A 48,058-nucleotide genomic window follows, 5' to 3' on the forward strand; every position below is an offset into this window, starting at 1 on the left:
ACATCACGCCCTGCGCCGCATCCTCGATGACCCAGAGCTGATGTTTCGCCGCCAGCGCCATAATGGCGTCCATTTCGCAGGCCACGCCCGCATAGTGCACCGGCACGATGGCGCGCGTTTTCTCGGTGATCGCCGCTTCGATTTTGCTTTCGTCGATATTGAGCGTATCCGGACGAATATCCACGAAGACGATGGTCGCGCCGCGCAGCACGAAGGCGTTGGCGGTGGAGACGAAGGTGTAGCTCGGCATAATCACTTCATCGCCCGGCTGCAGATCGATCAGCAGCGCCGCCATCTCCAGCGAAGCGGTGCACGACGGCGTCAGCAGCACTTTCTTGCTGCCGAAGCGCTGCTCCATCCACTGCTGACAGCGTCGGGTAAAGCCGCCGTCGCCGCACAGCTTGCCGCTGGCCATCGCCGACTGCATATATTCAAGTTCGCTGCCGACAACCGGCGGCGCGTTAAATGGGATCATGACCTTTCCTGTAGAACCAGTAAGCGGTGCTTTCCAGCCGGGCACCGCTGCGTAAATAGAGTCGCATCGCCGGCAGGTTGCTGAGCTGCGTCGCGACGCGCAGACGGCCGAGCTGGCGGACGCGTCCCCAGTCTGCGCCTGCCAGCAGCAGGCGCTGCCCGACACCGTTGCCCTGCGCATGTGGCAGCACGCCCAGCAGTCCGACCCGCGCCTCGCCTTCCGTCTCACGCAGTGAGATAAAACCAAGCAGCGCGCCCGCCTCATCGCTGGCGATCAGGCACTGATGATCAAAGGTGCCGCGCACCGCGTTTTCAATCCACTGGGCGTAAAAGCGCGCGCTGGCGTCTGCCTCGAACCAGGGCGCGCGAAAGCGGCTCTGCACGAAGATCTGCGCCGCGGCGGCGCGCAGCGCGCTGATTTGCGACTCGCGGGCGATGCGGATACCGCTCTGCCGTTCGGTGCGTTTGATGTTGATGGTCAGATCGGCTTCGCCTTCCGCCAGCTGAAATCCCTGCTGACAGAGAGCGTCGATCGCCTCAAGCCGGTCGGCAGGCACTTTGATCTGCCATAGATCGGCCGGCTGGCGCAGCGCCTCGCTCAGCGGCAGGTCACCGTCCAGATCGAGACGCGTCGTCGCACAGCCGAAAAAGGCGCTTTCCCACGCCAGGGGATTAATACTGACGCGGACGGGCATGTAACAAATCCAGCAGATACTGGCCGTAGCCGGTTTTCGTCAGTGCTTCTCCGGCGGTGCGCAGCTGCTCGTCGCTCAGCCAGCCGTTGCGCCAGGCGATCTCCTCCAGGCAGGCGACTTTGAAACCCTGTCGTTTCTCCACCGTTTGCACAAAGGTGCTGGCCTCGATCAGGCTGTCGTGCGTGCCGGTGTCGAGCCAGGCGAATCCGCGGCCTAACAGTTCGACGGAGAGCTGGCCGCGCGCCAGATACATCTGGTTGATGGCGGTAATCTCCAGCTCGCCGCGCGCGGACGGTTTCACCTGCTTTGCAAATTCGACGACCTGATTATCGTAAAAATAGAGGCCGGTTACCGCCCAGCGCGATTTCGGCATGCTGGGTTTCTCTTCAATAGAGAGCGCGTTGAAGGCCTCGTCAAACTCCACAACGCCAAAACGTTCAGGATCCATCACCTGATAACCAAATACCGTCGCACCCTGCTCGCGCGCGGCGACTTTTTTTAGCTTCGGACTGAAGCCCTGACCGAAATAGAGGTTGTCGCCCAATACCAGACAGCAGCGATCGCCGTCGATAAAGCGCTCGCCGATAATAAACGCCTGAGCCAGTCCGTCCGGGCTTGGCTGCACCGCATAGCTGAGATGGATGCCGAATTCACTACCGTCGCCCAGCAGGCGTACAAAATGGTCGCGATCCTCGGGCGTGGTGATCAGCAGAATGTCGCGAATGCCCGCCAGCATCAGCACCGACAGCGGGTAATAGATCATCGGCTTGTCGTACACGGGCAGCAGCTGTTTAGAAATCGCCCGCGTAATGGGATGAAGACGCGTGCCTGAACCGCCTGCCAGAATAATACCTTTCATCGCTTCCGCTCCTCTGACGCCGTCATGAACGCGACGCAGCCAGGCCTAGCCGCTCGCCGCGATAGCGCCCGTCCAGAATAGCCTGCCACCATGTCTGATTTTCCAGATACCAGCGCACGGTTTTGCGCATGCCGCTGTCGAACGTTTCCTGTGGCATCCAGCCCAGCTCGCGCGCAATTTTGCTGGCGTCGATGGCATAGCGCTGATCGTGACCGGGACGATCCGCCACAAACGTAATCAAATCGCGGTAGTGCGTCAGGCCAGCGGCTTTACGCTCCGGCGCCATTTGCTCCAGCAAATCGCAGATAGTGTTGACCACGTCGATATTGCGCTGCTCATTATGCCCGCCGATATTATAGGTTTCGCCAACCTTGCCGCTGCTCACGACGCGATAGAGCGCGCGCGCATGATCCTCGACATAGAGCCAGTCGCGGATCTGCTCGCCGTTGCCGTAAACCGGCAGCGGCTTGCCCGCCAGCGCATTGATGATGGTGAGCGGAATAAGCTTTTCCGGGAAATGGCAGGGACCATAGTTGTTTGAGCAATTAGTGACGATAACAGGCAGGCCGTAGGTACGCAGCCAGGCGCGCACCAGATGATCGCTGCTGGCCTTGGTCGCTGAATAAGGGCTGCTCGGCGCATAGGGCGTGGTTTCGGTAAAAAACGCCTGCGGATCCTGCAAGTCGCCAAACACTTCGTCGGTGGAGATATGGTGGAAGATAAAAGCCTCGCGTCGCGCTGCTTCAAGTCTGTTCCAGTAGCTGCGCGCCGCCTCCAGCAGCTGATAGGTGCCGACGATATTGGTTTCGACGAAGGCTATCGGGCCGTCGATAGAGCGGTCGACGTGGCTTTCGGCCGCCAGATGCATGACGCAGTCGGGCTGATAGCGCGCAAAAATGGCATCCAGCGCCGGACGATCGCAAATATCCACCTGTTCGAAAGCGAAGCGCGCATCCTGCATAACGCTCGCCAGCGAGGCGAGATTGCCTGCATAGCTGAGCTTGTCGACCACAACGATGCGGTGATCCGTCTCTTCGATAAGAAAACGCACCAGCGCCGAGCCGATAAAACCTGCGCCGCCGGTGATTAAGTACTGTTTCACCGCCATACTCCCCGCGTATCCACAATCCAGCTTTGCGTGACCTGCGACGCGTCAACGGCGCGGAAGTGATCGTGGTCCACCAGCATCACCAGCACATCGGCCTCCGCCAGCGCCTGCTCGCGTGAAACCAGCGCAGCCTTGTCGGCGAGCGCGGCGGGCAGCGCGGCGATATGCGGCTCTACCACCCAGCTCTCTCCGCGATGCCATTCGGCGATCATCTGTGCTACCTGCATCGCCGGGCTTTCGCGCAGATCGTCGATATTGGGTTTAAACGCCAGCCCGAAGCAGGCGATGACTATCTCATCGGCGCGCTTGCCGCTCTGGGTCAGGCAGTCCGCCAGCGCCGCCTTGACCTGATTCAGCACCCAGTGCGGCTTGCTGTCGTTCACTTCGCGCGCGGTGCGGATCAGCCGCGCCAGCGACGGATTTTGCGCCACGATAAACCAGGGATCGACCGCAATGCAGTGCCCGCCGACGCCAGGCCCCGGCTGCAGAATATTGACGCGCGGATGGCGATTCGCCAGCGCGATCAGTTCCCAGACGTTAATCCCCTGATCGGCGCAAATCAGCGACAGCTCATTGGCGAAAGCGATATTAACGTCGCGGAAGCTGTTTTCCGTCAGCTTGCATAGCTCCGCCGTGCGCGCGTTGGTCTCCACGCATTCGCCCTGCAGAAAAATTTGGTAGAGCGCGCTGGCCTGCGCCGAGCAGGCGGGCGTCATGCCGCCGATCACGCGGTCGTTGTGGATCAGTTCCTGCATGATTTTGCCCGGTAGCACGCGCTCCGGGCAGTAGGCGATAAAGATATCGGGCGTGCCGCCGTGCTGCGGGAAACGCAGATCCGGGCGCGTCACCGCCAGCCACTCCGCCATCTGCTCCGTGGCGCCGACCGGCGAAGTGGATTCCAGGATCACCAGATCGCCCTTCTTCAATACCGGGGCGATCGATTCCGCCGCCGCCTTAACGAAGCGCAAATCGGGCTGATGATCCGCCATAAAGGGCGTTGGCACGGCGATCAGAAAGGCATCGGCCGCTTCGGGCTGCGTGGTGGCGCGCAGAAAGCCCTGGGTCACGGCGTCGTGGACTACTTTGTCCAGCGCGGGTTCGACGATATGGATCGCCCCGCGATTAATGGTCTCTACTGCGTGGGCGTTGATATCGACCCCCACGACCTTTTTCTTTTGCGACGCGAAAACGGCTGCGGTCGGCAGCCCAATGTAGCCCAGTCCAATCACGGAAATGGTGTCAAAACTCATAGGTCAACTCGGGTATCTTTTAAGGCTTGCAGAATGCGCTGACAGGCGTTGCCGTCGCCGTAAGGGTTGTGCGCGCGGCTCATGGTTTGCCAGGCCGCTTCGTCGGTCAACAGCAGGCCGACTTCGGCCACAATTTTCTCTATGTCGGTGCCGACCAGCTTCACGGTGCCGGCGTCGACCGCTTCTGGCCGTTCCGTCGCGTCGCGCATCACCAGCACCGGTTTGCCCAGCGAAGGCGCTTCTTCCTGGATGCCGCCGGAGTCGGTGAGGATCAGCCAGGCCCGGTTCATCAGCCAGACGAAAGGCAGATACTCCTGCGGCTCGATCAGCACGATATTGTCGATGCCGCTGAGGATGCGGTTAACCGGTTCGCTGACGTTGGGATTAAGGTGCACCGGATAGACGATCTGCGCGTCGGGATGCTGACGGGCGATGCGCGCCAGCGCGCTGCAGATACGCTCAAAGCCTTCGCCGAAGCTTTCGCGACGATGGCCGGTGACCAGCACCAGCTTCTTCTCGCTGTCGAGAAAGGGATAGCAGCCGGCGAGCTGCGCGTTGAGGCCGGGATCGGCGATAACCCGATCGCGTACCCACAGCAGCGCGTCGATCACCGTATTGCCGGTGATGAAGATGCGCGCGTCGGGCAAATTTTCCGCCAGCAGATTCTGGCGCGAGCGTTCGGTCGGGGTAAAGTGCAACCGGGCAAGATGACCGGTCAGCTTGCGGTTGCCCTCTTCCGGCCACGGCGACGTCAAATCGCCGGTGCGCAGTCCCGCCTCGACGTGGGCGACCGGGATCTGCTGGTAAAATGCCGCCAGGCTGGCGGCGAGCGTGGTGGTGGTGTCGCCATGCACCAGCACCACGTCGGGTTTAAAGTCGAGCAGCACGGTTTTCATGCCCTGTAAAATGCGGCAGGTGATCTCCGTTAATCCTTGCTCAGGACGCATCACGTTCAGGTCATAATCGGGCTGCAGCGCAAAGAGGCGCAGAACCTGATCGAGCATTTCGCGGTGCTGCGCGGTGACGCACAGGCGAGAGTCGAACGCAGGATCCTGCGCCAGCGCCTGCACCAGCGGCGCCATTTTTATCGCCTCCGGGCGAGTCCCGAATACTGTAAGCACTTTCACGCGGTTTCTCTCGCTGATCTGACGCCGGAACGACGCGCCAGCGCCACGCCTGCGCCCGTCAATGCGCCTAATGCGCCCCACATAATCATCATAAACAGGCGACGCGGGCTATCGCGCGAAACCGGCTCTTCCGGCGTACGCAGGTAGCGGTAGGTCTGGAAGGTGCGGTTCAACGTCGGGCCGGCGCTCAGCGTGGTGAGCATCGCCCTGTTTTGATCATAGCTGATATCGTAACTCGGTCCGGTCGCCTGCAGGGTTTCCAGCTGCGCCTGCAGCTGCGGCTCGCCCAGCAGGAAGAGGTCGCTGTCGGCGATCGGTTCGCGCGCGTCGCGCGAGCGGTTTTCATGAATGCCCTGCTGGCTGGCGACCTTCAGCGCCTGCTGCAGACGATGCTGCTGACGCTGGAAAACGGCGTTCGCCACATCTTCCTGACGCTTCACCTGCGCCTGCAGCTGCTCGCTGCGCGCCTGCCATGCGCCTTTCAGCTCGCCGTTAAGGTGGCGCGCCGCGCGCTCGCTGGCAAAGGCGATATACTGACGCAGCAGGTTGTTGGCGTCCCCTGCGGTTTCCGCGATGAGCTTAACGCTGTCGCGCGTATTGCGCGCCGCGTCGGCGGGCAGAAACTGGATATTGGCGACCATATCGTCAAGCAGCGCGGCGTCGTTATGGGCGTTGCCTGAGCGGCGGCTTTTGTAATATTCCGTCTGCTGCCAGAAGTCGCGGCGCGTATCCCAGGCACCCAGCTGCATAATAAATTCCTGATAGACCTCATCCATGATGGTCGGCGAGGGCGCCGCCAGATTGAGCGTATTGTTGCGCACGTCGAGATTATTCAGAAACTGCTCCTGCGCATAGTAATCGCCGAGCATATTCACCGTAGGACGGTCGGTAATCGCCGTGGTGCTCCACGCCTGTTTCATCAGCAGCGAAGCCAGCCAGGCGACCAGCGCGAAAAGCAGCGCCAGGCCGATAATCCAGCGCTTGCCGCGCCATAACGCGCAGCCCAGGCCGCGAATATCCAGTTCGTTATCTGCAACCTCAGAGGTCATCACAAGGCAATCCTTATCAGGGTAATTTTTTCTTAGCGTCGCGGTGAGCGTTCAAACGACGCTTTATACGACGGATCAGGCGCGCCACGCGCCAGGCGTGTTTCAGGCAGTAGCCGTAAAACATAAACGCCACCATAAACAGCACCAGCATCACCCACTCAGGGATAAAGGCGAGGTACTCGCCGAGCACGCCGATGCCGGCGAGAATCGCGGCCGCCACGGTGATCAACACAAACGCCTGGCGCGAGGTGAAGCCGGCGCGCATGATCAAATGGTGAATATGCTGCCGGTCGGCGGAGAAGGGGCTCATGCCTTTGCGCAGGCGACGATACATAATCGCCACCATATCCATCAGCGGAATGGCGATCAGCCAGAGCGCGGTCACGGGCGTAATCGGATGACTCAATCCCTGCGTGGTTTCCAGCAGGATCCAGATAATGGTGAAGCCAATCATGGTGCTGCCGGCGTCGCCCATAAAGACTTTATAGCGGCGGCCAAGGAAGCCGAGGTTAAGCAGAATATAGGGCAGCGTGGCGGCGATCATCGCGAAACACCATACGGCCAGGCTGTACTGACCGTCGAAGCAGAGAATAATGCCCATCGCCGCAAAGGTGACCGATGAGAGCCCGCCCAGCAGGCCGTCGATGCCGTCCACCATATTAAAGGCGTTAATCGCCGCCCAGACGGCGAACAGCGTCAGTACGTAGCCAAACGGCCCGACCACCAGCTCAACCGGGCCGATAATAAAGCCGAGGCTGAGCAGATAGAGTTTGGCTCCCACCATCATCGCCACCGCTACCGCGGCCTGCACCACGGCGCGGATTTTCACGCTGATATCAAAACGATCGTCGAGCGCGCCGACCAGCACCAGCAGACCGGCGCAAATAAGATAAAGCGTGGCGTGCGGCAGGTAGAAGCGGGTAATGAGAAACATAAAGCAGATGCCGGCGTAAACGGAAATGCCGCCGACCAGTGGAATGGCGCCGTGATGACGTTTACGGGAATTAGGCGTGTCGACCAGACCTATTTTTTTAGCCGCTTTGCGCGCAAAAAAGATAAAGACTAAAGAAAATAGAAAAGTAAGGCCCAGCTCAGTACTCATAGTGAGTAAATTCACGTTTAACGCTCTCAGCTAAAATCAGGGACAGGATAAACAAACTGCATGTTTTTGCCTTTCATCCCGAGTCCGAATTCTGCTTCCGACCACGCGCGCATGGTTATTTTTTGCGCACTGCCGCCGCAGTCATTATAAATGCTCCTGCCAGCGGTAATCCTAATGCGCACAAATAAAAAACGCCACGTTAAGACGTGGCGTTAGGGCGAATTCCTGCGCATTTAGGCTAAAAAAGTCGGTTTCGCCGTCTCGATTAGCCAGCGCGGAATTACGAGCGCTTCATCATATCGAAGAATTCGTCGTTGGTTTTGGTCATCGCCAGTTTGTTGATGAGGAATTCCATCGCGTCGATTTCGCCCATCGGGTGAATAATCTTGCGCAGGATCCACATCTTCTGCAGCTCTTCCTGGGAAGTGAGCAGCTCTTCTTTACGCGTACCGGAGCGGTTGTAGTCAATCGCCGGGAAGACGCGTTTTTCAGCGATTTTACGTGCGAGGTGCAGCTCCATGTTACCGGTGCCTTTAAACTCTTCGTAAATCACTTCATCCATCTTCGAACCGGTATCAACCAGCGCGGTCGCGATGATGGTCAGGCTGCCGCCCTCTTCCACGTTACGCGCGGCGCCGAAGAAGCGCTTCGGACGATGCAGGGCGTTGGCGTCAACACCACCGGTCAGGACTTTACCTGATGCCGGCACTACGGTGTTGTAGGCGCGCGCCAGGCGAGTGATGGAGTCGAGCAGGATGATCACGTCTTTCTTGTGTTCAACCAGACGCTTCGCCTTCTCGATCACCATTTCGGCAACCTGAACGTGGCGTGAAGCCGGTTCGTCGAAGGTAGAGGCGATAACTTCGCCTTTGACCAGACGCTGCATCTCGGTCACTTCTTCCGGACGTTCGTCGATCAGCAGCACCATCAGCACGCAGTCTGGATGGTTGTAGGCGATGCTCTGCGCGATATTCTGCAGCAGCATGGTTTTACCCGCTTTCGGCGGCGCGACGATCAGACCACGCTGGCCGCGGCCGATCGGCGAAGCCAGATCCAGCACGCGTGCGGTAAGGTCTTCCGTCGAACCATTGCCGCGCTCCATGCGCAGACGGCTGTTGGCGTGCAGCGGCGTCAGGTTTTCGAACAGAATCTTATTACGCGCGTTTTCAGGCTTATCGTAGTTAACCTCGTTAACCTTCAGCAGCGCAAAGTAACGCTCGCCCTCTTTCGGCGGACGGATTTTGCCGGAGATGGTGTCACCAGTGCGAAGGTTGAAACGGCGAATTTGGCTGGGAGAAACGTAGATGTCGTCGGGACCGGCGAGGTAAGAGCTGTCTGCGGAGCGGAGGAAACCAAATCCGTCCTGCAATATCTCCAGCACACCATCACCGAAGATGTCCTCGCCGCTTTTCGCGTGCTGTTTGAGGATGGCGAAAATAATATCCTGTTTGCGCATGCGCGCCAGGTTTTCCAGCCCCATATTTTCGCCGAGGGTAATCAGCTCAGAAACCGGCGTGTTCTTTAATTCGGTAAGATTCATAGTGATGGGTTCTTAAACTCGGGGTAATTCTCGAAATGTTGGTCGTGAATGGTATGGCTTAATATTCCATGCCTGTTAATGGCGCTTTCAACTCTTCTCGACGATCATCGTCAGGGATGGCGACTGGAAGCGAGAGAGACGGTTGAAATGCGATGCCAAAGTTGGTGCTAACCGTCAGAATTGCTAAACCGCTGTATACGGAACGTGCTTCAGGGTTTAACAAAGGAAATCTTTAAGATGCAAACTACAAGGTAAGTGCGTAATGCAGTGAAAGTAACTTAGCACGCTAAAATGCGAACGTCCAGCAGTGGAAGAAAATTCGCCACCGCCGAACGTTCTCGTCCTTACGCCAGGTTGGCGTTCAGGAACTCTTTCAGCTGGCTTTTAGACAGCGCGCCGACTTTAGTCGCGGCGACTTCACCGTTTTTGAACAGCAGCAGCGTCGGGATGCCGCGGATGCCGTACTTCGGCGCGGTGCCCGGGTTATCGTCAATGTTCAGCTTGGCGATAGTGAGCTTACCGTCGTACTCTTCGGCAACTTCATCGAGAATCGGGGCGATCATTTTGCAAGGACCACACCATTCAGCCCAGAAATCTACCAGTGTGACACCTTCTGCTTTCAGAACGTCTGCATCGAAACTGTCATCGGTGAGGTGAACGATTTTATCGCTGCTCATGTATTACTCCACAAGATTATGCCTGGCGAATTGGCGTAAAGTTTACCAACGAAGGTTGACTTTATTTCATCGGATACGCTTTCGTAAAGCGATAGTAAGCTGATATTCTACCACACTATGAGCAAAACACACTTAACAGAACAGAAGTTTTCCGACTTCGCCCTGCACCCTCTGGTCGTGGAAGCCCTTGATACAAAAGGCTTTCATCACTGTACGCCTATTCAGGCGTTAGCTCTGCCCTTTACGCTCTCAGGGCGTGATGTCGCAGGCCAGGCGCAAACCGGTACCGGCAAAACGATGGCGTTTCTGACGTCGACGTTTCATCATCTTCTCACTCACCCTGCCCAGGAAGGCCGTCAGATCAATCAGCCGCGCGCGTTGATCATGGCGCCGACGCGCGAACTGGCGGTACAGATCCACGCCGACGCCGAACCGCTGGCGCAGGCCACCGGTCTGAAGCTGGGCCTGGCTTACGGCGGCGACGGCTACGACAAGCAGCTGAAAGTGCTGGCTGACGGCGTCGACATCCTGGTCGGCACCACTGGCCGTCTGATCGATTACGCGAAACAGAACCACATTAACCTCGGCGCGATTCAGGTGCTGGTGCTGGACGAAGCCGACCGCATGTTCGATCTCGGCTTTATTAAAGATATCCGCTGGCTGTTCCGCCGCATGCCGCCTGCGACGCAGCGCCTGAGCATGCTTTTCTCCGCCACGCTCTCCTGGCGCGTGCGCGAACTGGCTTTCGAACACATGAACAACGCCGAGTACGTTGAGGTGGAGCCAGAGCAGAAAACGGGTCATCGCATTAAAGAAGAGCTCTTCTACCCGTCGAACGAAGAAAAAATGCGCCTGCTGCAGACGCTTCTGGAAGAAGAGTGGCCGGATCGCGCTATCGTCTTCGCCAACACCAAGCATCGTTGCGAAGATATCTGGGGCCATCTGGCGGCGGACGGCCATCGCGTCGGCCTGCTGACCGGCGACGTGCCGCAGAAGAAGCGCCTGCGCATTCTGGACGACTTCACTAAAGGCGACGTCGATATCCTGGTGGCGACCGACGTGGCGGCGCGCGGCCTGCATATTCCTGCGGTCACGCACGTCTTTAACTACGACCTGCCTGACGATCGCGAAGATTACGTTCACCGTATCGGCCGTACCGGACGCGCAGGCGCCAGCGGACACTCTATCAGCCTGGCCTGTGAAGAGTACGCGCTGAATCTGCCGGCGATTGAAGAGTATATCGGCCACAGCATTCCGGTGAGCAAGTACAACAGCGACGCGCTGATGGACGACCTGCCGCCGCCGAAGCGTCTGGCTCGCGCCCGCACCGGCAATGGTCCGCGCCGCGGCGGCAACAACGCGAATCGTCGTGGAGCGCCGCGTAACAACAACCGTAAACGTTCGGGTTAATCCACATTATGCTAAGCGCATCGTCACTTTATTCTGCGATTGATCTGGGATCCAACAGCTTTCATATGCTGGTGGTGCGCGAAGTTTCCGGAAGCATTCAGACCGTCGCGCGCATTAAGCGCAAGGTGCGTCTGGCTGCCGGCCTGGACAAAAATAACCATCTTTCCGTCGAGGCGATGACGCGCGGCTGGGAGTGTCTGAAGCTCTTCTCCGAACAGCTGCAGGATATTCCTTCCGAGCAGATCCGCGTGGTTGCTACCGCCACGCTGCGCCTGGCGGCCAACGCCAGCGAATTCCTGTTTACCGCACAGCAGATCCTGGGCTGCACGATTAACGTTATCAGCGGCGAAGAGGAAGCGCGCCTGATTTATCAGGGCGTCGCGCACACCACTGGCGGCTCGGACAAGCGGCTGGTGGTCGATATCGGCGGCGGCAGCACCGAGCTGGCCACCGGCGACGGCTCGCACGCCTCCGTCCTTTTTAGCCTGCCTATGGGCTGCGTAACCTGGCTTGAACGCTTCTTTAGCGACCGACATCTGGCAAAAGAGAATTTCGACGCCGCCGAGCAGGCCGCAATCGACATGATCCGCCCTATCGCCTCGCCGCTGCGCGCTCACGGCTGGGAAGCCTGCGTCGGCGCCTCCGGCACCGTACAGGCGCTGCAGGAGATTATGGTGGCGCAGGGCATGGATGAACGCATCACCCTGAGTAAGCTGCAGCAGCTCAAACAGCGCGCCATTCAGTGCGGCAAGCTGGAAGAGCTGGAGATCGAAGGCTTAACGCTGGAGCGCGCGCTGGTTTTCCCCAGTGGCCTTTCCATTCTGATTGCGGTATTTCAGGAGCTGGGCATCGAAAGCATGACGCTGGCGGGCGGCGCGCTGCGCGAGGGGCTGGTTTACGGCATGCTGCATCTGCCGGTCGATCGCGATATCCGCAGCCGCACGCTGCACAACGTCCAGCGTCGTTTTTCTATCGATGTGGAACAGGCCGCGCGCGTGCGTCAGTTGGCCGACGTGTTTTTCCGTCAGGTGAGCGCGGTATGGAAACTGGATCAGCGCTGCCGCGAGCTGCTGCTCAGCGCCAGCGCGATACACGAAATCGGCCTTAGCGTCGATTTCCGCCAGGCTCCGCAGCACGCCGCCTATCTGGTGCGCCATCTCGATCTCCCCGGCTTTACGCCCGCGCAGAAAAAACTGCTGGCCTGCCTGCTGCAGATCCAGAGCGGCAGCATTGATTTAGCGCTGCTGACCCAGCAAAACGCCCTTCCGCCGCGCCTTGCCGAACGCCTCTGCCGTCTGCTGCGGCTGGCGATCATCTTTTCCAGCCGTCGTCGCGACGATACGCTGCCTGCGGTGCGCTTACAGGCTGACGACGATACGCTGCATCTCACGCTGCCAGCAGGCTGGCTGGAAGCGCATCCGCTGCGCGCCGAACTGCTGGGCCAGGAGAGCCATTACCAGTCCTATGTGCACTGGCTGCTGACTATCGCCTGATAATAAAGGCACTGTTAGTCATTCTCTTCATCTCTGCTTTTCTCTGTGGCAGCCTGCGAGCCGCTACGCAATCTTTGCGCCTCTCTCTCGTAGGGCAGCGATTGAATTTGTAGTATGCCTCTATACGAAATTACGTATAATGAGGCAGGGAATGCGCAAAAAAATCGCTTTCGTGGGCAGCAGTCGTAGAGATTTGATCAGCTTTCCAGAGCATATTCGTCAGCAAGTTGGCTATCAGTTGGATCGGGTTCAGCAAGGACTTGCGCCTGATAGCTGGAAACCGCTTTCCATGGTAGGACCGGGCGTGCAGGAGATCCGCATACAAGGCGAAGAAGGTATCTGGCGCGCTGTCTACGTCGCGAAATTCACCGAAGCCGTTTATGTGCTGCACTGCTTTCAGAAAAAAACGCAGGCAATCAGCTTGTCAGATATTCGTCTGGCGCGAAAGCGCTATGACGCCCTGATCCAGGAGCGTAACCGATGAAAATTGAAATCTTTGACAGCGTCTGGGATGCGCTAAGCGAAACGCCCGAAGCCGCGGAAAATATGAAAATCCGCGCACATCTGATGACTTTCATAAATGCGTGGATTGAAAAACGGCAGCTTAGCCAGACGGAAGCCGCTCAGGCTCTGGGCGTCACTCAGCCAAGAATATCCGAGCTGGCGCGCGGTAAAATCAACCTCTTCAGTATTGATAAGTTGATCGGCATGATGGCGCACGCTGGCCTGGTGATTAAACACATCGAAATCAGCGAGCCGACGGCGGCATGAGCGTAAAGAAAAAGGGCCTTTAGCCCTTTTTCGCCTTCTCCAGCATCGCCCGCAGTCCGGCGACCCGCGTTTGCCCGGTTTTCATCCGCTCTTCGGCGCTGACGACCTTGCGCTCGGTTTCCCAGACGACATCATCCTGCGGCAGCTCGAGCAGGAAGCGGCTCGGCTCCGGACGCACCAGCTCGCCGTACTGGCGACGCTCGCGGCAGAGCGTAAAGGTGAGCTCTTTCTGCGCGCGGGTAATGCCGACGTACGCCAGGCGGCGCTCCTCTTCGATATTGTTCTCATCGATGCTGCTCTGATGCGGCAGTAACCCTTCTTCCATGCCGACCAGAAAGACGTAGGGAAATTCCAGCCCTTTCGAGGCGTGCAGCGTCATCAGCTGTACCTGATCGAGCTCTTCGTCGCTCTCGCCGCGCTCCATCATGTCGCGCAACGTAAAGCGCGTGACCACCTGCGTCAGCGTCATCGGCTCGTCGATATCGCTGCCCTCAAGCATCTCCGTCATCCACTGAAACAGCGTATTGACGTTCTTCATGCGCATTTCGGCCGCTTTCGGACTGCCCGACGTTTCGAACAGCCAGCTTTCATAATCGATGCCGCGGATCAGATCGCGCACCGCATTGACCGGCTCGCGCTCGGTCATCTGCACGATCTCCTGCAGCCAGTGGGTAAAGCGCTGCAGATGTTCCAGGCCGCGCCCGCTTAGCGTCTGCCCAAGGCCGACGTCGAAACTGGCGTTAAACAGGCTTTTATTGCGCAGGTTCGCCCACTCGCCCAGCTTTTGCAGCGTCGCCGGGCCAATCTCGCGACGCGGCGTGTTGACGATGCGCAAAAAGGCGCTGTCGTCGTCCGGGTTGGTAAGCACGCGCAGATAGGCGAGCAGGTCTTTAATCTCCGGACGCGAAAAAAACGAGGTGCCGCCAGAGATGCGATAGGGAATGCGGTTCTGCATCAGCATCTTTTCAAACACGCGTGACTGATGATTGCCGCGATAGAGAATCGCGTAATCTTTATACTGCGTTTTATTGATGAAATGGTGTGCGATCAGCTCGCCCGTTACGCGCTCCGCCTCATGATCCTCATGGTTCGCGGTCAGCACTTTGAGTTCGCTGCCGAGACCGAGCTCGGAGAAAAGCCGCTTCTCGAAGACGTGCGGGTTGTTGGCGATCAGGATATTCGCCGCTTTCAGAATGCGCTGCGACGAGCGGTAGTTCTGCTCCAGCTTGATCACTTCCAGCGCCGGAAAATCCTCTTTCAGCAGCACCAGATTCTGCGGCCGCGCGCCGCGCCAGGAGTAGATCGACTGGTCGTCATCCCCGACCACGGTAAAGCGCGCCCGCGCGCCCACCAGCAGCTTCACCAGCTCATACTGGCTGGTATTGGTGTCCTGATACTCATCCACCAGCAAATAGCGAATGCGCTGCTGCCAGCGTTCCCGCACCTCCTGATTGCGCTGCAGCAGCAGCGTCGGCAGCAGGATCAAATCGTCGAAGTCGAGCACGTTGCACGATTTCAGATGCTGATCGTAGAGGCTGTAGCAGTGGGCGAAAATATTGTCGCGCTCGCTGCGCGCCAGCGCGGCGGCGCGCGGCGGATCGATCAAATCGTTCTTCCAGTTGGAGATGGTCGAGATCAGCTGCTGCAGCAGCGTCTTGTCCTCTTCCAGCCACGGCTGCGTCAAATCTTTCAGCAGCGCCAGCTGGTCGGTATCGTCGAACAGCGAGAAGTTGGACTTCATGCCCAGCGCGGCGTATTCGCGCTTGATGATCTCCAGTCCCAGCGTATGAAAGGTGGAGATCATCAGGCCGCGCGCCTCTTTTTTCCCCAGCGTCTGGGCGACGCGCTCTTTCATCTCGCGCGAGGCTTTATTGGTAAAGGTAACCGCTGCGATATGGCGCGCCTGATAGCCGCACTCGCGGATCAGATGGGCAATCTTATTGGTGATGACGCGGGTTTTGCCCGATCCCGCTCCCGCCAGCACCAGACAGGGGCCGGTAACAAACTCGACGGCGCGTTGTTGGCTGGGGTTTAAACGCATAGTAAAAAATCGCTCAGTAAAAAGAGAGGAGGATGAAATAATGGGCGGTCAGTATACACAATCAGAGGACTATCATGGCGAAAACCGCGGCGGCTTTACACATCCTGGTGAAAGAAGAAGCGCTGGCTAACGAGCTGCTGGCGAAGCTGGAAAAGGGCGCCAGTTTTCAACAGCTGGCGAAGAAACACTCTACCTGTCCTTCCGGACGCAACGGCGGCGATTTAGGCGAGTTTCGACAAGGTCAGATGGTGCCGGCCTTCGATAAAGCGGTCTTCACCTGCCCGCTGATTAAACCTTTCGGGCCGGTGAAAACCGCATTTGGCTATCACATCATTAAAGTGCTCTACCGCAGCTGATCACTTTTTGCTTTTCATCTGCTGCAGCACGTTGCTGCACTGGTTATCCTCGTTGTCGCTTGGGCTGATCAACGCCAGCAGCGCGGCGGCAGGGCCCACCACGGTGCCGAGCGCGACGGCGGCCGCGCCGCGCGCCAGCAGCGGTCCGGCTTTTACGCCGGCGTCAGGATTTTTGAAGGTGCCGCGAACGTAAAGCGGCGAACGCAGCGTCACGATACGGATGCCTTTGCTCTCTGGATTGATCGAGAGATCCAGACGCTCGCTGGCGAAGTTGGCGTTACCGGTGACGTTGATGACCGCATTTTCGGTATCAAACACGAACAGGTTTGGCGTCGCGACGCCGTTTTGCAGCTTCACATCCGTCGCGGCGCAGTTGATACGCACCTCATCGTCGCCAAACAGCTTGCCAACCACATAGTTGCCGACGTTCAGCCCGGCGATCTCCATCAGGCTGCGGCTGATTAAGCCGTTATTCATCAGCAGCTTCAGCTGACCGTTGCTGGTCGCGAGCAGATCCGCCACCGAGTTGCCGCTGCCGGTAAAGCTGGCGTCGCCGTTGAGCTGGCCCAGGCTGCGCTGCATCGCTTCCACATTAGGGAAGAGCTGACGCAGATGCAGACGACGCGCGTGGATGTCGGCGCGGCCACGCATCGGCGACTTATCCCCTTCCAGACGAATCGTGCTGTTTAGCGTGCCGCCTGCCATGCCGAAGCGCAGCGGATCGAGCAGCAGGTCGCCATCTTTCAGCTGCAAATGGGTGTAAAGATCGCTCAACGGCAGCGAATTGCCATGTTCGATGCGCTTGCCGGTGAACTTCACGTCGGCGTCCATGACGTCCCAGCTTTTGGTATCGAAGGTGTCATGCGGCAGCACGCGATCGGCGGGCTGCGCCGCTTTTTCGCCGCGCTTCGCCTTCGCCTGCGCGGTTTTCGCGCTGCCTTTGCCGGAGTCGACGCCGATAAGCGGCCCCAAATCCGCCATACGCAGCTGTTTCGAACTCAGCTCGCCCACCAGCGCCGGTCGCGGTTTGCCCTGGGTGTAAGTAAGCGTGCCGTGAATATCGCTGTCGCCGATATGGCCGTTGAAGTTTTCGTAGTGGTACTCCGGCCCTTTTTTGCCGGTGAAGCGGGCGGTCAGGTGACCGTCGGTTTCATAGGGCGGCGTATCGGGTAAGAGCACGCCGGTCAGCCCATAGAGATTAGCGAGTGTATCGCCGGAGAAGCGCAGCCGCACGTTCACGCCGCCAAGATTCATCGGATCCTGAATGCCGCCCGTGACCTGCACGCGCGTAGAGCCGTTACGTATATCGGCCTGAATTGGGAACGGCGTGTTTTTACTGCGCAGCGAGAGCATGCCGCCGGTTTTGCCTTCTCCTTCCAGCTGCTCATTGTTATAGGTGCCGCGCGCCTCCCAGCCGAAAACAAAGTCGCCCGCGCCTTTCTGCGCGTCGCTGCCGCCGGCAATCTGCCCATAAGGCACCGGCTTGCCGAGCGGATTGATTTTTACCGTTACGTCGGCTTTATTGACCGCATCGCGGTAGCGCAGCTGACCCTGGTCAAACAGAATATTGTCGAGACGGAATGACCAGGCGGATGGCGCCGCACTGGCATCAGGATTTTTGCTGTCGGCGAGATTGAAGGTCCAGTTGTTCTTTTTGTCGGCGGTTTGAATCAGCCGCGCATCGGGCTGCTGAAGTTTAATCCACGGGAGGTAAACTTCTTTATGCAGCAGCGCCAGCGGCGACAGAGTGGCGTCGACGCGCTCCAGATGCACCATCGTCACCTCCGCCATCTCGGGCGGATTGCCTAATATAATGTCCTGCGCATGCACATGCGGCCAGGGTATCCAGCTACGCCAGCCCGGCTCATCGCGGTTGCGCTCCCAGGCGACGCCCAGATCGCCGCGAATCGCGAACTGGCGATTCAGTTCCGTCGAGACTTTCTGGTTGATGGTGGGCTTGAGACGATTCCAGTCAAAGGTCGCGATGATGATCACCACCACCACGATCAGCAACAAAAAAATCCCGACTATCCAGCTAACAACTTTTCCCGTGCGCGACATTTCGCTTCCTCCTTGCCTGTCCACAGTCTCCGTTAAAGATAGTCGAGACGTTGTGGAACGGCATCAGACAAGCTGAAGCGGCAGATGATTAAGTTGCGAAAAGGGGACCGGCCTTGAAAAAAAGTAGCCCTGCGCCGCCATTGCGGGCGAACAGCACACCTGCCGCCACTCCTCTTCGGTCTCGACGCCTTCGACGATCACGCCGTTACAGTAACGGTTAATCAACGCCAGCAGCATCGAGAAGAGCGCCTGACCCTCTTCGGTGCGGCGCAGCAGGATAAACAGCTCGCGCGACAGCTTGATGTAGTCGTACTTCAGCTCCGTCAGCGCGGAAAAGTTGGCCATGCCGGAGCCGAAATCGTCCAGCCACAGCGGCCCCAGCTCCGGCATCTGCGCGATCATCTCTTCCTGCGGCAGCGCGTGATGTTCGGTGAGTTCGAAGCGCACCCACGGCAGCTCGGTAATCAGGCGTCGAATCGGCGGATGCTGCTGAATCGCCATCAGCGTCGGCCCGTCAATATTCACCGACGCTACGATCTGGTTGTCGCAAAAAAAGGGCTGCCACTCTTTTAGCAGCGCCAGCTGCTCATGGACTACGTGCAGACGCTGATTAATCGCCAGCGCCTCAAAGTAGTCCTCCGGCGAGAGTTTCTTTTCCGGCGCGGTCGGATGCGTGACCGCGGTCAGGATTTCAATTGCCAGCAACCGGCCCGATACCTGGTATATCGGCTGGAAAGTGTAGAATCGTTGGCATTGCTGCCAGAAGAGACGCGCTTCCTGTTGTGGGTTGATGTCAGTTGAAGAAGGTAGCCGATGACTAATATTCTTCATCACCATGGTTTTTTCCTGGTTGGTGGCAAGTGCCATGTGTCAGCGCGGCGGCGAGTGTCAGCTGTGCCCGCCCTATCTCTGTCCGCCTGCTGGTCACATAAGACTACAGAGTGTACCAATCCGTATCGGGCGCAATCGTGAAAAAAAGCCCGGCTTTGGCCGTTAAATCGCCGCGAAGACAGGCTTTTTTCACCTTAAGTGGAATTAAAACAGCGTTTTAAAAATCATTGACGTCTGCCATACCAGACGCGAGACTAAGGCACTATTTCACTACAGGCCAAAGACCATGACGCATAAAAAAATAGCCATTATCGGTGAGTGCATGATTGAGCTGTCCGAGAAGGGTGAGAGCATTAAACGCGGCTTCGGCGGCGATACGCTAAACACGGCGGTCTATCTGGCGCGCCAGGTGGATGAGACGCAGCTCAGCGTCGACTATGTGACGGCGCTGGGCATCGACTCCTTCAGCGATCAGATGATCGCCGCCTGGCAGCAGGAGAAGGTAAACACCTGCCTGATCCAGCGGCTGGAAAACAAAATGCCTGGCCTGTATGTCATTGAAACCGATGAGAAAGGTGAGCGCACCTTCTGGTACTGGCGCAGCGACGCCGCCGCGCGCTACTGGCTAGACGCCCCGCAGTCCGCCGCTATCGTCGACGAACTGGCGCGCTATGACTACCTCTACCTGAGCGGTATTTCGCTGGCGATCCTGCCTGACGACAGTCGCGAGAAGCTGATGGCGCTGCTGGATCGCTGCCGCGCTAACGGCGGTCAGGTGATTTTCGACAATAACTACCGTCCGCGCCTGTGGGCCGATAAAGCGAGCGCGCAGCAGGCCTATAGCGCCATGCTGCAGCGCACTGATATCGCCTTTTTGACGCTGGATGATGAACATCTGCTGTGGGGCGAGCATCCATTAAGCGCAGTGATTGAGCGTACGCGCGCCGCAGGCGCCAGCGAGATCGTGATTAAGCGCGGCGCCGACTCTTGTCTGGTGGCGATCGGCGACGACGCGCTGATTGACGTGCCTGCGGTACGTCTCGATGCGGCGCGCATCATCGATACCACCGCGGCGGGCGACTCTTTCAGCGCCGGCTATCTGTCGCAGCGCCTGACGGGCGGTTCGCCGCAGGCCGCCGCCGAGCGCGGCCACCTGACCGCCAGCACGGTGATCCAGCATCGCGGCGCGATTATTCCGCTGGCGGCGATGCCGGCATAACGTCCGCCCCGCTTTGCGGGGCGTGCGACCTCTCCCCGGCGAACGCGCGGCCGAAACCGCCTTAAATTTGCCTTAGCGCGCGACAGTTGACGATGAGTTGCCGTTAAGAGAAAAATTAACGCTGGCACTGATTTTTACCCGTGCGTCAGGCTGCTTTTTGCCCCTGAAATCCCGCTTATTCCTTAGTCCAGGCATAGTCTGAATCCGCCGCTCTGGGCCGTTTTCGGATGGACGACCGCCGCAAAAAAGACCATCTTTTCCTCAACAACAGCAGGACGCTGTTTCGCCGGCCGCGATAAAAAAACGACAACATTCCTCGCATCAGGACCGTTTTATGCACACAGAAATTATCAATATCTGGCCCAATGGCGACGCGCCAGGCGCCAGCGATTCGCGCGCGCAGCCGCAAATCATCGATCTGGCGAAAGAGTATGAGCCTTACGATCGTGCGGCGACCGGCGTGCGCTGCCCGGAGATCGCTATCTGGCATCCCGAAGAGTCCAACGGTATTACGCTGCTGGTGGCGCCGGGCGGCGGCTATCAGCGCGTACTGATCGACCGCGAAGGCAGCGCGCTGGCGACCTTTTTCACCGCGATGGGCTACACCCTGGCGGTAATGACCTATCGCCTGCCCTACGACGGTCATCACGAAGGCGCGGACGCGCCACTGGCCGACGCGCAGCGTGCGGTGCGCGTGCTGCGCGATCGCGCCCAGCGCGGCCTGAACGGCAAATATATCGTGATGACGGGCTTCTCGGCGGGCGGGCACGTCGCCGCCAGCCTGGGCACGCGCTTCGCCGAAAAAATCTATCCGGTGCAGGACGCCGCAGATAGCTTCTCGCCGCGTCCCGACGCGATGGTGCTGGTCTATCCGGTGATCAGCATGCGAGACGGCGTGGCGCATGAAGGTTCGCGCACGCGCCTGCTCGGCGCCTGGCCCGATGCGAAAACCATCGAAGCCTATTCGCTGGAGACGCGCGTACACGCGCAGACGCCGCCGACGCTGCTGATCCACGCGGCGGATGATGAAACGGTCTCGGTAAACAACAGCATGGCGTTTTTTAGCGCGCTCCGCGAACACAAGGTGCCCGCAGAGCTGCACTTTTATCAGAAAGGCGGCCACGGATTCGGCATCCGCGGCGTTGCGGATCTGCCTCTCGCCAGCTGGCCGATGCTGGTAACCGAGTGGCTCAGGGCGAAAACCTGACGGATCAGGAGGAAGGCGGCGCGCTGTCGCTGGCGCTGCTCTCCTGCGGCGCGGCGTCGGCGGCCGCTGGCGGCGCCATCACCTTGTCCCAGATCGCCTGCAGGCTCTTCACATTGGTCTCCGCTTCGCCTTCCGGCTGCATCAGCACCAGCGTAACTTCCTGCGACAATTGCTGACGCAGCTCCTGGTTCAGCCGATCGCGCGTCAGCTCGCTCAGAAACGCCTGACGCAGCTTCTGATACTGCTCAGGCGCGATATCCACCACGGCATTCTGCTGCGAACGCAGGCGCTGGCTCATCAGCACGTCGGTATCGGTGCGCGCATAGGTGGCGAACAGCTTGTTCAGCTCCAGCAGCTTCTGCGCCATCAGCGCGTCGAACTCCTCCTGCGGCAGCCCTTTGTCGCGCACCACCGCCAGCTCGCGCGACACCAGGTTCAGGCCCGACTCCAGCGCGTCGTTGCGCGCGTCGAGATTAACCGAGCACTGGGCGCGCTGGTAGAGCACGCGACAGTCAAAACCGATCTGCAGGTTCTGCGCTTTGCTGTCGCCCAGCGTACGCTGCAGGTGCCAGAACAGCGCCTCGCGCGCCAGATCGCTCTGCCAGTAACGCTGCAGATTCTGCGAATCGCGAATCGGCTGCCAGGGCGTATCCCAAATCAGCGCCAGGCGATCCTGGCTCATCGCGCCATTGACCAGATTAATCGGCTGATGCGGCAGCGGCGAGAGCGTCGGCAGCGGCGCGGGATTGCTGCGCTTGCCGGTCAGCGAGGAGAAGGCTTTGTTGATCTGCTCCGCCAGGCTGCGGCTCTCAACGTTGCCCACCACATAAAGCGTCATGGCGTCCGGCGTATACCACTGCTGGTAAAAGGCGTTCAGCGCGTTGAGGTCGATCGGCGCGCGCGGCTGCTCGGCCGGGTCGTGCGCCAGCAGCGTCGACCCCTTCAGGCGATAGCGCCACAGCACATCCTGGGTATTGGCGGGCCAGGTGGCGGCAGGATCGGAAGCGCTCAGCGCGGTGCTGACCACCTGCTCGTTAATGGACATTTTGCCCGCCGTTGCCGCCAGCCAGTTAAGCGCTTCTTTCAGCAGCTCCGGGCGGTTGTTGGGCAGACTAAGGTTGTACTGGGTAAAGTCGTAGGAAACGATGGCGGGCGGCAGCGGATGCTGCGGGTCCATGGCCTGCTGCCACAGCGCGCGCTGCTGGTTGGTGTCGAGCGCGGCGTTATGCACCATCGCCAGACGCGGCAGCAGGTGGCTGAAGCCGGTCTGCTGGGTAGTCTCTACCAGCGAGCCGGTATTCACCACCATGCGCAGTTCAATGCGATCGCTGGGGCGCTGCGGCGTTGTCAGCAGCTGCCAGCTTAATCCGTTATCCAGTTTCCCTTCTTGCCAGGCTGGATCGGGCTGCAGCGTTTCGGCACAGGCGCCAAAACTGGCGGCCACCCACGCTACCCCCCCAACCAAAAGCCGAATTCTGGTGCCCTGCATGTGAACCTCTAATCTAAAAGTCGTTATCACTGGCACGTTTCGCCGTTGTAATACGCGGTGAGTTTTTCTCGTTTTAGCCGCGTCGTTTTTCGACAACAGAGTCTTTGACCACGTGAAGGCCAGGAAGTCGCGCAACGAAGTGAAAAACCATGAAAAAAATAAGTGGGCATTATTATGCAAATGCCCGCTGTCAGGGCAAGCGACAGCGGGCATTTAGAGGGATTTTGCTGTAAAGCTGTACTTAAGCGGAGGTTTCCGGCAGTTTTTCCGCTTTCGCCTTGCTGGAAAGCGTCGCTTTCAGCTGGTTTTCATCAAGCTGGCCAACCCACTTCGCCACGACCACGGTCGCCACGCCGTTGCCGACCAGATTGGTCAACGCGCGCGCTTCGGACATAAAGCGGTCGATGCCGAGGATCAGCGCCAGACCTGCCACCGGCAGATGGCCCACCGCCGACAGCGTCGCCGCCAGCACGATAAAGCCGCTGCCGGTCACGCCCGCCGCGCCCTTCGACGAGAGCAGCAGCACCACCAGCAGGGTAATCTGATGGAAGATGTCCATGTGCGCGTTGGTCGCCTGAGCGATAAATACCGCCGCCATGGTCAGATAAATCGAGGTGCCGTCGAGGTTAAACGAGTAGCCGGTCGGGATCACCAGCCCCACCACCGATTTCTTACAGCCCAGCTTCTCCATCTTATCCAGCATGCGCGGCAGCGCCGACTCAGAAGAAGAGGTGCCGAGCACGATCAGCAGTTCCTCTTTGATATAGGCGACGAAGCGGAAGATATTGAAGCCGGCGACGCGCGCGATAAGCCCCAGCACCACCACCACGAACAGCACGCAGGTGATATAGAAGCAGACGATAAGCTGGCCGAGCTGTACCAGCGAACCGACGCCATATTTACCGATGGTGAAGGCCATGGCGCCGAACGCGCCGATAGGGGCGAGACGCATAATCATATTGATGATGCCGAAGATCACCTTCGAAAAGCTCTCAATCACGTTGAAGATCAGCGTGCCGGAGCTGCCGAGGCGATGCAGCGCGAAACCGAACAGAATCGCGAACAGCAGCACCTGCAGGATATTGCCGCTGGCGAAGGCGCCGATAACGCTGCCCGGGATGACGTCCAGCAGGAAGGCGATAACGCCCTGCTGCTCCGCCTGCTGAGCGTAGACCGCGACCGCCTTCGCATCCAGCGTCGCCGGATCGACGTTCATGCCGACGCCCGGCTGCAGGACGTTGACCACCACCAGACCGATAATCAGGGCGATGGTGCTGACAATTTCAAAATAGAGCAGCGCGACCGCACCGGTACGCCCCACCGCTTTCATGCTCTCCATGCCGGCGATCCCGGTCACGACCGTACAGAAAATCACGGGCGCGATGATCATCTTGATCAGTTTGACAAAGCCATCGCCAAGCGGCTTCATTTGCGTGCCTAACTCCGGATAGAAATGGCCTAACAGAACGCCGATGCCGATGGCTAACAGCACCTGAAAATAGAGGCTTTTAAACAGTGAGGTTTTCATAACAGGTGTCCACTACAACAGGGTTGTGAGGTTGTCGTTTTATTGTGTCCGCAAGCAGCGCGCGCCCCGGCGCTGGCGGTTGGCAAAAAATAACACCCTGTTAACGGGATTAATACAGGCTTACAAAGGCCGGGGGATTTCTGGAAACGCAACTATGAACTGAAACGCTTCAGCACGACCTTTTGTAACTAAAAAACGCGCAAAATCAACGAATCAGGCGGCGAAGAGCGCTCAGGAGAAGCGGTTCAGGAATGGGCAGAAAAAGCGCAAAAATTCGGCTACTCCCCGGCAGCGGGCGCATCCTCGCTGTCGACGGACGCTGGCAGCCAGGCTTGTGTAAAGCGTTCCAGCGACAGCGCCTCGGCATACAGATAGCCCTGACCGATATGAATGCCGCGCGCCAGCAGCCAGTCGCGCTGCTCGGCGGTCTCTACCCCTTCGGCGATCACGTCGAGATCGATAATCTCGGCGATGGCCGCCACGATGCGCACCATGGTGTCGTCATCCGGCAGCGCTGCGACGAAGCTGCGATCCATCTTCAGCTTGCTGACCGGCAGCGATTTAAACTGATGCAGGTAGTTGAGATTGGAGTAGCCCATGCCGAAATCGTCCAGCGCCACCGCGACGCCCACCGTCTGCAGCGAACGCAGCAGCGCCATCGCCATTTCGGCATCGCCCATCTGCGCGGTTTCAGTAATCTCCAGCACAAAGCTGCCGGGCGCAATCTGATGGCGCTGCAGCAGGCCCTGCAGATGATGCACCATGCTGGCGTCGCGCAGCTGCACGGCGGAGATGTTAACGCTGAGCGGGATAAGTATGCCGCGCTTCTGCCAGCCGGCGAGAATGCGACACGCCTCTTCGAATACCCAGCGTCCGATGGCGGCGATAACGCCGATCTCCTCGGCGCTGGCGATAAACTCTTCCGTCAGGCCGTAGCTGCCGTCCGGCATGCGCATGCGCAGCAGCGCCTCGGCGCCAGCCAGCTCGCCGGTCTGCATATTGATTTGCGGCTGCAGAAAGAGCCGGAACTGCTCGTCCTGTAGCCCTTGCAGAATGTCATGCTCCTGCGTCAGGCGTTTCTGCGCACGCTCGGTCAGCGCCGCGTCGAAAAAGAGAATCTGGTTCTTGCCCAAATGGCGCGCCGACATCATCGCCGAGGTGGCGCGGTCGAGCTGCTCGTTGGCGGAAAGCGGCTCTTCGTCATAGAGCGCCAGGCCGATGCTGGCGTTGGGCCGCAGCTGCAGCTGGTGCAGCGTCACCGGCTGATTCAGACGGATCATCAGATTGCGCGCCAGACGCATGGCGCGAAACGGCGTACCGGCGCGCTTCATCAGCAGCGCGAAGTCGCTCGGCCCGGTCTGCGCCAGCAGCGTATGATCGTCGACGGTGCTGCGGATCTTCTCGACCAGCGTCAGCATCAGGGTATCGCGCTGCTCGTCGCTCAGGACGCCGTTGGCTTCCTGCAGCGTTTCGATGCGGATCACCATCAGCCCGAACCCTTTGCTGTGGCTGCGGATATGCTGGTCGAGCAGCGCCAGAAAGAGCGCGCGATTGGGCAGATCGGTAACGGCATAATGGGTGGTCAGCCGACTCATCTCGTCATGCACCGACTCCAGCACCTGCTGGTTGCGGTTATAGCTGCGGATCAGCATGCCGATCTCATCGTCGCGATGGCTGGCGGGCAGCGCCAGCTTGTGGGTCAGGATCGCCTGCGGCGGCAGCTCCTGTAGCTCGCGCGAGATGCTGCGCAGCGGATGCACCACCAGCCGGTTGATGCACCAGCTGATCGCCACCGACAGGATCAGCGCCAGCAGCAGATAGGTGGTGACCATGGTGGAGACGGTGCTGAGGATAAACTGGTAAACGCGCGTCGAATTCGCCTGCAACACCAGATAGGCGAGCGGCTTGGGCGAGCCGCTGCTCTCCACCGAATAGAGCGGCAGGGTGATCTGCACCGGCAGTTCGAACAGGCGGGCGATAAACAGCGGGATCGGCTTTTCGTTTTCGAAACTGGCGTGCAGCGCCTGAAAGGCGTTGGGCAGCACCACGTCGGCGCGCGACAGGACGCCGGCGGGCTTCAGGGTTTGCAGAATTCGCTCAGCCTGGGCGATATCCGCCTTTAAGACCGCCTCGGAGAGCGGCTGGCGCACCGTATGGGCGATATTCTCCATCTGCTGGGCATAGTCGATCCTGCGCTGCTGCACAAAATGAAACAGTTGAATGACGATAAAGATAGAAACGGTAATCAGCGCCACCGCGGATACCGTCGCCATTTGCTTTATCGTAAGTGAACGGCTGACGCGCAAAATCTTCTCCAGGCTAAAAAGCACAGCTATCAGACAGGAAAATGCGCAGCAAGTATATCCTGGAACTCACTTTTTTATTGCCTGCCAGAGTCCGAGTTTTGCGCCGGCCAGCGATTATTTGAAATCTGCGTAAGGAATTAGCGGCTCCGGCGGCATATCGAGATCGCCGTCCCAGCCGGCGGCGGAGTAGCGCACATAGAGCAGCCCGTGGCTTGGCGTATAATCCTTCGCCTGCTGTATATCGACGCCTGCGCCGATAAACCAGTGCGGCGTCACGCGGCGCTCGACCACGGCCTGTAGAGTATAGCCGACGCCGCCTCCGCTGCTGCTCGCCGAGGTCGGATTGCTCGCCAGGGTAAAGCCGGGATTAACCGGATAGCGCTGCTGCGCGTCGGTTTTCGAGTGGGACCAGGAGACCGAACCGCCCAGATTGAACGACCAGTTCTCGGTGCGCTGCCGCCAGGTCACGGGCACGGAAAATGAGAGATACTCCTGCGGACTGTAGTAGCCGCCCTGGCCGAAGGTGTAGTCGCTGAGATCCTTCTGATAATGCCAGAGCATGGTGTTGAGGCCCACCGTGGCGCGGCGATTATCGCTATTGATTACCTTATAGTAATAGCCCGCCATCAGCCGCTCGCGGCTGTTGTCCGCCACGTTCTCGCCGGTGATCTGATGCGCGCTGATATCGGCCCAGACGCCGTGCGCGCCGCCGCGATCGTAGCTCAGCCCGACGCTGCCGCCGGTCGCCACCACGCCGCCCCAGGTTTTGCCGCCGTTGGCCGCCGGATCGCGTGCCCCCGCATAGGCGAGCAGCGAGCTGGAGATGGGGCGCCGCGAGGCGGTGAGCGTCACGCCAAGCTCTTTAACGTCGGTTTTCCAGCTGACGCCGCCGACCCAGTTGGTGACCTCGAAGCCGAGCGGCGTGGTGCCGAGGTCCGCCGACCAGACATCGTTGCGCCAGCCGACGCCCAGCGCGGTGCCTTCGTCGCGCTGGCTGGCGTAGCGGCTACAGCCGCCTGAGTTGGCGTCGTCGCAGCTGCCGAAGGTCTCGTCAAAACTGCCGTTGGTGGTGGAGAAGGTGCCCGCCGAGAGCTGAACGCGATCGAGCCGGAAGAAGCCGCGCCCGTCGGCAAGGGGCGTCTCCGCCTGCAGCATGGTGGTATGGGCGGTAAAATCGGAGACGCCGGCGGTGCCCTTGTTGCGCGAATAATCCTGCTCCAGCATCAGCGTGGTGTCCTGCTGGCGATAGAGATCGGCAGCGTCGCTGCGGATGCTGCGCTTCAGCCAGTCATCCTGCGGATTATTGCGCGTCAAGCGGCTGACGTTCTTGCTGTCGCCGATGCCGCTGGCGACCATCGCCTGCTGATAATCGGCCAGCGCGGCGTCAGGCTGCCGCTGCATGCTTTCCAGCCGCGCCGCATCGCGGAACACCAGCGCTTTGTCCTGCGAAGGCGGCTGCGCCGCGGCGCGCTGCTTCAGGCCCGTGAACTGCGCGGCGGCCTGCGTGACGTCGCCGACCGCCTGCCACGCCAGCGCCACGCGGCGATCGCCGTTCAGGCTCGCCTGCGCGGGCGGCAGCGCCTTCAGCGCCGTGCGCGCCTCGCTGTTGCGCTTCAGCGCCACCAGCGCTTCGATACGCCCGAGCGACGCGTCGCCGTTATCGGCATTCCGCTCAAGCACCTGCTGATAAGCCTCAAGCGCCTGCTGCGCGTCGCCGCGCGCCAGCGCCCAGTCGGCCAGCGTCAAATCGCGGCGGCTGGAGGCGGGCTGCTGACGCAGCAGCGCGATGGCGTCGCTCTCCTGCCCTGCCGCGCGCAGCGCCTCAGCGCGCGCGAACAGCTTATTCTGCGTCAGGCGATCCGCCAGCTCGCGCATATTGCTGCTCCACTGCGCCTCCGGCAGACGGCGCAGGGTCGCCAGCGCCGCCTCGTCGTTATCGTTACCGGAGAAATAGAGCGCCGACGCGTAGAGCGCGGTCGCGTCCTGCGGATGCTGCTGCTGCAGCGTCGCTATAACCGCGTCCGCCTGCTGCGGCGCGCCGCCGTTGCGCAGCGCGCCAGCCAGACGATAGCTGAGCCAGACGTCGTCCGGCGATAGCGTCTGCGCCTGGCGATATTTCTCTGCCGCCTCGCGCCAGCGGCTCTGCTGCGCCAGCGCGTCAGCTTCGGCGCGCAGGCTGTCGCTGCGCAAAGTTCGCAGCGTGTCGGCCAGCGCGCGCTGCTGCGCGGCGGGCAAACCGTTAATAAAGGCCATGGCGCGCGCAGGCGACTGGGTCTGATAAAGTCCCGCCAGGCGGCGAACCGCGGTGGTGTTGCTGGCGTCGAGCCGCAGCGCGCGCTGCCAGAGCTGCTCAGCGCTCGGCGCGTTGTTGCGCGCCAGCGCCACATCTCCGAGGCCGATCAGGGCGTAGCTGTCGCTGTTATCGAGCGTCTGCGCCTCGCGATAGCGCCGTTCCGCGCCGTCGAGATCGTGCTGTGCCAGCGCCTTATCGCCTTCGTCGATCGCCTGCCAGTAGCGGTTGGTCTGCAGCAGCGACTGCCACTTGCCCACCTGCGTGCTCTGCTGACCCGCCTGAATCGCGCGCTCCAGCCAGAGAACGGCGGCGGCGCGGTTATTGGCGCGCGCCTGCGCCTGGCCCATCGCGCCCATCAAGTCGGCATCGTTGGGGTTCGCCTTGAGCGCGGCGTTCAGCGCTGCGATAGCCTCGGCGCCGCCGCCCGCGTCCACCAGCGCCAGGCCGCGCATACGCTCGCGGTAGGCGGGATCGGCGAGCAGCGCCTGCTGCTTCGCCAGCGTCTCCTGGCCCTGCTTCTGCGCGTCGCCGTCGGTGAACACCTCCAGATAGGCTTTCAGCTGCGCCACGCTGCTATCGCTCACCGGCTGGTTATTGATCTGCTGCAGCCAGAGCTCTGCCGCGGCGTCGCGTCCGGCGCTGCTTTTCGCCAGCTGCTTCAGCTGCTCGACCGCCTGGGCTGGCTGCTGGCGATCGAACGCCATGCGAGCGAGCTGCAGCTCAACGCCGATATTGCCGGGATAGCGCTGTTCCAGCGCCTGGAGTTGCTGATACGCCACGCCGTCCTGGCCCGGTATACGCGCCAGCAGCCGCCAGTACTCCAGCGCGATGTTCGCATCGGGAAAGACGCCGTTGAACAGCGCGTCGTAGGCGCTTTTCGCTTCCGCGAGGCGGCCGGAAGTGGCAAGCAGGCGCGCCTCCTGCAGCTTCTGCCGTCCCTCAGAGGAGATCAGCGCCAGGCCTACGGCGGACTCGCGCGTCGCCGCCGAGTCGGGCGCGACCTTTTTCAGCTGCGTCAGCAGCGTCTGCGCGGCGGCAATGTCGCCCTGATGCAATGCAAGGCGCAGACGCGCCGCCAGCACCTGCGGATTATCGGGATCGATCTTCTCCAGCCGGTAGAGCGCCTGCTGCACCAGATCGTATTTACTGGTCGATTCGCCGGTGCGGACCTGCGACAGCAGCCACTCCACCGGCGAAACTTCCGGCCCGGCGCTAGGCGCGGCCAGGCCCGGCAGCGCGCCCAGCACGCCGCTCAGCAACAGGCTCGCCCGCAGCGCGCTCGATTTATTCATCTTCATCGTCAAGCAGACGGCGGCGCGTAATGATGCGCATCAGGCGCCAGGTCATCAGCGCAAACAGCACCACGACCAACACCGCGCAGAGCGCCAGCCAGAACGGATGGGTCGCCAGCATCGACCACAGGCGCTCCCACCAGGGGAGATGGCCAACGAAATAGTTGTCGCCGACGCGCAGGCTGTTGACGCCCGACTCGCGAATAATGGCGGCGGAGCCGAAGATTGCGGCGCGCTTGCCGCTGTCGGTCAGGGCATCGTTCAGTAGCTGCCAGCTGCGTGGGCTGCCGTCGGCCAGCAGCGCCACCACGCTGCGCTGATCGTTGAACGGCGACTGGAAGCCGATTACCGTCGCCAGCGGGCTGCGCGAACCAATGGCGGTGGTGCTCTCTGCCGCGCGATCGCCTTCGCTGACGCTGCCGGCATCGATGGCCGCCTGGCGCGTCGGCGTTTTTATCCAGCTGCCCGCGGCGTCGACCAGCGCAGCGATCCGGCGGTCATCCTGCAGATCTTTCGGGATGTCGCCGATCATCAGCAGATCGGCATCCTGCGACTTCGCTTTGCTCCAGTCGTCGCTGAACTGCACCCGCAGCGCCGGATAGCCGGTCTGCGCGCCGATATTGCCCAGCGCGTTCAGCAGCGTGCCGACCTGCTGCGCGTCAGGCTTCGGCTGCACCAGCACCAGCGTTTGCGCCAGATCGGCGTAGCGCGTGAAGGGGAAGCCCGCGCCTGCGAACGCGCGCAGCGAAGGCATTTCGATATAGTGACGGTAGCCGGAGAAATCGACGCTGGAGCTCTCGTCTACCACCACGTGATGGCTGACCGGCGTAACGTTTTCGCAGCGTCCGTCGGCCGCGCCGCTGATAATGGTGTTGGCGTAGTCGAAGTCGAAACGCAGCTGGTTAACCACGCCGAGGCGCAGCGCCGGAATCGTCAGCTGACGGCTGTTATCCTGCAATCCCTGAATCAGCGGAATATGCAGCAGCTGTTGACCGGCGGTATTCTTCGGCGGCAGCGGATAGTCCTGAATGAACTGGTTGTTCAGGTTGACCGCCAGCCGCGAACCGTCCGCCTGGAACGGCGCGGTGTAGCGATAGCTCAGATCCATATCGATGCCGCGCGCGCGCACCAGGAAGAGATCGGGCGGCAGGTTGAGCGTCAGGCCGATGGGATTGGGCTGCATGCCGTCGGACTGCAGCTGATTCTCATACTGCGTCAGCTCGGCGAAAGTGGTGCGTCGATCGGTTCGCACCCAGTTCGGCGCGTCGTAAGCTTTACGCGGCGCCTGCAGGTTGACGCTGTCGATGGTTGAGGTATCGCCGCGCAGCAGCAGTTCGCCCTGGGCGATGCCCTGCACCGCCGTCAGCAGATCCTCATCGTTGCGTCCCAGAATCAGCAGCATTTTTTCATAGGGATTGTCGGGCTGGCTGACGATTTCCACCGTGGGCTTGTTCACCGGCGGCAGATCTTTCAGAAAGTCCGGACGAGCGTCGTTGGTAGCGAACACCACGGCGTGCTGCTGCTGCGGCAGCTTGTTGTAAAGCACCGGGAAGTTCTGGCCGCGCCACGCGGCTTTGCTGCCGAACCAGGAGGCGAGCATCGCAGCGGCGCGCTGCTGCGCCACGTCCGGCTGTGCGGCGAAGACCACCGGCAGCGTCAGCGGCCGCTTGTCGCGCGCATCGAAGAAGGGCTCGGGAAAGTGCGACAGATCGTTTTTCAGCGGCAGCTTTTGCAGCGTTAAATCGAGGCCGCTCTCTTTGCCGATATCGAGCCAGATAGTGCTGTTGGCGGGGTTCTCGCACACGTTAGTGTAGTGGCCCACCAGCTCAAAGCGCACGCGGTTGAAGTCGCTGATAAAGCGGGGATCGATCGCCAGCTGGGTCTGGGTCTCTTTGCCGAGCTGCTCCGGCGTAACGGTAATCAGGCCGATCAGCTCGTCGTTGAGATAGACCTTGAGCTGCGACAGCGTCGGCAGCAGCGCGGGCGAGGGACGATAGCTGAGATTAAGCAGCGCACGGGTCACCACCTCGTCGCTGCGCACGCCGAACTCAATCTGGCCGCTCGGCTGCGAGCCGCGCAGCGTCATGCTGCCGGGCGGCGGCGCCAGACTGGTAAAGTCGAGCCGGCTGTCGCGCAGCGGCGCGCCGGGATCTTGCGGCGCGGCCTGAACCGGCGCCGCATCGGCGGGATTCGCCGGCGCGGCGTCCTGCGCGGCAGCGCAGCTTAGCGTTGCGGTGCCCAGCAGCAGGGCGGTAAACCAACCGTTCACTCTCGTCATCGTCATATCATCAACTCAATACGTTTTTTGAAGCGGGCGCCCGTCCGATGCCCTGCGGCAACAGCGAGGCCAGCCAGCTCACCCCAGCGGTAAGCAGGTTAAACAGCCGACGTAACTGCGGCGGACCATATTCCGCCAGGCGCAGATAACCCTTAAAGCCGAGGATCATGATATCGGCGAGGCTCTGCACCGGTTTATCTTCCGGGAAACCGTCCTGCCACAGCGCCCAGGTATCGGCGCGGGCGAAGGTGCACTGGATAAATTCAATATGCTGCTGGGTCGTCAGCTGATGCAGACGAATGCCGGCGCGCAGGCCGAAGACGCGCTGCACGCGGCACGGAAAGCTGAACTCCTGCTGGCCTCGGCGCAGCAGCAGCCAGACTTTTTCATCTTCCTTCAGCGCATTCGACTCGCGCAGTTCGACGCCGACGCCGCCGTCGGAGTAGTCGCGCAGCGTACAGGGCAGCATATGGCCATCTTCGCGCGCGATAGCGGCGGGCATAGCAATCTCTACGCGGTGCGCCTCGCGAATTTGCCGCGCCTCGACGGACACCGCGACCGCGCCGCCGAGGATCACCATGTTGTAGATGACCCACACCAGGCTCACCCAGACCGTCAGCACCTCGTTGGCCGGCCCGTAGTTCATGCGCCAGAACGCCATCGCCACGCCCGCCAGGTTGAGCAGCACCAGGAACATATAGGGTTTGGTGATCACCCAGTCGAGATGGTGCTCTTCCACCAGGCCGCCTTTCGCCGTCACGTTGAATTTGCCTTTGTGCGGGTTGAACAGGGCCACGGTGGTCGGCCGGGCGATATACCAGGCCAGCACGGTTTCATACACCTCGCTCCAGAAGGAGTGACGCCAGCGCCCCTGAATGCGCGAGTTAGTCAGGCTGGTGTGCAGCATATGCGGCAGCACATAGATAGCGATGGCCAGCGCGGGCGCGTAGATGATGTAGGCGTGGCAGAGCAGAAACGCCAGCGGCGCCAGCAGGAAGATCAGACGCGGAATGCCGGAGAGAAAGTGCAGCATGGCGTTGGCGTAGCAGAGGCGCTGCACCCACTTCAGCCCCTTGCCAAACAAGGGATTATCGAGACGGAAAATCTGCACCATGCCGCGCGCCCAGCGGATGCGCTGGCCGATGTGCGCCGACAGGCTCTCGGTCGCCAGCCCCGCCGCCTGAGGAATGCGGATATAGGCGGAGGCGTAGCCGCGTCGATGGAGGCGCAGCGAGGTGTGCGCATCTTCGGTCACGGTTTCCACCGCGATACCGCCGATCTCATCCAGCGCGCTGCGGCGCAGCACGGCGCAGGAGCCGCAAAAGAAGGTAGCGTCCCAGGTATCGTTGCCGTCCTGCACCAGGCCGTAAAACAGCGAGCCTTCGTTCGGCGTACGGCGGAAGCGGCCCAGGTTGCGCTCAAAGGGATCGGGCGAGAAGAAGTGGTGCGGCGTCTGCAGCATCGCCAGCTTCGGATCTTTGATAAACCAGCCGATGGTCATCTGCAAGAAAGCGCGCGTCGGCACGTGGTCGCAGTCGAAAATCGAGACAAATTCGCTGCGGCAGCGCGTTTTCAGCGCATGGTTGATATTGCCCGCCTTAGCGTGCTCGTGCGTCGGACGCACTACGTAGTTCACGCCGACGCTGGCGGCGAATTCGCGAAACTCTTCGCGGCTGCCGTCGTCGAGCAGATAGATATTGAGCCGATCTTTCGGCCAGTCGATGCCCATCGCCGCATAGATGGTCGGCTTCACCACGCTGAGCGGTTCGTTGTAGGTCGGCACCAGCAGATCGACGCTCGGCCACTGATCGAGCGTGGCAGGCATCGACACCGGCTGACGGTTAAGCGGCCACAGCGTCTGAAAATAGCCCAGCACCAGCACCACCCAGGCGTAGGTTTCCGCCACGATCAGCAGCAGCCCGAATATCAGGCTAAGCGGATCGTCCCAGTTGAGCGTCGAGGTATAGCGCCACCACAGATAGCGGCAGGAGACGGTCAGCGACAGCACGATCAACATCATGGTCGGGAAGCGGCCCGGCACGCGCCGCACCAGCATCGCCAGGCTCCAGAGCAGCACCACGAAGATAAACTGCGTCATAAGCCCGAACGGCTGACTGATGCAGAGCAGCGCCAGCAGCGAGGCGAACAGCGCCGCGCCGATAAAACAGAGGCGACGCGCCAGCGGCGAAAGCCGCTGCAGCCGCTGTTCGAGACGCGCGTCGACGTTGCCATTCTGAACGCGCGCGGAGAGCGTATCGAGCCACTGATAGCCGCGCTGCCGCCAGCGAAACAGCGGCAGGAAGCCTTTAAAACGCTGACGCTCGCTGCGGCCGCTGCTGTCCTGCGGCAGAATAACCACCAGCCACAGCGTCTGCACCAGATAGCGCAAAATATCCAACGGCCGCGGGCGCTCCGGCGAGATATGCGGATAGAGACGGCGGCGATCCTGAATAATGCGCTGCCAGCCCGGCGTCTCAAAACGCAGCAGCGCCCAGCCCAGCGCGCACCAGAACAGATTCAGGCCGCTGGCGAAGCGGGACGCGCCACGCTCGCGCGCCGTGACGTAGCGCGAACGCAGCGCCTGCCAGACCGGCGCAGTCAGCAGCCAGCGCAGCGGATTCACGGCTGTTCTCCGTTCAGATGGAGCAGCAGCCAGTTCGCCAGCGTAGTGATCTCTTCGCTGACCAGCGCATGGGGACGATACTCCCCTACCGGCTGCTTCATCATCAGCGCTTCCGCCAGCGCTTCGTCGCGATGGATAAGCAGCGGGATCAGGTTATTCAGCGACGCGACCCACAGCTGATGCAGATCCTGCTGCAGCCGGCTGTTGGCGTTGAACTGATTGATCAGAAAGCGCGTATGCGGCGTAAAAAAGCCTGCTGGTAGAGGCGAAGATGACAGTTGGCGTCAGGCGTCAGCACGCGCACTACGCCGTTGAGCCGCGGATAGAGAGCCTCATGCCAGGGCAACGAATCCGCGGGCAGATCAAAAATTATCCAGCGATAGCGACGCTGCAGATCCGCCAGCGCGTCGAGCAGCGGCGCAGCGAGGGCGGCGTCATGACGCAGCAATGTAAAATCTTTCTGATGAGTAAGCGAGCCATGAGGCAGCAGATCAGGGCCATCGGGATAGCGCAGCGCAGCGTTCTGCCAGGCGCCGCCGCCGAGCAGCGCCTGCATCCAGCCTTTTTCCGGCAGCGCGGGCAGGTTAAAGTGCGCGCCAAGCTGGCTCGACGGCGAGCCGTCAATCAGCAGTACGCTTTCGCCCAGCGCCGTCAGCGCCCAGCCGAGCGCGGCGCCGATAGAGGTGGCGCCTGTACCGCCGCGTACGCCTTGCAGCGCGATCAGCGGCATTAGCGCGACCTTCCCGGCTGTTCCGCCGACGTTTCGGCTAACAGCGGCCAGCGCGCAACAATGTACGCCAGCCGCTCTTCGCGAGCGATGTCGATATAGCGAAAAGCCTGCAGAGAAAAAGCGTCGCGCAAGGCGCTAATATCATCCTGACGTTGGCCGTCGGACGCGACCAGAGTATTAGCATTTTCATTTTTCATTACTTTTCGCCACGGATAAAACAACGTCGGGTAAAAGATGGTTATATTCACGCAGGCGTTAAATCGACGCTGCCTGAATCGGCGCGATGATAGATCAATGCGAACCCGTCTGTCATAACGTATTTTTAAATTTCTCAGGTTGCATCCTGCCCTGTCTATAATAAGCTAGCCTGGACTGAACAAATCGCGAATTCAATATGAAAAATTCCTTTGCGCTGGGGCTGTTGCAGGTTCAGCCTGAATTAACGGGATTGCAAACGCCCGGCTGTTATTGGGTAACCTGCGCGCGTCAGGAAGATGCGCGCGCTTTTATTCGTCAGGCGATCCTGGCGCAGCAATCCGTCACCCTTATCAGCGCAGACGAAAAGCCGCGCGATCTGCTGACGCCTGACCCGGCAGGCGGACCTGACCGTATCCCATTGTTTTCTCTGCCTAAAAATAAAAGCAGCCTGCTGCGTCTGGAGAGCGACTTTTCCCGCAAGCTCGGCAGTAAAAATGGGCTGGTGATTTTTAACAGCAGCGCGGCGCAGTGGGATAAACTGGACGACGCCGAGTTAACCTCGTGGATAAAGCGCATGCGCCGGGTGCTGATTAAAAAGCAGATGACGCTTTTAATGGTCACCTCCGGCGCGACGATAATTAACCTGCGTAATAATCTTCAGCGTTATTTTCGCCAGCTAGACGGCCTGGCGCATTTAGCCTTTCAACAGGATAGCTGGCAATATCGAATTAACTGGTGGTATGCCGGCGATCGGTTGCTCGCCGACCGCGCCATTCGTCTTGACTGCAAAGACGAGCGCTTTTACGCCGTAAATGAAAATGAAAAGCAGGAACCGCTCAGCTTAAACGACGAGCAACAATATCTTGCCGATAAAATAGTGCTGGAGGGCGCACCGCCCCTTTCGCGTCAGTGGCAGCTGTTTGATGATAATGAACAGGTCTTTTTGCGCGCCCAGCAGGCGAGCGCCGCGACGGTGATTTTCAGCCTGAGCCGCAGCGACCTGATCGGCGAGCTGGCGAAAATGGTGCACAGCCTGCGCCGCGCGCGCGGCAACGGCTTAAAAATCGTGGTGCGCGAAATGGGCACCAGCCTGCGCTACAGCGACGAACGTCTGCTGCTGGCGTGCGGCGTCAGCGCCATCGTTTCCGCCAGCGCCACTATGTCGCGCTTTTTGACCACGCTGGAAGGCCTGCAGGGTCAGGTTTTCAACCGCCGCGTGCCGGCTAACCTGGACGCGCTGACCGCCGCGCTGCAGCCGCTGCAGGAGAAAGGCTATCTGCGCCTCGACGCCTTCTGTCAGGCGGTGGGACAGCTGATCGGCAACACCCTGCTGCCGGATAACGACAAAGGCCTGCTGGTGGCGCTGCGTCCGGTGCCGCAGCTCAGACCGCAGCAGATCCTGACGCTGTGCAAGCCGCGCCGCTTCGGCGATCTGGTGACGGTGCTGGACGATCGCGTCATCCTGTTTCTCTCTTCCTGCCGCTATAACGATCTCGATAAAGCGCTGAAATTTATCTTTTCGCTACCGCACGACGAGCTTTTCGCGAACAGGATGGTTTGGTTTGAGGACAATCAAATTCTCGCCGAAATCAACAACATAAAAAATCTGACGCCGAATGCGCTGCAGGATATCACGCCGCAGATCCAGCTGACGCAGAGCGCTGACGAACCGGCGGAAACGCGCGAACGCAGCGCGCCCCAGCCGATTACTTTACTGCCGGAGATGAAAAGCTGATGAGCCTGATGGACTGGGTGCAAATTGCGCTGCTGGCGTTAGTCATCTTACTGTTTCTAAAGCCGTTATATCGGCAATGGCTGCCGCGCCGCTGGAACGGCATACTGAATCGCCTGCTGCCTGCGCGTGCGCTAAAGTCTGAAGGTCACTGGCAGCGTAAATCCTCGAAAAAGGATGCAAATCATTAATGAATAACGATCAACCGACTTCCGCTCACTCTTCCCGCTTATGGTCTTACTGGCGCGGGCTGGGCGGCTGGAACTTCTACTTTCTGCTCAAGTTCGGCCTGCTGTGGTACGGCTATCTCAACTTTCACGCCCTGAGCAATCTGGTGTTCCTGGCCTGGCTGCTGTTCCCGCTGCCCTCGCCGCGCCTGCACCGCCTGCGCAGCTGGATATCGATTCCCATCGGCTTCGGCCTCTTTTGGCACGACACCTGGCTGCCGGGCCTGGAGAGCATTGTCAGCCAGGGCGATCAGGTAGCGGGTTTCTCCGGCGCCTATCTGCTCGATCTGGTTAACCGCTTTATCAACTGGCAGATGGTCGGCGCCGCCTTTGCGCTGCTGGTGCTCTATCTGTTTGTGTCGCAGTGGATCCGCGTGACGGTGCTGGTGTCGCTGATGCTGATCTGGCTTAACGTGCTGAATATCGCCGGCCCCGCGCTGTCGCTGCTGCCGACCAAAGCCGCCACGCCGGAAGTGGTGCTTAATCAGACGCCAGCGGCCGGACAGAGCCCGGCCGCCGACGCGCCAGACGGCCTCGATCAGTCGGCGCCGCCCACCAGCGCCAATCTGACCGCCTGGCTGAACCGTTTTTACGACAGCGAACGCAAGCGCGTGACCCATTTTCCCGACACCCTGCCTGCGGATTCGCAGCCGTTCGATATTCTGGTAGTGAATATCTGCTCGCTCGCCTGGTCGGACATCGACGTCTCCCAGCTGCGCAGCCATCCGCTGTGGCGCCACTTCGATATCGTGCTGAATAACTACAACTCTGCCACAGGCTACAGCGGCCCGGCGGGAATTCGTCTGCTGCGCGCCAGCTGCGGCCAGACGTCGCACAGCGATCTCTATAAGCCGACCGACGCGCGCTGCTATCTGTTTGATAATCTGGCGAAGCTGGGCTTTAAAGAGCAGCTGATGATGGACCATACCGGCGTGTTTGGTAACTATCTCAAAGAGCTGCGCGACGACGGTAATATCCAGGCGCCGCTGATGTCGCAGGCGGGCATTGCGCCAGAGCTGACCTCGTTCGACGGCTCGCCGGTATTTAACGATGCGCAGCTGATGCAACGCTGGCTGGATGACCGCAGCAAGAGCAGCGACGCGCGCAGCGCCACGTTCTATAACCTGATCCCGCTGCATGATGGCACGCGCGATCTCGGCAGCACCAAAACCGCGCCGTGGAAGCCGCGCGCGCAGCTGCTGTTCGATCAGCTTGACGCGTTCCTGACTAATCTGGAGAAGTCGGGTCGACGCGTGATGGTGCTGGTGGTGCCGGAGCACGGCGCCGCGCTGCAGGGCGACAAGATGCAGATGTCGGGCCTGCGCGATATTCCCAGCCCGAGCATTACGCATGTGCCGGTGGGCATTAAGTTTGTCGGCATGAAAGCGCCGCATCAGGGTCAGCCGCTGGCCATCGACGCGCCGACCAGCCTGCTGGCGATTTCCGAGCTGGTTTCTCGCGTGGTGGATGGGCAGGTGTTTAACGCGCCAAACGTCAATATGTCGGTGCTGGCGGACAAGCTGCCGCAGACGCCGGTGGTGTCGGAGAATGACAATGCTGTGGTGATGATGTATCAGGGCAAGCCGTGGATCCGGCTGAACGGCGGCGACTGGGTTGCTTATCCGCAGTAGGTTTTGCCTGCTGCGCAGGCGGGCGCTGAGCGCGCGAACAGGCGCTGAGCGGGTTCCGCCCGCCAGACGGCAGGGAGTTTCAGCCGCTCCGCTGCTGGCGTGCGTGTTAAGGGGCTCGCCAGCCCCTTAACAATCCCGGCTTCCGGCAGCCTCCACGCCGCGCTCCGCGCGGTCCCTTCGTTGCTTACGTCGGCCGCACGGACCCGTCGGGACAGGCCGTCCTGGCCTGGCCCTCCCTCTCGCCGACGTCCTGTCGGCTCGTCCTGGCCGCCGTGCGCGCCTCAGCGTGTCGGATGCCTCTGACACTGCCCCGCCTGTGATTCCTGATTTTTCATTAACGACGGCGTCGTCTGAGCGCATGACTCATGCTTTCAGCGACAAAGATGCGCATTTAAGAATCAGAACTCGCAGCGGGGGTTGTGGGGGCCATCGCAGCCGCTGAGCGGAGGAAGGATTTCAGGACGAGCGGCAGGGATGCCGCGAAGAGGCTGGCATGAGCCAAGGATGGCGAATCCAGCCGGTCCGTCAGAAATCCTGAGAGAGCGAAGGGACCCGCGCAGCGGGCGGGTGAGCTGGCCCGGGGCGCGGGTGCAGGGCCGGCGCCCACCGGCCCTGCTCGGTCGCCCGCAGCGGGCGAAATGAAACTCCCTCGCTGTCAGGCGAACGAAACCTGCACCGCCGCCAGGCAAACGAAACCCGCACCGCTGTCAGGCGAACGAAACCCGCTCAAGACCGCCTGCGCAGCAGGCACCTCGCCCGTCCGCGCAGCGGACAAAAAGCGCCCGTTCGCCGCAGCGAACCTCACCCGTCAACGCTTCTCCTGAAGCGCCAGCCACACCAGCAACTGCAAACTGGCGGAAAAATAATTCTGGTCCGGCGCAAGCCGGTCGCTGATATAGCCGGTCTCGTTCAGCGTCAGATCGCGGATCGCCAGCAGGCCGCCGTCAAGATTATAGGGCGCGTTGCTGTTGCCGAGCACATCAAACCAGGCGGGCGTCGTCAGGCGACCGTAGCGCTGCCAGACGTTCTGGAACGGCACCAGACGCAGGCTCTGCGGATCGTACCACCAGATATAGAGCGGCACGCGCACCGCGTCGTAGCTAAAACGGTTCGAGTAGCCCACCGCAGGCGCTACCGAGCCGTCCGCGTTCAGCGCCACCCAGTCAAGCGGAAGGCCCATTTTGCCGAAATGCATCTCGCCCAGCAAATCCATGCCGTCGTCAATCAGGGCGTTCCACACCTTGAGATGGCTATGTTCGGCAAATTCGCGCCAGGCCTCGAAAATAAAATAGGAGGGGTTCAGCACGACATAGCTGGTCTTGTTGAACCCCTGCGCGCCCGGCAGCATCACCGTACGTCCCGCGTAGGTCACCACATTGTGCTTTACGATGGCGCGCTGAATGCGATCCGACGCCTGCTGATAGGCCTGCGACGACCACTTATCGGCCGCGCGCTGCAGCGCCCAGGCGATCAGCACGTCGCCGTCGGAGGCGTTGTTCTTGTCTGCCACCGGTTCAGCGGCATCCGGCGTATAGCGCCAGTAGAAGAGATCGTTTTGCGTATTCAGCAGATGCTGGCGCGTCCAGCCCCACAGCTTATCGAAGGTCGCGCGATCGTCGTTCGCCACCGCCAGCAGCATGCCGTAGCCCTGCCCTTCGGTATGGCTGACGTTATTGTTGGCGTTATCGACAATACGCCCTTCCGGCGTTGAAAAGCGGCTCTTGAAAGTGCTCCAGCCATCGGCCGACGCCTGCGCGCTTACCATCATCACCATGAAAAAAATCACCCATCTGAGCCAGGCTGGCTTTGTCATCTTGTCGCTCCGTTAGTACCGATAGTGCAGCGTATTGCCGTCGTTAAGCTCCAGCGCCACCGCAACCGCCGCGCCGCCGCCCTGCGCGCGCAGCCAGCCGCCGTAAAGCCCCGCCAGCACGGCGGCCAGCGCCGACTGCCAGCTTTCCGCATCCAGCGCGCCGTCGCCCGCAGGCAGCGCATGGTGTTTCAGTAAAATCGCCGCGTCCTGCGGCTGCAGCTGAACAAAGCCCCAGTTAAAGCGAGCCAGCTGCAAATTCATTTCGCGCTCCAGATCCTGCACGGTGCGCGCGTCAGGCAAAGGATAGCGCGCCGCCAGCGAATCGCCCATGTCGTAGAGAAACGCCTCCGCCTCTTCTTTGCCCGCATTGGCGAGCATGCCCTCCATCATCACGCTGACCAGATCGAACCAGCCGGGCTGATGCGTATGGCTTGCCGCACCCGTATGCTCACTCATTAGTTGTCTCCAAACAGATAGCGGAAGTAGAGCTGCGCCGTGCTTTCGCTGTAGTCGCCGAAGGTGTCGTAGCCCAGCTGGCCGCCGACCGTGACCGCTTTATTCACTTTGTAATCCGCGCCGGCGTGCAGGTTGTAGCCGATGCCGTTTTTGCTGTCGCCGCTATAGTAAGCGCTCTTTACCGCGCCGCTCGCCGCATAGGATTCCAGCTGCGCCTGCATAGAGGGATCGTTCGGGAAGTATGCGCTGCGATCCTGGCTGTAAGACTGATAGCCGACCGAGCCGCCGACCTTCACGCTCAGGTCATCAAACCTGCGCGTGAAATCGATGGGAAACGACACCGCCGTATAGTTCTGCGGGCTGAAGTAGCCGCCCTGACCGTAGCTGAAATAGCTGAGATTTTTCGAGAAATCCATCCACGACAGGCTCATACCGACCTTCAGTTCGCGGTCCTCGCTGTGGAAAGGCCGTACGTAAGCGCCCGCCGTGGCGTTAAGACTGTCGTTGCTCGCCACGTTCTCGCCGATATAGCGGTAGGCGCCGCCGCCGACGTAGAAGCCCGCATCGCCGTTGTCATAGCTCAGCAGCGCATTGCCGCCGTTTTTAGTGACGCCGCCCCAGCGTTTGCCGCTCGCTTTGTCCTGTACGCCGACATAAGAGAGCAGGCTGTCTGTCATCGCGCGGCGCTCTCCGGCAGGATTAGCGTCAGGAAGTCGGTGAGTTTCGGCGACCACTGCACCCCGCCCACCAGCGTGCTGAGATCCTGGCCCAGCGGCGTGCTGCCAAGGTCGATTTTATAGCTGTCGCCTTTCAGCGCCAGATTCAGCTCCACGCCGGATGCTCGCTGCGAATCGGTCGAGGCGCTCGGCACGTCAGTGACCTTCGCGCCGCCAGCGGCAACCACCTTCGCCTGCTCCAGCGCGTTGCTGCCGAAGCGACGCCATGCATCGCCCGCCGCGCTGCCCGCCATCAGCGAAAGCGGCGTCATCATAAAATCGAAGCGCGCGTCGCCGAAGGGCACGGTTGAGAAGGTCAGCGGCGCTTTCGCCTCGGTCAGCTTGCTGAGGCCCGACTCGCCGTCGCGCGCGCGCACCTGCACCTGACCCTGCGTCCAGGTGCCGGTTTTCTCCTGCAGCCCTTCCATCATGCTGTCAATCTGATGCAGGGTGCGCGCCTGCTGTAGCGGCAGGTTATCGCCGCTCGCCAGGACGACGCCTTCGGCGCTGCTGGTCACGCCAGCCGGTGCGCTCTGCCACGGCAGTACGCTGCCGTAGCTGGACGGCGAGCGTCCCACCGGCGAGGTGCTGCGGTTAATAAACGGATTGTCGGCCAGCGCCAGGCCGCCGACGGTCGGCGTCTCGCCGTTTTGTACGCTCTGCAAACCAATCAGCTGGCCACGCGCGCTGCGCAGATAGCCCATCGCCTGAGCGCGATCGCCGTTGGCATCGGCGACGCGCGCCAGCAGCAGCAAGCGCTCTGGCGTTTGCTGCGCCTGCAGGCCGCGCGACAGATCGTTGGCGCGCGCCAGGTTGTTCTGCGCCAGCGCCACGTTAATCGCGCCGACGCGCGCGTCCTGGGTCGCGGTGTCCTGGGTCAACAGGTAGTCATAGACCACGCCCGCTTCCTTGTTCATCTTGCCGTCCTGATAGAGACGGGCCATGGCGAACATCAGGTCGCGATTCTGCGGGTCGTGCTGCAGGGCGCCAATCAGCTTGTCATAGGCGGCGGCGTAGTGCTTCTGCTCGCGCAGGCGATCTACCTCGTTAATCACGTAGCCGTTGCGGATGCCTGCCAGCTGCGTCGGCGTGCTGCGCGCCTGCAGCTCTGGCGCGTCAAGGAAGCGCTGCGCTTCGCTGGCCAGCCCCGCCTGGTTCAGCACGGCGACCTGCGCCGCGTAGTCGCCCGCATTGCCCTGCACGCCGCGCTGCATGTTGCCGCGCACGATGGCGACGGCGGTCGCGACGTCGCCCGCTCTGGCGAGCTTTTGCGCCAGACTGCCTGCATCAGCCGGGTTAGCGGGCGGCGTCTGCGCCAGCGCTTTTAGCGTGTTAACAGCGGCGGCGTTCGCGCCCTGCGCCAGATAGCTGTCGGCGGTCGCCATCTGCAGATTGAAGTTGACGCGCTGCGCCAGCTCGCGCATGTCGCGCGTCTGGGCGCTGGCGGGAATTCGCGCCAAAGCGCGCTGGCCTGCTGCCAGCCGCCGCTTTCGCTGGCGTTGATGGCGGCGGCGTAGCGCTCGCTGACGCCCGCGCCATCGCGCATCGCAAACTGCATCACGCCTGCGGCCTGCGGCGTGTCGCCCTGCGCGCGATAGAGGCGCGCCAGGTCCAGGCGCAGCCAGCCGTCGCTGGGATAGCGCTGAATGCCCTGCTGCAGCGTGGCGATCGCCGCGCTGGCGTCTCCTGCCTTCAGCTCGCGTTTCGCCTGCTGGCGAATCGGGTCGCTGCCGCCATTGCCGGCTCGCGGCGCCACGCTCTGGCGCACGCTGTCGGGCAGTGACGCCAGCAGCGTACTCGCCTCGGCGCTGCGGTTTTGCTGGCGCAGAACATAGAACAGCCCCTCTTTCGCGCTGCGGTTATCCGCATCGTTTTGCAGGATGGCGCGATAGGCGCGCTCCGCCTCGCTGAACTGGCTGCCGCGACGCAACACGTCGGCGCGGAACAGCTGCGCGGCGACGCCTTTTTCCCCTTCCGCCTGCGTCAGCGGCGCGCTGAGCGAGAGCGCCTGCGCGCTGTCGCCGTTTTTCAGCGCCTGCTGCGCCGCCGCCAGCTGCGCATAGAAGCGCGCGTCGTTGGCCTGCTGCTGCCGTTCGGCGCCGCGCTCGCCGCCAAGCTGGGCCGCGCGTTGCAGGTAGTCCGCCGCTTCGCCGTAGCGGCCGCCGCGCTGCGCGACGTAGCCCATGCCCGCCAGCGCGTCGGCGTCCTGCGGACTGGCGCTCAGCACTTTCTCAAAGCTGTTTTGCGCGCCGCTGACGTCGCCGCTGTTAAGCGCGTTAAAGCCCGCGCCCTTCTCGGCGCCGCCGACATTTTTACGGTAGTAATCCATTACCGCCGCGTCCTGCGGATGGCGCTGCTGCCAGCTCTGATAGCGCGCGGCGTCCGACGGCTGCGGGCCGAGCCACAGCAGCGCCTGGCGCAGCGAACGATCGGCCTCCGCGCTGCCGTCTGCCAGCGTGCCGAGCAGATCCACGCCCTCGCGGCGCGTCGCGTCCTGATAGGTCAGGGCTTTGCCCAGCGCCAGTCTGGCGCTGACATCCTGCGGATGCGCCGCCGCGAACTGGCGCAGCGCGTCGACCGCCTGCGGCAGCAGGGTGCGATCGCCCGCCATCGTCAGGTAGTACTCCGCCGCCACGCTGGCGGGCGGCTCGTTGCCGTTAAAAGTGTTGCGCCACGTCTGCAGCGACGCGGCGATATTGCCGCTGCGCGCCTGCTGGCGCGCCAGCGCCAGCTGCGCCTGCGGGATAGTTTGCAGCTGGCGCGCGTTGTCCAGCTCGCTCAGGCGCGCATCCTGCGGCGAGACGCTGCTCAACTGCTGGCGGTAGCGCGCCGCGCCTTCGACGTCGCCGCCCTGCTGCGAGTAGAGCGCCAGCAGATAGAGCGCCTGCGCGTTGTTCGGCTCCACCATCAGCACTTTTTGCAGCGCGGACTTCGCTAAATCGTCATGCGCTTTTTGATGCCAGTAGGTCGCCTGATCGAACAGCGCCTGCAGCGCCGGATTGGCGCTTTCCGCCGCCAGCAGCGGCAGAGAGAGAGAAAGCGCGCCGCCCAGCAGCAGCGCGCGACGGATAGCGGTGCTTATCGTTATTTTCATTATGTTCATCCTGACCTCTTACCGGAGTCGCGCGCGTTGGGCGGGGTCAGTCGACGCCGCGCATGACGCTGCAGCATGGCGAAAATCGCCGCGCCTGCCAGCCCGGCAAGGATCAGCGCCGCCAGCGCCATCAGCACCGAATGCTGGCTGGCGTACCACACCACCATCATGTACCAGGGCATCTCGCCGCTCGGATACTGCGGGCCGACGCGGAAGCTGCGAATGCCGTTCTCGTCGGTGATGATGGCGGTATCGCCACGGATCGCCGCGTTAATGCGCGCCGAGTTCAAATCGCCATGCAGGCGCAGCAGCTGTTCGTCGCTGGTGGCCACTGTCATCACCACGGTGCGATCGGGATTCCAGGGCGATCGGTAGCTGACAAAGCCGCGCCACGCCTCGTTCGAGGAGAAGTAGCGATCGGCATCCAGCGGCTGGCGATACCAGTCGCCGGTCAGCCAGCTGCGCACGTTGTCCAGGGTCGAGGGCGTTTTTACGCCGAAGGTGGCGCCGTTGGCCTCGAACGGCGAACGCGCCAGCATCTGCTGGTTAAAGCCGCTGTCGCCGGTGGTGCTGATCGCCAGCACGTCGCTCTTCGCCAGCCGCGCCAGGTGAATGCCGCCGCTGGGCAGACCGAACATCACCTGGTTCTGCGTCAGCGCCGCGCCGGTGGCGTTGCCCGCGCGCGCCGCCAGATGGAGCAGCGTGGCGATTTCGGCATTGCTCGGTTTCTCCGGCATCAGCAGCGTGGTCTGGCTGAAGTCCGCCAGCCGCGTAAAGGGAAAGGAAGCGCCGACGAAGTAGGAGAGATTCGGCAGCAGCGTGAAGTGGCGCGTGTGGCTCAGGTCGATCCACGACTCCTCTTCAATGCGGCTTTTGATGTTGTTGTTGAGCAGCACGCCGCAGGGCGCGTCCGCTTTCGGCCGGATATTGAAGTAGAGCGAGAGCTGGTTGTCGCCGTAGATCAGCCAGGGATCGAGATGCAGCTGATACTGCTCCTGACGCGCGTCGCCGCCCAGACGGTGCCACGCCTGTTCGAGCAGGCCGACTTTGTTTACCGTCAGGTTGCGCAGAAAGGTACCGTTCAGCATCACGTTGAGGAAAGAGCTCTTCTCGTCGATCCAGCTCTCCGACGGAAAGCGATAGTTCAGGTTCACCGGCACGGTATCGCCGTCCCACAGGAAGAGATCTGGCGCGGCGCGAAAGTTAACGCGCAGCGCGTCGTGCCAGAGGCCGGTCGACGTCAGGCTCTGGTTCGGGTCCAGCAGCTCGTTGAGACGCACCGGGCGGCTGGTGTTGATCCAGCGCGGCGCGTCGTAGGGTTTGCGGCTGGCGAGAGGCTGCGGCTGAACGGCGAGGCTGCTGGCGTCGGTGTTCAGCGGCTGCGTAGTAAGGCGCAGCGCCGCCTGACGCAGCTGGGCGTCATCCTCGCCCGTCACCAGCAGCAGCTTATAGACCGGATTATTGGGGTTATCCACCAGCGTCAGCTGCGGGCCGCTCGCCTGCGGCAGGGTCAGGGCGCCGATACGATCGCCCGGATGACCGAACAGAATGCCATTTTGCTCGGGCAGCTCGCCGCGCGATACCGGGAAGCGGATGGTGCGATAGTCGCTCTGAATGCCGAGCCACGATGCCACCAGCGCGGCGGCGCTAATCGCGTCCGGCGCGACGTTGCTGGCGAAGCCCATGGCGACCGACGCGGGCGTCATGCGCAGCGGATCGATAAACGGACGCGGGAAGTTGCGCAGGCGCGTGCCGATATTCAGCTGCTGTCCTTCCAGGCTCAGCGTCGTCTTCGGCAGGATCGTGACCTGATAGTTCTGCGCGCGCTCTTTCTCGCACAGCAGCTTATCCGCATCGTTGATTTTAAAACTGAGGTTATTGCTGGCGACCACCATCGCGGCAGGGATCTCCAGCTGATAGTCGCTGACGTCGCTGTCGCTGACGCCGAGGGGCAGCGTGCCAAGCGGCTGACCGTTGAGCATCAGCTGCAGCGAGGTGTTGCGCGCCGCCAGCGCCTGAGAGACGCGCAGCGACAAATTGAGGTGCGCGTTGGTGATCACCTCATCGCCCGGCAGGGTAAAAACGATGCCGGACTGCAGCTGGCCGCCGCTCAGGATAATGCCCTGCTGCTGGCCCATCTGCGCGACGGAAATGGTGCTGCTGATCGGCTGATTCAGCGCCGCGGCTGGCGCGGGCGCGATTACCGGCTGGCCCGGCACAAAGGGCGCGGCGGCGGCGGCGGATGAGAGCTGCCGATCGGCCTGCTCCAGTCCCGCCGGCGGCGGCAGATCCACCAGCGCGCTCTCCTGCTGTATGGCGGGCGCGGTCGGCTCTGACGCGGCGGGCGCGGCCGACTCCGGCGCGGCGGGCGCGGTCGGTTCC

At 61.2% G+C, this 48,058-nt stretch carries 33 protein-coding genes and 2 pseudogenes (1 of these 35 only partly in view); 10 read left to right on the top strand and 25 right to left on the bottom strand.

From position 1 onward, the window contains the following. The 10 genes from rffA to trxA form a co-directional block, all read right to left on the bottom strand. A protein-coding gene (rffA, locus tag B3229_RS15120) for a dTDP-4-amino-4,6-dideoxygalactose transaminase (protein ID WP_286872062.1) crosses the window boundary here: on the bottom strand, window positions 1-475 show its 5' end (the start). It extends 656 nt beyond the left edge of the window; only the first 475 of its 1,131 coding nucleotides appear in the window; the start codon lies at window positions 473-475; the stop codon falls past the left edge of the window. Further along, entirely contained in the window at window positions 462-1,169 is a 708-nt protein-coding gene (rffC, locus tag B3229_RS15125; RefSeq protein ID WP_286872066.1) for a dTDP-4-amino-4,6-dideoxy-D-galactose acyltransferase, read from the bottom strand. The genes rffA and rffC overlap by 14 nt, the downstream gene beginning before the upstream one ends. After that, window positions 1,147-2,028, bottom strand: coding sequence for a glucose-1-phosphate thymidylyltransferase RfbA (gene rfbA / locus B3229_RS15130; RefSeq protein ID WP_286872069.1), 882 nt, complete (start codon window positions 2,026-2,028; stop codon window positions 1,147-1,149). Before rfbA ends, rffC begins: the two co-directional genes overlap by 23 nt. A 22-nt stretch (window positions 2,029-2,050) precedes the next feature. Next, window positions 2,051-3,130 carry a dTDP-glucose 4,6-dehydratase gene (gene rfbB / locus B3229_RS15135; protein ID WP_286872072.1) on the bottom strand — a complete coding sequence of 360 codons (1,080 nt, stop codon included), beginning with the start codon at window positions 3,128-3,130 and terminating at the stop codon, window positions 2,051-2,053. After that, window positions 3,127-4,386 (bottom strand): UDP-N-acetyl-D-mannosamine dehydrogenase, encoded by a 1,260-nt coding sequence (wecC, locus tag B3229_RS15140; RefSeq protein ID WP_048784427.1) that lies wholly within the window; start codon window positions 4,384-4,386, stop codon window positions 3,127-3,129. The genes rfbB and wecC overlap by 4 nt, the downstream gene beginning before the upstream one ends. After that, a complete protein-coding gene (wecB, locus tag B3229_RS15145; RefSeq protein ID WP_286872076.1) occupies window positions 4,383-5,513 on the bottom strand; it encodes a non-hydrolyzing UDP-N-acetylglucosamine 2-epimerase in 1,131 nt (376 codons plus the stop codon). Before wecB ends, wecC begins: the two co-directional genes overlap by 4 nt. Continuing rightward, window positions 5,510-6,562: an ECA polysaccharide chain length modulation protein gene (gene wzzE / locus B3229_RS15150; protein ID WP_286872126.1), complete on the bottom strand. Its 1,053-nt coding sequence runs from the start codon at window positions 6,560-6,562 to the stop codon at window positions 5,510-5,512. Before wzzE ends, wecB begins: the two co-directional genes overlap by 4 nt. A gap of 16 nt (window positions 6,563-6,578) precedes the next feature. After that, window positions 6,579-7,664, bottom strand: coding sequence for a UDP-N-acetylglucosamine--undecaprenyl-phosphate N-acetylglucosaminephosphotransferase (wecA, locus tag B3229_RS15155; protein WP_048784430.1), 1,086 nt, complete (start codon window positions 7,662-7,664; stop codon window positions 6,579-6,581). Window positions 7,665-7,944: 280 nt separating this feature from the next. Further along, a complete protein-coding gene (gene rho, locus B3229_RS15160; RefSeq protein WP_033754542.1) occupies window positions 7,945-9,204 on the bottom strand; it encodes a transcription termination factor Rho in 1,260 nt (419 codons plus the stop codon). Window positions 9,205-9,548: 344 nt separating this feature from the next. After that, window positions 9,549-9,881, bottom strand: a complete 333-nt coding sequence (gene trxA / locus B3229_RS15165) for a thioredoxin TrxA (RefSeq protein WP_033754540.1) — start codon at window positions 9,879-9,881, stop codon at window positions 9,549-9,551. A 117-nt stretch (window positions 9,882-9,998) separates the two neighbouring features. Here trxA and rhlB point away from each other — a divergent pair, with 117 nt between their 5' ends. The 4 genes from rhlB to B3229_RS15185 all read left to right on the top strand — a co-directional run bounded on the left by rhlB (window position 9,999) and on the right by B3229_RS15185 (window position 13,555). Next, on the top strand, window positions 9,999-11,291 hold the full coding sequence (gene rhlB / locus B3229_RS15170) for an ATP-dependent RNA helicase RhlB (RefSeq protein WP_048784431.1): 1,293 nt from the start codon (window positions 9,999-10,001) through the stop codon (window positions 11,289-11,291). An 8-nt stretch (window positions 11,292-11,299) separates the two neighbouring features. After that, complete coding sequence (gppA, locus tag B3229_RS15175; protein WP_286872084.1) at window positions 11,300-12,784, top strand: guanosine-5'-triphosphate,3'-diphosphate diphosphatase; 1,485 nt, start codon at window positions 11,300-11,302, stop codon at window positions 12,782-12,784. Between the two features lie 151 nt (window positions 12,785-12,935). After that, the gene (locus B3229_RS15180; protein ID WP_286872087.1) at window positions 12,936-13,268 is read left to right on the top strand and encodes a type II toxin-antitoxin system RelE/ParE family toxin; all 333 of its coding nucleotides are present in this window, start codon (window positions 12,936-12,938) and stop codon (window positions 13,266-13,268) included. Next, window positions 13,265-13,555: a helix-turn-helix domain-containing protein gene (locus tag B3229_RS15185; protein ID WP_286872090.1), complete on the top strand. Its 291-nt coding sequence runs from the start codon at window positions 13,265-13,267 to the stop codon at window positions 13,553-13,555. The genes B3229_RS15180 and B3229_RS15185 overlap by 4 nt, the downstream gene beginning before the upstream one ends. Before the next feature lie 19 nt (window positions 13,556-13,574). Here the strand turns inward: B3229_RS15185 and rep are convergent, their stop codons facing one another. Continuing rightward, window positions 13,575-15,596, bottom strand: coding sequence for a DNA helicase Rep (rep, locus tag B3229_RS15190; protein WP_033754526.1), 2,022 nt, complete (start codon window positions 15,594-15,596; stop codon window positions 13,575-13,577). Between the two features lie 74 nt (window positions 15,597-15,670). Here rep and ppiC point away from each other — a divergent pair, with 74 nt between their 5' ends. Then, on the top strand, window positions 15,671-15,952 hold the full coding sequence (gene ppiC / locus B3229_RS15195; protein ID WP_033754522.1) for a peptidylprolyl isomerase PpiC: 282 nt from the start codon (window positions 15,671-15,673) through the stop codon (window positions 15,950-15,952). Here the strand turns inward: ppiC and B3229_RS15200 are convergent, their stop codons facing one another. Both B3229_RS15200 and pdeH read right to left on the bottom strand, forming a co-directional pair. Continuing rightward, window positions 15,953-18,013: an AsmA family protein gene (locus B3229_RS15200; RefSeq protein WP_048783742.1), complete on the bottom strand. Its 2,061-nt coding sequence runs from the start codon at window positions 18,011-18,013 to the stop codon at window positions 15,953-15,955. Between the two features lie 63 nt (window positions 18,014-18,076). Next, a complete protein-coding gene (gene pdeH, locus B3229_RS15205; protein ID WP_048783745.1) occupies window positions 18,077-18,850 on the bottom strand; it encodes a cyclic-guanylate-specific phosphodiesterase in 774 nt (257 codons plus the stop codon). A 280-nt stretch (window positions 18,851-19,130) separates the two neighbouring features. Here pdeH and B3229_RS15210 point away from each other — a divergent pair, with 280 nt between their 5' ends. Together B3229_RS15210 and B3229_RS15215 are read left to right on the top strand one after the other, a co-directional pair. Then, complete coding sequence (locus tag B3229_RS15210) at window positions 19,131-20,063, top strand: sugar kinase (protein ID WP_286872097.1); 933 nt, start codon at window positions 19,131-19,133, stop codon at window positions 20,061-20,063. Window positions 20,064-20,397: 334 nt separating this feature from the next. Further along, window positions 20,398-21,270, top strand: coding sequence for an alpha/beta hydrolase (locus tag B3229_RS15215; protein ID WP_286872099.1), 873 nt, complete (start codon window positions 20,398-20,400; stop codon window positions 21,268-21,270). A 4-nt stretch (window positions 21,271-21,274) separates the two neighbouring features. Here B3229_RS15215 and B3229_RS15220 read toward each other — a convergent pair whose 3' ends face one another. The 8 genes and pseudogenes from B3229_RS15220 to bcsR form a co-directional block, all read right to left on the bottom strand. Continuing rightward, entirely contained in the window at window positions 21,275-22,759 is a 1,485-nt protein-coding gene (locus tag B3229_RS15220) for a M16 family metallopeptidase (protein WP_048783750.1), read from the bottom strand. Between the two features lie 241 nt (window positions 22,760-23,000). Continuing rightward, window positions 23,001-24,287, bottom strand: coding sequence for a dicarboxylate/amino acid:cation symporter (locus B3229_RS15225; RefSeq protein ID WP_286872102.1), 1,287 nt, complete (start codon window positions 24,285-24,287; stop codon window positions 23,001-23,003). Window positions 24,288-24,565: 278 nt separating this feature from the next. Then, window positions 24,566-26,593 carry a biofilm formation regulator HmsP gene (gene hmsP, locus B3229_RS15230; protein WP_286872103.1) on the bottom strand — a complete coding sequence of 676 codons (2,028 nt, stop codon included), beginning with the start codon at window positions 26,591-26,593 and terminating at the stop codon, window positions 24,566-24,568. Window positions 26,594-26,707: 114 nt separating this feature from the next. Beyond that, window positions 26,708-30,178, bottom strand: a complete 3,471-nt coding sequence (gene bcsC, locus B3229_RS15235) for a cellulose synthase complex outer membrane protein BcsC (RefSeq protein WP_286872105.1) — start codon at window positions 30,176-30,178, stop codon at window positions 26,708-26,710. Further along, complete coding sequence (bcsB, locus tag B3229_RS15240; RefSeq protein ID WP_286872106.1) at window positions 30,171-32,462, bottom strand: cellulose biosynthesis cyclic di-GMP-binding regulatory protein BcsB; 2,292 nt, start codon at window positions 32,460-32,462, stop codon at window positions 30,171-30,173. The genes bcsC and bcsB (B3229_RS15240) overlap by 8 nt, the downstream gene beginning before the upstream one ends. Window positions 32,463-32,466: 4 nt before the next feature. Continuing rightward, a complete protein-coding gene (gene bcsA / locus B3229_RS15245) occupies window positions 32,467-35,079 on the bottom strand; it encodes a UDP-forming cellulose synthase catalytic subunit (protein WP_048783757.1) in 2,613 nt (870 codons plus the stop codon). Continuing rightward, window positions 35,076-35,809 (bottom strand): annotated as a pseudogene (bcsQ, locus tag B3229_RS15250) (cellulose biosynthesis protein BcsQ). Before bcsQ ends, bcsA begins: the two are co-directional and overlap by 4 nt. Next, window positions 35,809-36,006: a cellulose biosynthesis protein BcsR gene (bcsR, locus tag B3229_RS15255; protein ID WP_286872109.1), complete on the bottom strand. Its 198-nt coding sequence runs from the start codon at window positions 36,004-36,006 to the stop codon at window positions 35,809-35,811. The pseudogene bcsQ and the gene bcsR overlap by 1 nt, the downstream one beginning before the upstream one ends. 197 nt (window positions 36,007-36,203) lie before the next feature. Between bcsR and bcsE the strand changes: the two genes are divergently transcribed. Genes bcsE through bcsG form a run of 3 tightly spaced genes read left to right on the top strand, consistent with a single transcriptional unit; the run spans window position 36,204 to window position 39,597 of the window. Continuing rightward, window positions 36,204-37,742, top strand: a complete 1,539-nt coding sequence (gene bcsE / locus B3229_RS15260; RefSeq protein WP_286872112.1) for a cellulose biosynthesis protein BcsE — start codon at window positions 36,204-36,206, stop codon at window positions 37,740-37,742. Next, window positions 37,742-37,930: a cellulose biosynthesis protein BcsF gene (gene bcsF / locus B3229_RS15265; RefSeq protein ID WP_286872115.1), complete on the top strand. Its 189-nt coding sequence runs from the start codon at window positions 37,742-37,744 to the stop codon at window positions 37,928-37,930. Before bcsE ends, bcsF begins: the two co-directional genes overlap by 1 nt. Beyond that, window positions 37,930-39,597, top strand: a complete 1,668-nt coding sequence (bcsG, locus tag B3229_RS15270) for a cellulose biosynthesis protein BcsG (protein WP_286872118.1) — start codon at window positions 37,930-37,932, stop codon at window positions 39,595-39,597. The genes bcsF and bcsG overlap by 1 nt, the downstream gene beginning before the upstream one ends. 808 nt (window positions 39,598-40,405) lie before the next feature. On the opposite strand, the gene B3229_RS15275 is transcribed toward bcsG, so the two are convergent. From B3229_RS15275 to bcsB (B3229_RS15290), 4 genes and pseudogenes are all read right to left on the bottom strand, one after another. Further along, complete coding sequence (locus B3229_RS15275) at window positions 40,406-41,410, bottom strand: glycosyl hydrolase family 8 (protein WP_286872120.1); 1,005 nt, start codon at window positions 41,408-41,410, stop codon at window positions 40,406-40,408. 12 nt (window positions 41,411-41,422) lie between these two features. Then, window positions 41,423-41,866, bottom strand: a complete 444-nt coding sequence (gene bcsD, locus B3229_RS15280; protein ID WP_286872122.1) for a cellulose biosynthesis protein BcsD — start codon at window positions 41,864-41,866, stop codon at window positions 41,423-41,425. Then, window positions 41,866-45,676 (bottom strand): annotated as a pseudogene (locus tag B3229_RS15285) (cellulose synthase subunit BcsC-related outer membrane protein). The gene bcsD and the pseudogene B3229_RS15285 overlap by 1 nt, the downstream one beginning before the upstream one ends. Window positions 45,677-45,681: 5 nt before the next feature. Then, window positions 45,682-48,058 (bottom strand): cellulose biosynthesis cyclic di-GMP-binding regulatory protein BcsB (bcsB, locus tag B3229_RS15290; RefSeq protein WP_286872124.1); only part of this gene is annotated, 2,377 nt, incomplete at its 5' end.

Origin of the sequence: Pantoea sp. UBA5035, assembly GCF_002415245.1 — a bacterium.
In the GTDB taxonomy this organism is placed as follows: domain Bacteria; phylum Pseudomonadota; class Gammaproteobacteria; order Enterobacterales; family Enterobacteriaceae; genus Pantoea; species Pantoea septica.

Coding starts and splice junctions, on each gene's coding strand:
- rffC (WP_286872066.1), bottom strand. CDS start 1,169: ATGCCCGTCCGCGTCAGTATTAATCCCCTGGCGTGGGAAAGCGCCTTT.
- rfbA (WP_286872069.1), bottom strand. CDS start 2,028: ATGAAAGGTATTATTCTGGCAGGCGGTTCAGGCACGCGTCTTCATCCC.
- wecC (WP_048784427.1), bottom strand. CDS start 4,386: ATGAGTTTTGACACCATTTCCGTGATTGGACTGGGCTACATTGGGCTG.
- wzzE (WP_286872126.1), bottom strand. CDS start 6,562: ATGACCTCTGAGGTTGCAGATAACGAACTGGATATTCGCGGCCTGGGC.
- wecA (WP_048784430.1), bottom strand. CDS start 7,664: ATGAGTACTGAGCTGGGCCTTACTTTTCTATTTTCTTTAGTCTTTATC.
- rho (WP_033754542.1), bottom strand. CDS start 9,204: ATGAATCTTACCGAATTAAAGAACACGCCGGTTTCTGAGCTGATTACC.
- trxA (WP_033754540.1), bottom strand. CDS start 9,881: ATGAGCAGCGATAAAATCGTTCACCTCACCGATGACAGTTTCGATGCA.
- rhlB (WP_048784431.1), top strand. CDS start 9,999: ATGAGCAAAACACACTTAACAGAACAGAAGTTTTCCGACTTCGCCCTG.
- gppA (WP_286872084.1), top strand. CDS start 11,300: ATGCTAAGCGCATCGTCACTTTATTCTGCGATTGATCTGGGATCCAAC.
- B3229_RS15180 (WP_286872087.1), top strand. CDS start 12,936: ATGCGCAAAAAAATCGCTTTCGTGGGCAGCAGTCGTAGAGATTTGATC.
- B3229_RS15185 (WP_286872090.1), top strand. CDS start 13,265: ATGAAAATTGAAATCTTTGACAGCGTCTGGGATGCGCTAAGCGAAACG.
- rep (WP_033754526.1), bottom strand. CDS start 15,596: ATGCGTTTAAACCCCAGCCAACAACGCGCCGTCGAGTTTGTTACCGGC.
- ppiC (WP_033754522.1), top strand. CDS start 15,671: ATGGCGAAAACCGCGGCGGCTTTACACATCCTGGTGAAAGAAGAAGCG.
- B3229_RS15200 (WP_048783742.1), bottom strand. CDS start 18,013: ATGTCGCGCACGGGAAAAGTTGTTAGCTGGATAGTCGGGATTTTTTTG.
- pdeH (WP_048783745.1), bottom strand. CDS start 18,850: ATGGTGATGAAGAATATTAGTCATCGGCTACCTTCTTCAACTGACATC.
- B3229_RS15210 (WP_286872097.1), top strand. CDS start 19,131: ATGACGCATAAAAAAATAGCCATTATCGGTGAGTGCATGATTGAGCTG.
- B3229_RS15215 (WP_286872099.1), top strand. CDS start 20,398: ATGCACACAGAAATTATCAATATCTGGCCCAATGGCGACGCGCCAGGC.
- B3229_RS15220 (WP_048783750.1), bottom strand. CDS start 22,759: ATGCAGGGCACCAGAATTCGGCTTTTGGTTGGGGGGGTAGCGTGGGTG.
- B3229_RS15225 (WP_286872102.1), bottom strand. CDS start 24,287: ATGAAAACCTCACTGTTTAAAAGCCTCTATTTTCAGGTGCTGTTAGCC.
- bcsC (WP_286872105.1), bottom strand. CDS start 30,178: ATGAATAAATCGAGCGCGCTGCGGGCGAGCCTGTTGCTGAGCGGCGTG.
- bcsB (WP_286872106.1), bottom strand. CDS start 32,462: ATGACGATGACGAGAGTGAACGGTTGGTTTACCGCCCTGCTGCTGGGC.
- bcsR (WP_286872109.1), bottom strand. CDS start 36,006: ATGAAAAATGAAAATGCTAATACTCTGGTCGCGTCCGACGGCCAACGT.
- bcsE (WP_286872112.1), top strand. CDS start 36,204: ATGAAAAATTCCTTTGCGCTGGGGCTGTTGCAGGTTCAGCCTGAATTA.
- bcsF (WP_286872115.1), top strand. CDS start 37,742: ATGAGCCTGATGGACTGGGTGCAAATTGCGCTGCTGGCGTTAGTCATC.
- bcsG (WP_286872118.1), top strand. CDS start 37,930: ATGAATAACGATCAACCGACTTCCGCTCACTCTTCCCGCTTATGGTCT.
- B3229_RS15275 (WP_286872120.1), bottom strand. CDS start 41,410: ATGACAAAGCCAGCCTGGCTCAGATGGGTGATTTTTTTCATGGTGATG.
- bcsD (WP_286872122.1), bottom strand. CDS start 41,866: ATGAGTGAGCATACGGGTGCGGCAAGCCATACGCATCAGCCCGGCTGG.